General features: G+C 63.0%; 59 protein-coding genes (2 of these 59 running past the window's edge). 30 read left to right on the top strand and 29 right to left on the bottom strand.

What is annotated here, in order from left to right:
- From AC6I6L_RS11870 to AC6I6L_RS11860, 3 genes are all read right to left on the bottom strand, one after another.
- Positions 1 to 1,542, bottom strand: partial view of a DUF7289 family protein gene (locus AC6I6L_RS11870; RefSeq protein ID WP_497917975.1) — the start only. Its footprint begins 2,442 nt before the window's first position; only the first 1,542 of its 3,984 coding nucleotides appear in the window; the start codon lies at positions 1,540 to 1,542; the stop codon falls past the left edge of the window.
- 290 nt (positions 1,543 to 1,832) lie between these two features.
- Complete coding sequence (locus AC6I6L_RS11865; protein ID WP_497917974.1) at positions 1,833 to 2,420, bottom strand: DUF7344 domain-containing protein; 588 nt, start codon at positions 2,418 to 2,420, stop codon at positions 1,833 to 1,835.
- Between the two features lie 63 nt (positions 2,421 to 2,483).
- Complete coding sequence (locus AC6I6L_RS11860) at positions 2,484 to 3,881, bottom strand: hypothetical protein (RefSeq protein WP_497917973.1); 1,398 nt, start codon at positions 3,879 to 3,881, stop codon at positions 2,484 to 2,486.
- A 333-nt stretch (positions 3,882 to 4,214) separates the two neighbouring features.
- Between AC6I6L_RS11860 and AC6I6L_RS11855 the strand changes: the two genes are divergently transcribed.
- The 9 genes from AC6I6L_RS11855 to AC6I6L_RS11815 all read left to right on the top strand — a co-directional run bounded on the left by AC6I6L_RS11855 (position 4,215) and on the right by AC6I6L_RS11815 (position 13,204).
- Complete coding sequence (locus AC6I6L_RS11855; protein ID WP_497917972.1) at positions 4,215 to 4,751, top strand: hypothetical protein; 537 nt, start codon at positions 4,215 to 4,217, stop codon at positions 4,749 to 4,751.
- A gap of 106 nt (positions 4,752 to 4,857) precedes the next feature.
- A complete protein-coding gene (locus AC6I6L_RS11850; protein WP_497917971.1) occupies positions 4,858 to 5,658 on the top strand; it encodes a hypothetical protein in 801 nt (266 codons plus the stop codon).
- A gap of 274 nt (positions 5,659 to 5,932) precedes the next feature.
- Positions 5,933 to 6,547 (top strand): hypothetical protein, encoded by a 615-nt coding sequence (locus AC6I6L_RS11845; protein ID WP_497917970.1) that lies wholly within the window; start codon positions 5,933 to 5,935, stop codon positions 6,545 to 6,547.
- A 106-nt stretch (positions 6,548 to 6,653) separates the two neighbouring features.
- Positions 6,654 to 7,808, top strand: coding sequence for a CARDB domain-containing protein (locus tag AC6I6L_RS11840; RefSeq protein ID WP_497917969.1), 1,155 nt, complete (start codon positions 6,654 to 6,656; stop codon positions 7,806 to 7,808).
- Between the two features lie 63 nt (positions 7,809 to 7,871).
- Complete coding sequence (locus AC6I6L_RS11835) at positions 7,872 to 9,038, top strand: signal peptidase I (RefSeq protein WP_497917968.1); 1,167 nt, start codon at positions 7,872 to 7,874, stop codon at positions 9,036 to 9,038.
- 175 nt (positions 9,039 to 9,213) lie between these two features.
- Entirely contained in the window at positions 9,214 to 10,350 is a 1,137-nt protein-coding gene (locus AC6I6L_RS11830) for a DUF5305 domain-containing protein (protein ID WP_497917967.1), read from the top strand.
- A gap of 160 nt (positions 10,351 to 10,510) precedes the next feature.
- Positions 10,511 to 12,121: a long-chain-fatty-acid--CoA ligase gene (locus tag AC6I6L_RS11825; RefSeq protein WP_497917966.1), complete on the top strand. Its 1,611-nt coding sequence runs from the start codon at positions 10,511 to 10,513 to the stop codon at positions 12,119 to 12,121.
- Between the two features lie 313 nt (positions 12,122 to 12,434).
- Positions 12,435 to 12,728, top strand: coding sequence for a winged helix-turn-helix transcriptional regulator (locus AC6I6L_RS11820; protein ID WP_265109035.1), 294 nt, complete (start codon positions 12,435 to 12,437; stop codon positions 12,726 to 12,728).
- 74 nt (positions 12,729 to 12,802) lie between these two features.
- A complete protein-coding gene (locus AC6I6L_RS11815; RefSeq protein WP_497917965.1) occupies positions 12,803 to 13,204 on the top strand; it encodes a hypothetical protein in 402 nt (133 codons plus the stop codon).
- A gap of 114 nt (positions 13,205 to 13,318) precedes the next feature.
- On the opposite strand, the gene AC6I6L_RS11810 is transcribed toward AC6I6L_RS11815, so the two are convergent.
- Together AC6I6L_RS11810 and AC6I6L_RS11805 are read right to left on the bottom strand one after the other, a co-directional pair.
- Entirely contained in the window at positions 13,319 to 14,215 is an 897-nt protein-coding gene (locus tag AC6I6L_RS11810) for an NAD+ synthase (protein WP_497917964.1), read from the bottom strand.
- Between the two features lie 243 nt (positions 14,216 to 14,458).
- Positions 14,459 to 16,345, bottom strand: a complete 1,887-nt coding sequence (locus tag AC6I6L_RS11805) for a PINc/VapC family ATPase (protein ID WP_497917963.1) — start codon at positions 16,343 to 16,345, stop codon at positions 14,459 to 14,461.
- Positions 16,346 to 16,470: 125 nt separating this feature from the next.
- Between AC6I6L_RS11805 and AC6I6L_RS11800 the strand changes: the two genes are divergently transcribed.
- A complete protein-coding gene (locus AC6I6L_RS11800) occupies positions 16,471 to 17,610 on the top strand; it encodes a M20 family metallopeptidase (RefSeq protein ID WP_497917962.1) in 1,140 nt (379 codons plus the stop codon).
- A gap of 37 nt (positions 17,611 to 17,647) precedes the next feature.
- Here AC6I6L_RS11800 and AC6I6L_RS11795 read toward each other — a convergent pair whose 3' ends face one another.
- Both AC6I6L_RS11795 and AC6I6L_RS11790 read right to left on the bottom strand, forming a co-directional pair.
- A complete protein-coding gene (locus AC6I6L_RS11795) occupies positions 17,648 to 17,881 on the bottom strand; it encodes a zinc ribbon domain-containing protein (RefSeq protein WP_497917961.1) in 234 nt (77 codons plus the stop codon).
- A 109-nt stretch (positions 17,882 to 17,990) separates the two neighbouring features.
- Positions 17,991 to 18,347: a hypothetical protein gene (locus tag AC6I6L_RS11790; protein ID WP_497917960.1), complete on the bottom strand. Its 357-nt coding sequence runs from the start codon at positions 18,345 to 18,347 to the stop codon at positions 17,991 to 17,993.
- Between the two features lie 206 nt (positions 18,348 to 18,553).
- On the opposite strand from AC6I6L_RS11790, the gene AC6I6L_RS11785 reads away from it, so the two are divergent.
- The gene (locus AC6I6L_RS11785; RefSeq protein ID WP_497917959.1) at positions 18,554 to 20,080 is read left to right on the top strand and encodes a carboxypeptidase M32; all 1,527 of its coding nucleotides are present in this window, start codon (positions 18,554 to 18,556) and stop codon (positions 20,078 to 20,080) included.
- A gap of 51 nt (positions 20,081 to 20,131) precedes the next feature.
- Here AC6I6L_RS11785 and AC6I6L_RS11780 read toward each other — a convergent pair whose 3' ends face one another.
- Together AC6I6L_RS11780 and AC6I6L_RS11775 are read right to left on the bottom strand one after the other, a co-directional pair.
- The gene (locus AC6I6L_RS11780; protein ID WP_497917958.1) at positions 20,132 to 20,521 is read right to left on the bottom strand and encodes a hypothetical protein; all 390 of its coding nucleotides are present in this window, start codon (positions 20,519 to 20,521) and stop codon (positions 20,132 to 20,134) included.
- 223 nt (positions 20,522 to 20,744) lie between these two features.
- Positions 20,745 to 21,380 (bottom strand): hypothetical protein, encoded by a 636-nt coding sequence (locus AC6I6L_RS11775; protein ID WP_497917957.1) that lies wholly within the window; start codon positions 21,378 to 21,380, stop codon positions 20,745 to 20,747.
- 191 nt (positions 21,381 to 21,571) lie between these two features.
- Here AC6I6L_RS11775 and AC6I6L_RS11770 point away from each other — a divergent pair, with 191 nt between their 5' ends.
- From AC6I6L_RS11770 to AC6I6L_RS11755, 4 genes are all read left to right on the top strand, one after another.
- Positions 21,572 to 22,315 (top strand): SDR family oxidoreductase, encoded by a 744-nt coding sequence (locus AC6I6L_RS11770; RefSeq protein WP_497917956.1) that lies wholly within the window; start codon positions 21,572 to 21,574, stop codon positions 22,313 to 22,315.
- 94 nt (positions 22,316 to 22,409) lie between these two features.
- Positions 22,410 to 23,150: a hypothetical protein gene (locus tag AC6I6L_RS11765; protein ID WP_497917955.1), complete on the top strand. Its 741-nt coding sequence runs from the start codon at positions 22,410 to 22,412 to the stop codon at positions 23,148 to 23,150.
- 69 nt (positions 23,151 to 23,219) lie between these two features.
- Entirely contained in the window at positions 23,220 to 24,215 is a 996-nt protein-coding gene (locus AC6I6L_RS11760; protein ID WP_497917954.1) for an ABC transporter substrate-binding protein, read from the top strand.
- A complete protein-coding gene (locus AC6I6L_RS11755; protein ID WP_497917953.1) occupies positions 24,212 to 24,640 on the top strand; it encodes a desampylase in 429 nt (142 codons plus the stop codon). Before AC6I6L_RS11760 ends, AC6I6L_RS11755 begins: the two co-directional genes overlap by 4 nt.
- 70 nt (positions 24,641 to 24,710) lie before the next feature.
- On the opposite strand, the gene AC6I6L_RS11750 is transcribed toward AC6I6L_RS11755, so the two are convergent.
- Entirely contained in the window at positions 24,711 to 25,154 is a 444-nt protein-coding gene (locus tag AC6I6L_RS11750; protein ID WP_497917952.1) for a hypothetical protein, read from the bottom strand.
- A 94-nt stretch (positions 25,155 to 25,248) separates the two neighbouring features.
- Positions 25,249 to 26,697, bottom strand: coding sequence for a sulfatase family protein (locus AC6I6L_RS11745; RefSeq protein WP_497917951.1), 1,449 nt, complete (start codon positions 26,695 to 26,697; stop codon positions 25,249 to 25,251).
- A gap of 161 nt (positions 26,698 to 26,858) precedes the next feature.
- Here AC6I6L_RS11745 and AC6I6L_RS11740 point away from each other — a divergent pair, with 161 nt between their 5' ends.
- A complete protein-coding gene (locus AC6I6L_RS11740; protein WP_497917950.1) occupies positions 26,859 to 27,047 on the top strand; it encodes a DUF7534 family protein in 189 nt (62 codons plus the stop codon).
- A gap of 140 nt (positions 27,048 to 27,187) precedes the next feature.
- Positions 27,188 to 27,373: a hypothetical protein gene (locus AC6I6L_RS11735; RefSeq protein ID WP_497917949.1), complete on the top strand. Its 186-nt coding sequence runs from the start codon at positions 27,188 to 27,190 to the stop codon at positions 27,371 to 27,373.
- A gap of 12 nt (positions 27,374 to 27,385) precedes the next feature.
- Here AC6I6L_RS11735 and hisS read toward each other — a convergent pair whose 3' ends face one another.
- Positions 27,386 to 28,684, bottom strand: a complete 1,299-nt coding sequence (gene hisS, locus AC6I6L_RS11730; RefSeq protein ID WP_497918203.1) for a histidine--tRNA ligase — start codon at positions 28,682 to 28,684, stop codon at positions 27,386 to 27,388.
- A 153-nt stretch (positions 28,685 to 28,837) separates the two neighbouring features.
- On the opposite strand from hisS, the gene AC6I6L_RS11725 reads away from it, so the two are divergent.
- Complete coding sequence (locus AC6I6L_RS11725; protein ID WP_497917948.1) at positions 28,838 to 29,875, top strand: sensor histidine kinase; 1,038 nt, start codon at positions 28,838 to 28,840, stop codon at positions 29,873 to 29,875.
- A gap of 91 nt (positions 29,876 to 29,966) precedes the next feature.
- Here AC6I6L_RS11725 and AC6I6L_RS11720 read toward each other — a convergent pair whose 3' ends face one another.
- The 4 genes from AC6I6L_RS11720 to AC6I6L_RS11705 all read right to left on the bottom strand — a co-directional run bounded on the left by AC6I6L_RS11720 (position 29,967) and on the right by AC6I6L_RS11705 (position 32,120).
- Entirely contained in the window at positions 29,967 to 30,455 is a 489-nt protein-coding gene (locus AC6I6L_RS11720) for a hypothetical protein (RefSeq protein WP_497917947.1), read from the bottom strand.
- A gap of 163 nt (positions 30,456 to 30,618) precedes the next feature.
- Positions 30,619 to 31,209 carry a DUF7411 family protein gene (locus AC6I6L_RS11715; RefSeq protein WP_497917946.1) on the bottom strand — a complete coding sequence of 197 codons (591 nt, stop codon included), beginning with the start codon at positions 31,207 to 31,209 and terminating at the stop codon, positions 30,619 to 30,621.
- The gene (locus AC6I6L_RS11710) at positions 31,209 to 31,559 is read right to left on the bottom strand and encodes a DNA-binding protein (protein WP_497917945.1); all 351 of its coding nucleotides are present in this window, start codon (positions 31,557 to 31,559) and stop codon (positions 31,209 to 31,211) included. Before AC6I6L_RS11710 ends, AC6I6L_RS11715 begins: the two co-directional genes overlap by 1 nt.
- A 105-nt stretch (positions 31,560 to 31,664) precedes the next feature.
- Entirely contained in the window at positions 31,665 to 32,120 is a 456-nt protein-coding gene (locus tag AC6I6L_RS11705; protein ID WP_497917944.1) for a 30S ribosomal protein S19e, read from the bottom strand.
- A gap of 109 nt (positions 32,121 to 32,229) precedes the next feature.
- Here AC6I6L_RS11705 and thiL point away from each other — a divergent pair, with 109 nt between their 5' ends.
- Positions 32,230 to 33,102, top strand: coding sequence for a thiamine-phosphate kinase (thiL, locus tag AC6I6L_RS11700; protein ID WP_497917943.1), 873 nt, complete (start codon positions 32,230 to 32,232; stop codon positions 33,100 to 33,102).
- A gap of 60 nt (positions 33,103 to 33,162) precedes the next feature.
- On the opposite strand, the gene AC6I6L_RS11695 is transcribed toward thiL, so the two are convergent.
- The 3 genes from AC6I6L_RS11695 to AC6I6L_RS11685 form a co-directional block, all read right to left on the bottom strand.
- Positions 33,163 to 34,320: a site-2 protease family protein gene (locus tag AC6I6L_RS11695; RefSeq protein WP_497917942.1), complete on the bottom strand. Its 1,158-nt coding sequence runs from the start codon at positions 34,318 to 34,320 to the stop codon at positions 33,163 to 33,165.
- A 476-nt stretch (positions 34,321 to 34,796) separates the two neighbouring features.
- Entirely contained in the window at positions 34,797 to 35,036 is a 240-nt protein-coding gene (locus tag AC6I6L_RS11690) for a DUF7123 family protein (protein ID WP_497917941.1), read from the bottom strand.
- Positions 35,037 to 35,293: 257 nt separating this feature from the next.
- Positions 35,294 to 36,127: a molybdopterin synthase gene (locus AC6I6L_RS11685; protein ID WP_497917940.1), complete on the bottom strand. Its 834-nt coding sequence runs from the start codon at positions 36,125 to 36,127 to the stop codon at positions 35,294 to 35,296.
- 170 nt (positions 36,128 to 36,297) lie between these two features.
- Between AC6I6L_RS11685 and pyrH the strand changes: the two genes are divergently transcribed.
- The 3 genes from pyrH to AC6I6L_RS11670 all read left to right on the top strand — a co-directional run bounded on the left by pyrH (position 36,298) and on the right by AC6I6L_RS11670 (position 40,764).
- Positions 36,298 to 37,023 carry a UMP kinase gene (gene pyrH, locus AC6I6L_RS11680; RefSeq protein ID WP_497917939.1) on the top strand — a complete coding sequence of 242 codons (726 nt, stop codon included), beginning with the start codon at positions 36,298 to 36,300 and terminating at the stop codon, positions 37,021 to 37,023.
- Entirely contained in the window at positions 37,020 to 38,804 is a 1,785-nt protein-coding gene (gene lysS / locus AC6I6L_RS11675; RefSeq protein WP_497917938.1) for a lysine--tRNA ligase, read from the top strand. The genes pyrH and lysS overlap by 4 nt, the downstream gene beginning before the upstream one ends.
- Positions 38,805 to 38,922: 118 nt before the next feature.
- Entirely contained in the window at positions 38,923 to 40,764 is a 1,842-nt protein-coding gene (locus AC6I6L_RS11670) for a PDZ domain-containing protein (RefSeq protein ID WP_497917937.1), read from the top strand.
- Positions 40,765 to 40,896: 132 nt separating this feature from the next.
- Here the strand turns inward: AC6I6L_RS11670 and AC6I6L_RS11665 are convergent, their stop codons facing one another.
- Positions 40,897 to 41,421, bottom strand: coding sequence for a PadR family transcriptional regulator (locus tag AC6I6L_RS11665; protein WP_497917936.1), 525 nt, complete (start codon positions 41,419 to 41,421; stop codon positions 40,897 to 40,899).
- A 213-nt stretch (positions 41,422 to 41,634) separates the two neighbouring features.
- On the opposite strand from AC6I6L_RS11665, the gene AC6I6L_RS11660 reads away from it, so the two are divergent.
- Complete coding sequence (locus tag AC6I6L_RS11660) at positions 41,635 to 43,230, top strand: heme-binding protein (RefSeq protein WP_497917935.1); 1,596 nt, start codon at positions 41,635 to 41,637, stop codon at positions 43,228 to 43,230.
- Positions 43,231 to 43,510: 280 nt separating this feature from the next.
- Positions 43,511 to 44,782 (top strand): formamidase, encoded by a 1,272-nt coding sequence (fmdA, locus tag AC6I6L_RS11655; RefSeq protein WP_497917934.1) that lies wholly within the window; start codon positions 43,511 to 43,513, stop codon positions 44,780 to 44,782.
- A gap of 34 nt (positions 44,783 to 44,816) precedes the next feature.
- Here fmdA (AC6I6L_RS11655) and AC6I6L_RS11650 read toward each other — a convergent pair whose 3' ends face one another.
- On the bottom strand, positions 44,817 to 45,161 hold the full coding sequence (locus AC6I6L_RS11650; protein WP_497917933.1) for a hypothetical protein: 345 nt from the start codon (positions 45,159 to 45,161) through the stop codon (positions 44,817 to 44,819).
- A gap of 152 nt (positions 45,162 to 45,313) precedes the next feature.
- Between AC6I6L_RS11650 and thsA the strand changes: the two genes are divergently transcribed.
- Positions 45,314 to 47,011 (top strand): thermosome subunit alpha, encoded by a 1,698-nt coding sequence (thsA, locus tag AC6I6L_RS11645; RefSeq protein ID WP_497917932.1) that lies wholly within the window; start codon positions 45,314 to 45,316, stop codon positions 47,009 to 47,011.
- 86 nt (positions 47,012 to 47,097) lie between these two features.
- Here thsA and fmdA (AC6I6L_RS11640) read toward each other — a convergent pair whose 3' ends face one another.
- Positions 47,098 to 48,357 (bottom strand): formamidase, encoded by a 1,260-nt coding sequence (gene fmdA, locus AC6I6L_RS11640; protein WP_497917931.1) that lies wholly within the window; start codon positions 48,355 to 48,357, stop codon positions 47,098 to 47,100.
- Positions 48,358 to 48,553: 196 nt separating this feature from the next.
- Between fmdA (AC6I6L_RS11640) and AC6I6L_RS11635 the strand changes: the two genes are divergently transcribed.
- Positions 48,554 to 49,195, top strand: coding sequence for a hypothetical protein (locus tag AC6I6L_RS11635; RefSeq protein ID WP_497917930.1), 642 nt, complete (start codon positions 48,554 to 48,556; stop codon positions 49,193 to 49,195).
- A gap of 101 nt (positions 49,196 to 49,296) precedes the next feature.
- On the opposite strand, the gene AC6I6L_RS11630 is transcribed toward AC6I6L_RS11635, so the two are convergent.
- Positions 49,297 to 49,566 (bottom strand): transcriptional regulator, encoded by a 270-nt coding sequence (locus tag AC6I6L_RS11630; RefSeq protein ID WP_497917929.1) that lies wholly within the window; start codon positions 49,564 to 49,566, stop codon positions 49,297 to 49,299.
- Between the two features lie 264 nt (positions 49,567 to 49,830).
- On the opposite strand from AC6I6L_RS11630, the gene AC6I6L_RS11625 reads away from it, so the two are divergent.
- Positions 49,831 to 50,373, top strand: a complete 543-nt coding sequence (locus AC6I6L_RS11625; RefSeq protein WP_497917928.1) for an AmiS/UreI family transporter — start codon at positions 49,831 to 49,833, stop codon at positions 50,371 to 50,373.
- Positions 50,374 to 50,451: 78 nt separating this feature from the next.
- Here AC6I6L_RS11625 and crcB read toward each other — a convergent pair whose 3' ends face one another.
- Positions 50,452 to 50,799, bottom strand: a complete 348-nt coding sequence (crcB, locus tag AC6I6L_RS11620; protein WP_497917927.1) for a fluoride efflux transporter CrcB — start codon at positions 50,797 to 50,799, stop codon at positions 50,452 to 50,454.
- Positions 50,796 to 51,182: a fluoride efflux transporter FluC gene (locus AC6I6L_RS11615; RefSeq protein ID WP_497917926.1), complete on the bottom strand. Its 387-nt coding sequence runs from the start codon at positions 51,180 to 51,182 to the stop codon at positions 50,796 to 50,798. The genes crcB and AC6I6L_RS11615 overlap by 4 nt, the downstream gene beginning before the upstream one ends.
- A gap of 138 nt (positions 51,183 to 51,320) precedes the next feature.
- Here AC6I6L_RS11615 and AC6I6L_RS11610 point away from each other — a divergent pair, with 138 nt between their 5' ends.
- Positions 51,321 to 51,770: a universal stress protein gene (locus tag AC6I6L_RS11610; RefSeq protein ID WP_497917925.1), complete on the top strand. Its 450-nt coding sequence runs from the start codon at positions 51,321 to 51,323 to the stop codon at positions 51,768 to 51,770.
- 59 nt (positions 51,771 to 51,829) lie between these two features.
- On the opposite strand, the gene AC6I6L_RS11605 is transcribed toward AC6I6L_RS11610, so the two are convergent.
- From AC6I6L_RS11605 to AC6I6L_RS11590, 4 genes are all read right to left on the bottom strand, one after another.
- A complete protein-coding gene (locus AC6I6L_RS11605; protein ID WP_497917924.1) occupies positions 51,830 to 52,408 on the bottom strand; it encodes a carboxymuconolactone decarboxylase family protein in 579 nt (192 codons plus the stop codon).
- Positions 52,409 to 52,475: 67 nt separating this feature from the next.
- The gene (locus tag AC6I6L_RS11600) at positions 52,476 to 52,664 is read right to left on the bottom strand and encodes a hypothetical protein (protein ID WP_497917923.1); all 189 of its coding nucleotides are present in this window, start codon (positions 52,662 to 52,664) and stop codon (positions 52,476 to 52,478) included.
- 142 nt (positions 52,665 to 52,806) lie between these two features.
- Complete coding sequence (locus tag AC6I6L_RS11595) at positions 52,807 to 53,190, bottom strand: DUF5611 family protein (protein WP_497917922.1); 384 nt, start codon at positions 53,188 to 53,190, stop codon at positions 52,807 to 52,809.
- Between the two features lie 319 nt (positions 53,191 to 53,509).
- Entirely contained in the window at positions 53,510 to 54,559 is a 1,050-nt protein-coding gene (locus AC6I6L_RS11590; protein WP_497917921.1) for a DUF7093 family protein, read from the bottom strand.
- A gap of 171 nt (positions 54,560 to 54,730) precedes the next feature.
- Here AC6I6L_RS11590 and AC6I6L_RS11585 point away from each other — a divergent pair, with 171 nt between their 5' ends.
- Positions 54,731 to 55,030: a DUF6432 family protein gene (locus AC6I6L_RS11585; protein ID WP_497917920.1), complete on the top strand. Its 300-nt coding sequence runs from the start codon at positions 54,731 to 54,733 to the stop codon at positions 55,028 to 55,030.
- Between the two features lie 97 nt (positions 55,031 to 55,127).
- Positions 55,128 to 55,174: the start of a CAF17-like 4Fe-4S cluster assembly/insertion protein YgfZ gene (ygfZ, locus tag AC6I6L_RS11580; protein ID WP_497917919.1), read on the top strand. The gene runs 1,066 nt beyond the window's last position; the window shows 47 of its 1,113 coding nt (coding positions 1–47); it begins with the start codon at positions 55,128 to 55,130; the stop codon falls past the right edge of the window.

Raw genomic sequence — 55,174 nt, 5'->3', positions numbered from 1 at the left:
TTCTACCTCGTCGACCGCCACCTCTTCGACTTCAAGGAGTGGTTCGACGTCGATCTCTACACTCGTGTCGTCGGTACCCGTCCCGACCGTAATCGTCGTCTCGTCACCGTCAGCAGGAATCTGTACGCTCCCCCATTCGAGCGTAACGGTCTCGCTCTCGCGGCCGCCGAGTTCGAGTTCGTCGATATCGATCACGTTGCCGTCGAAGCCTTCGAGCCAGACGAACTGTTCGCCCTCTCGTGAATCCGCGTTTTCGACGGTGACGTTCACCTGCAGGTTGTCTCCCGGTTTGATCGGATCGTTGCGATCGACGTTCGTGATCGCAAACTCTGGCGGTTCACCCACGACAAGGAACGTTCCCTGCTCGTCGAGCGAGTCGTCGCCCGGGTCGGTCTCGACATCGTACTCGTACTCGACCCCTGGCTCGACGTCGATTGCTTGTGGTCCGCCCCCGGTTCCAGTCCTGAAGACGTGATTCATCCCCGATCCGCCCCAGTTCCAGTCGCTCTGCTCGCTCGTCAGTATTTCCTCACCGGGTTCGAGTTCGTCATCCGATTCGATCGTTCGCTGCTCAACGAGGTCTCCGGACCCCTCGCGGATTGTTAGGGTTGCGGTAACAGTCCCTTCCTCCCCGCCGACGTTTCGCAGTCTGGTATCGATATGGAAGTCGGTCCCGTACTCGAGGACGTTGTTCTCGATCGTCCCGGGCCCCGTCTGTGGGTCAAGCCCCCTGTCTTCGTCGATCTGGAAGTGTGGTTCGGTCGGGATGTCACCGACCGCCTCGACGGTCACAACCACGGCATCATCGTCCAGTTCGTCCGGGCCGTACACGGTCACAGTTCGGTTGTCGACGGTTTCCGCCTCGCGTTCGAGGTGGCGGCTCCAGCCTTCGGCGTACTCGCTTTCGATTCTGATCGCGAAGTCGTCGGCGTCGGGATTGCGAGTCACCGATTCGATCGTCTCCCTTACATCTATCGCTCCTGCGTGGTTGTTCCGGGCTTTCGAAATCGAGCCGTCGCCGCTCGCTCGCTTGAACTGCATAACGTTCAACTGGAAGATGCCGTCGTCGCTGAAACCGAGCGCGGGCGGCTTTTCGACCCTGACACCGGAGTCCGTTTCTTCCCAGACGCCGCCGCCCTGATGGGCGATCGTTCGATCGTCGAGTTCGAGTTCGTAGGTCCCCAGCGTTGCGGTTCGACTCTCGTTGCCCCACGTTAGATCGTCACCGTCAGAACTGTTGTACCAGGTTGCTTCGATCGTCCCCTCCGAGTCGATGGTTGGCTGGCACATCGGGTCGTCGAACGCCATCGGTTGTTCTTCCCCCGTCATCACGACGGTGCTGAGTCGATGGTCCGCTTCGTCCATACACATGTGGGCTTTCTCGCCATCGAGTTCCGATCCGAACGCATCGAGCATCGTCGCTCCCGAGACGAACACCAGGACTGCACCCAGAAACACCATCCCGAACAGCAAAATAATGCCGACGATCGGGCTCGCACCGCGATCGGTTTCCTCGGGTTCGCCCTTTCGGTCACCCCGCATTGTTCTTTGTGAGATTATTCTGGAATTATAAAAAAGCACAGGTTATTGTAAGCTATGGCTGGCCATCAAGCACTCATTGAGAGCACTCGTAAAGCCGGATACGCGCTCCGAGAACGCGATCTCAACTGATACGGATTAGCGTCATCAATTACCGCCAAACGGCCAAGACGGTGCGCCGTTCGGCGGTAACTACGGACACTAATCCGTATGAACCGTCGTGACCGAGCGACATCGCCCCCACTCTGGTCAGCATCCGGTTGGATTCTCAGTTCTCACTCGCGTTCTCGAAGTTACTGTGGCCGTTCCATCTCCCCCAGTCGCATTCGCCGGTTCTGGACGACGTGGACGATCGCAGACACCACGAACAGCCCAATCACGATCGTCGCCCAGCCGAGTTCCGGCACGGTTTCGGTGGGTATCCACTCGAGCCAGAGGCCGGCCATCACGAGCGACGCGACGGCGGCGAGGCCGAGGTAGTACGTACTCCAGGGAATCGAATCGCTGGGAACGACGTCGAGGTAGATTTCGAGTTCCGCGACGTTCTCGGTGAGTTCGATCGTCCGGCCGTCGAAAACGATCATGTCGGCGCGATCGAGCGTCGGCAAATGAGTCTGCTGGAGCGAGGTGTAGACGCGCTTTCGTTCGGCTGACGTTACCTCCGGGACCTCCTTGTCGAGTTCCCAGGCGGCGACGTGTTCGGCCAGGTCACCGAGCTTGACGGGGCCGTCCTGACCTTTACAGTAATGAATAACATACCGGCGACGCTGGTTGCTCAGCAGGTCGAAGACCTCGCCGCGATCGATGCCATCGCGTCCATCGCGCTCCGCCTCGTCTGCGATCGCATCGGGGGACTCACTACGCGGCTGTTGTGTCGCCATTAGAATATTTCGTTACCGAATGTGTGGACGTATGATACATAATTTTGTCGGCATAGTCGAGAGTCATCGCCCGATCGGTTCGATATCGATGAACGCCAATTTCTCGTTGGTTCCCTCGCCGGCGATTCGGAGCGCGCCCGTCGTGACTTCGACGGCGGTGGTGTACGTGACGAATTTCCCACTTCCGGGAGTGTCGACGACGCCATCGCTTTCCTCGAAGGAGGTCCCGCCGATATTGACGTCGTGGGTCGAATCGCTGTGATCGGGATCGCCCATGACGAGCGTAACCTCGTAGGAACCGTTGTCGAGTTCGATCTCCCACTCCTCGTCGTTCGCGTCTTGCCAGTCCATGTGGATCAGGGTATCTCGGCGGGCGTCGGGATCCGTCCCCCGCTCGCGGAACTCCGGATTGGCCCTGCCGATCCAGCCGTAGGTCTGGCCGTTTCGCGACCCGAACTGGTCTCCAACGTCCGCGATGTACCCCTCGGGAGTCGTGTATCCGGACGACGACTCGTCGGACCACTCGGGCGGTTCGAAGTTGATGTTGATCGCATCCGGGCTCGGATCAGGGTCTGGTCCCGGTCCGGCCCCACCGTCTCCGGCAGCGTCGATTTCGAGGTAATTTAGCTTCTCGTTGTCGCCCTCTCCGACGATCCTGAGCCGCCCGTCGGTAACTTGGACCGTGATCTCGTACGTGACGAATTTCCCGCCGCCGTCTTCTTCGATGACGCCGTCGCTCTCCTCGAGGGCGGTTCCGCCGAGATTCACGTCGTGGGTCGAGTCGGTGTGGTCGGGATCACCCATCACGAGCGTGACATCGTAAGAGCCGTTGTCGAGTTCGAGTTCCCACTCCTCGTCGCTCGCCGTATCCTGATCCATGTGGTTCAGGGTGTCCCGGCGACCGTCCGCGTCCGTCCCCCGTTCGCGGTACTCGTCGTTGTCCGCCCCCACCCAGCCGTATCGAAGGCAGTTTCGCGGCCCGAACTGCTCGCCGACGTCTGCGACGTAGCCCGCGGGCGTCTCGAACCCAGGCGGTTGAAAGTTGATGGCGATTCCCGGGGCCTCGAAGAACCGATCGAGCGTGATGCTCCCGATGTCGGCTCCGTCCCGTTCCAGATCGGCAGTGACGGAAACGGTGCCGTCAGTACCCCGGAGTGCGACGTCTCGGGACTCTCCGGCGGCGAGATCGAAGGTCGCAGGCTCCTCGCACGTGCCGTCTCCGTCCACGCCGAACGTCATCGCGTCGCTTTCGAGCGTCACCGTCATCGACAGCTCCGCAGTGTTGTTGGTGAACGTCGGTGGGTACGCGTCACGATCGATCCCGAGCAACGCGGTCTGGTCGTCGCTCGCGCTCACTGCGATCCCACGGCCGGCATCGATCGAACTGAACGCGCCGGTGCCGTGGAGGAGGCCCGCACCGATCGAGACCAGCCCCAATCTAACGAACAGCCGCCGCTTCATTAACGTCAAAATGTCCGGAATTAATATAAATACTGCGGATAGTCGGCGTAATCGTCGGCACGGTCTGTCGCGAACCAGCGTCGATCGCTATGCGAGACAGACCTCCGCGGTGTTTCCGTGGTTGTAATGGTCTCTCACGATTGCCGTTTCAAGCCCTGCTATCCCGTTTGCTGTTCGTTCATGATCCCCTTGAACGTCGGTATCGGTGACCGTTCAGCGCTTCTGGCAGCCTAATACAAAGACGGGTGGATGCTATGGTCTGGATAAGAACCGCCCCGCGATCGTAACTGATGCCTACGATCGACGGTACGGTCTCCAACGGAGAACTCAACAATGAGAATGAATCGACGCAACGTGTTAGTCGGACTCGGGACAGTTGTCGCAGGTGGCGGAGCCGCACTCGGGACTGGTGCGTTTAGTAGTGTCAGTGCCGATCGGACGGTGACTGTTTCGACTAGTGGTGATGCAAACGCACTGTTCCAACTCGAAATAGTGAACAGCGAATTACACGATGGTTCTGATGGGTCGAGCGGGGCTATCGAATTCAACCAAGACTCACTGAATGAGGCGGCACTTACTGAGTTCAATCCTGGCCTTCAAGTAGGGAACGCCGGATCGAATCCCATCGAGGTAACGGTAACGGCAACCGGTGGATCTGCCTTTTTCGCTACCGGCGTAACCGAAGGAGATGACAAAGGAATGTATTTTGTCGATGGGTCCGCTATTGAGGACGTTGATAATACTGGCACTGCTGATACACTGACACTCGATTCTAATGAGACAGGGGTCAATCTCGATGTCGCTTTCAATCTTAACGATGGGACTGAAATCCCGTCGAATATCACGTTTACTGCGACCGACTCGAGCTAATATAGCACCGCCCCTCGTAGAATCCATTTCTCCGTTTCGCAAATTTACGATCGATGGACTGTAACGTCCAGAGGAGTTATATTATTTGGGAGCATACAGTTCTACAATGAAACGCCGAGTGTTCCTTGGATTGGGGGCGACATCGATCGTCGCTGGGGTAGCACACAGCACCGGCGCATTTGCATCCGTCGACGCGACGCGGGGGGTTTCAGTGAGCGCCGCGTCGCAGGGACAGGGATTGGTCGGGATCGTTGACCAGGGTCCGGTCAAGCGGAACAATCGAGAGCCGATGGTTGAGATATCGAACAACACGTCCGAATCGGTCTCTTACGAGATTACACTAGATACCTGTACTGATGGAACGCTTTATGACAACGATGGTACATCAGGATGTTCAGTAACGTTTACTTTGGACGCCGGTAATTCACAGTTCGTCGACATTAAGGCGTCGGCAACGGGGTCAATTGGCTACACGGTAAGTTCTTCGGGCGGTGTTTCGGTAGAAACTGCCGGGAGTGTCGAGGCAGAAAGCGGGAACACGACTGGAAACATCCGGATTCACTCGCCGGACAAAAATCAGGATTTCACTGCCGTCCTGCCACAGGGGAATCAGGGGAACGTCTTCGAGATAAAATCCGTTGACATCCGTGACGAGAGCGCTACCAACATCGGTCTCGCGGAGATCAGGTACGAAGTACGAGAAGGGAGTGCCAACGGTCGGCTCGTCGCAGAGAAGATTGTTACTCCTCCGGACCCCAACCGATACAAACCGAACGGTAATCCCGCGGAGACAATCGATCCGAACGCCGGTGAGACTGTCCAGAGTGGTCAACTATACACCCTGCGAACCAGAGCAACGAACAACGACGGTGATTTCGACACGATGACGATCTCGACTACCGCCTAACCCGCACGAGATTGCCGGACATCGAATGCTACTGCTGTTGTCCTCGCACTGGTGTCTGATTTAACTATTATTCCGCGAGTCGATCGATATCGTCGGTTCAGGCCGCCCTTGAACGCCGGTATCGGTGCCCCTTCAGCGGGTACGGTCGGGCCTGATGATCTTCTCGATACCGAATACAAAGTGGGTAGGGTGCTGTGAAAGGAGTAAGAGCCGCGTTCCGAATCCGTCAATGCGATCGTCGGATTCCGGCGCGGTTGCATGGAGACCATAACACATGAGACTCAGCAGACGGAATGTCGTAGTTGGACTGGGAACGATCGTTGCGGGTGGTGGGGCTGCGCTCGGCTCGGGTGCGTTCAGTACTGCAGAAGCACAGCGGACGCTCGAAGTCAATGTCATCGACGATAGCAATATCGCGAGCGAATTTGTCGATATTCTGTTACAACCGGCGGATTTCGACAGCGTGGATATAGACGGAACTGCAAGCGATCTGTTTCCTGATAATTCCGGCACAGATCCCGACTACAATGGGGTATCGGAGTATGATTCTGGAACCTTCTCTTCAACTGGGAATGAGGTCAGTCTCATGGCAAACGATGTGACGATCGTGTTCGGAACAACTGACAACGAACTACCGCCAAACTCGGCGATCGAATACAAGGACCTGTTCCGAGTTGTAAACCTGAACGATAACACTGCATTCGACGTGACGTTCGAAACCGGTCGAGACGATATTCTCGAATTCCAAGACTCTGATTCCTCCACTTCCGGCGCAGAAACATTTGAATACACCAATGAGGGTACTGAGGCGATAACCGCTGTACTCAACACTGCAGGGAGTGGCCAGGAAACCGACGAGTTAACCATCAGACTCGAAGACAATAGCTAATCCACGGCATACAACATTGCCATATGAAATGAAGGAATTGACGGCGAAGACATCGTGAGTTGACTATTCGACCCGAGAACTGACCGCCGACCAATGACTGCCGCTAATGACATCCACCAACGCCCTATTCACCGCCGCAGCGATCTGCTTTCTCGTGACACTCGCAGTCCCGACTGCGGCGATCACGGTGGGTGAAGACCCGGCAAACGACGACGTCACCCTGGCCCCGGTCGACGATCGGTACGCGACGATCGAAGACGGCGAACTAACACTCGATATCAGCGTCTACAATCACGCGAAGACGACGATCACCGACGTGTTCACGATCGACGTGGGCGAGGATGCAGACGACGTCGAAGCGATCTGGATCGATCACGACGCGGAGGGGGTGGCGTTCTACGCGAACGGGGTGGAGTTGACGCCGGACTCGCAACTCGAACCGGCTCCCGGCGACACGATCACCGTGGGTGTCACCGTCGAGACGCCGGCGGCGATCACGGCGGACGAGACGTTCAGTATCAACGTGAAATACGCGGACGACGACGAGGACGACGATCGCAGCGCGGCGATCGATCTCGACGCCGTCGACTATTCCGCGAGCGAACTCGAGACCGGCGACACGCTGCGGGTGAACGCGACGTACTCGAACGACGGCGACAGGGGTGGGTTGCGGGTGGCCGAACTCGTCGTCGACGGCATCGTGGTCGATCAGCGCGTCGTCTACGTCGGGCCGGGCGAGTCGAAAACGGTCACCTTCGAGCGATCGATGGACACCGCCGGGACGTTCGAGATCGGAGTCGATGATCGAGAGCCCCAAACGATCACCGTCCGCCAGCCCGACGGACCCGCGCCGAACCTGCAGGTGACGGCGACCGAACTCGAGAGCGGTACCATCGCACCCGGCGAATCGGTCGTGGTCACCGCGACGGTCGTCAACACCGGGAACGCGACGGGAACCATGACCGTCGAGTTCGCTGTCGGGGGCATCGTCGTCGACACGCGAACGGTCGAACTCGCACCCGGCGAGGAGACCACGGTCAGGTTCGAGCACCGCCTCGACGAGTCCGGCGAGTACGCGCTGGCGATCAACGGAATTCCCGTGGAGGGTACGAACGGGGGCACCGTCACCGTCGGAGACGCGAGGGAGATCACGGTTCTCGATCGATCGTTCTCCTCGTCCTCTGCCGTCGCCGTCGCGCCGGCGGCCGGGCTCGGACTCCTCTTTGCCGTTACCGGGATCCGACGTCGCAAGCGTTTATGATGGTGCCGCCCGGATCTGTCGTTCGAACGGGTACTCGATCATGACTGTCTCTCGGGCCGATCGATGACGGAATCGCCGCTCAAGGGGGTGCTAACGCTCGCAGTCGCGGTTGTCGTCCTCTTGCTCGTCCTCGGCCAACTGCTCGGCCAGCCGATTTTGCTCGGCTACGTGGCGACTGGGAGCATGGAGCCCACGATGAACGCCGGCGACGGCTTCGTCGCGATTCCGAGCGCCATTACGGGTTCCCCGAGCAACGGCGATGTCGTGGTGTTCAACGCTCGCGAACTCCACGGCGGCGGGCTGACGACCCACCGAATCGTTGGCGAAACCGATGACGGCTACATCACGCGGGGGGACGCAAATCCGTTTACCGACCAGGACGGCGCGGAGCCGCCGGTCAACGAGGGCCAGATCGTCGCCGTCGCCTTACAGGTAAACGGCGAGGTCGTGACGATTCCCCACCTCGGGACGGCGATCATGGCCGTCCACGGGGTGATGGAGTCCGCCTACGGCCTGGTCGCACCGGTGCTGGGCATCACGACGGCCTTCGAGGCGGACAACGCGGGGGCGATGCTCGTCGCCCTCGGCATCGCGTTACTCGGATTCGGACTCGTCTTCGACCGCGCCGGTCCCCACAGACGCGAGACGTCTCGATCGACCGCTCGTAAGAACGTCTACGCGTTCTGGACGACGCTCGCACTCGTGTTGTTCATCCTCGTCACGCTCGCGACGGCGGCGATGGTGATCCCGTCGGGAACGTACGAGTACGGTCTCGTCAGCACGGACTCCCCAACTGACGATCCGCAGGTGCTCGCTCCCGGCGAAACCGGTGAACTGGTCCGGACGGTCGACAACGCGGGCTATCTGCCCGTCGTCGTCGTCCACGAGGCCGAGAGCCGCGGCGTCGAGACCGATCCGGCCTGGCAGACCGTCGGCATTCGCGATAGTGGGGAGACAACTATCTCACTGACCGCCCCCGGATCGACCGGAGAGTACACTCGCTACGTCGGGGAACACCGGTATCTCGCCGTGCTCCCGCCGACCGTGCTCGTCTGGCTCCACGGCGTCCATCCGCTTCTCGCGATCGCAGCGGTCGATCTGGTCGTTGTCGGCGTCGTCGTCGCGGTGGTGTTCGTGGTGATCGGTCGAACGGACCTCCGAATTCGCCGCCCGGGCGATCACGTCCCGCTGTCGACACGACTGCGGCGGACGCTCAGACGATGGCGCTGATGCCGACCGTAGCCGGTCGCAGGACCAGTACGGTTATTATCGACCGATCCATGTGTGATGCTATGAACTGTCTCTTTGACGGACCTGTGGTACCAGAGACAGTTTCGAGACAACGGATGCGAGACCAGCGACGGCCGCGAGATCAGCGCCGATCGCGAGGTGTTGGAGATCGACTATGATCGAGAACCCGCGTCTGGACCTGTTTATCGCCAAACACGGGCGGACGCTACTGATAGTCCTCGTCGCCATCGCGCTTCTGGCGCTCGTCGCGACGGGATGGGTCGTCGCCACTCCGTCGACGTCGACGACGACCCAGCAGGTTTCCCAGGAGACGGTTTCGACGGAGACGACCACCACCGCCGTCGTCGTCGAGGACGGTCTCTGGGAGGAGGGAGCTGAACTCGAAAACAACGCCGTCTACATGCTCTCGTCGACGCCGGAACTGACGATCACCCCACGGACAGCCGTCCCGACCGACGAGACGAGCGTTACACACGAGGTTCGGATTCGATACGAGGCAACTCGTGATGGGTCGGTGTTCTGGGACGAAGTCGACCACCAGTCACGGGCTGAAGCCGACGTTGCCGATGGTGCCGCGACCTCCGAAACCACCATCAACGTGACGGAAATCGCCGCCGAGGAGCGTGAACTCGAAGCGCAACTGACGGGCGTCGGTACCATCGAGACCTCGATCGAGGTCGTCGTCGAGTACGATACCGGCACGTACGTCGACCAGCAGGAACTGTCGAGTCCGTTGCAAGTGACAGATCGGGCCTACTGGCTCGACGAGCCACTGGAGGACTCGACGAGTCACAGCCAGACGGCCGAAATCGAAGTTCAGGAGTCGCCCAACGCTGCCGTCGTTGGCGGACTGTCACTGCTGGCCGTGCTGTCTCTCGGCGGCGCGGCGTTCGTCCGGGGACGGGATCCGATCGACGTGAAAGCCGCCCGGCGATCGGTCCACGAGAATCGGTACGCGGAGTGGATCTCGCGGGGCTCACTCCCGATGTGGGTCGGTGAGTACCACATCGCACTCGATACGCTCGAAGACGTCGTCGATGTGGCGATCGATACGAACGAGCGCGTCGTCCACGATCGCCAGCGGGGGTTGTTCGCGGTCGTCAACGACAACGTCGTCTACTACTACACCGACGCCGGCCAGTGGGAGGGAACCGCCTGGCCCGAGATGAATTTCGACCGCGACTCGTCGGTTCCCGCCCCGGTTGGCACCGACTCCGACGCTACGCCGGCACTCGGTCCCGATCGGGATCTTCCCGATCCCGACGCCGAGGACGCCTGGGAACAGATCTGATCGCCGCCGGCGACTGTTATCGACCCGGAGGTCGTGCGCTTCTGGCACCGTCGGAAACGATCGCACGTCTTCGGCACCTCCGAGGACGATCGCGCGTCGTCTCTCCTACCGGACGAGATCGACCGGAATATACATCATTGTTGTTCCTGAAGGATACGCCATGGAAACGCCACTCGTCGTGACCGACTTTCTTGAACAGGCACGAACCTACTACGCCGACGAGACGGCGATCGTCGGTGCCGACGGCGATCGGTTCACGTACGCCGAGTTCGGCGAGCGAGTCGATCGGTTCGCCAGGGCGTTACAGGACCGCGGGATCGAGAAGGGCGATCGGGTTGCCGTGCTCGACCCGAACACGCACTATCACCTCGAGGCCGCCTACGGGGCGATGGTGCTCGGTGCGATTTTCACCCCGCTGAACTACCGGCTCACGTCGAGCGATTACGAGTACATGCTCTCGGATGCGGGCGTCGACGCGATCTATGCCGATTACGAGTACGCCGACAAGATCGACGCGATCCGGGATGAGGTGCCCACGGAAACGTTCATCACGAACGACCCGGAGCGCGTCGACGGAGCGTGGGAGGCGTTCGATGCCGTGCTCTCGGAGTCGGAACCTGCGTTCGAGGAACCGGAACTGGACGAAGACGAGATAATCACGATCAACTACACCTCGGGGACGACGGGCGATCCGAAGGGCGTCTGTCGAACGCACCGAACGGAGACGCTTCACGCGCATCTGGTGTCGATTTATCACGAACTGACCGAAGACGACGTCTACCTGTGGACGCTGCCGATGTTCCACGTCAACGGCTGGGGACACATCTACGCGGTCACCGGAATGGGTGCCACGCACGTCTGTGCACGCGGTGTCAACGCCGACGACGTCGTCGACACCATCACCACGGAAGACGTTTCGTTTCTCTGTGCCGCACCCACGGTGCTCAATCAGTTGATCGACTACTACCACGCGGAAGACGACCCTGCGATGGCTGGCGCTAACGACGTGCGCGTGACGACCGCCGGGAGCGCCCCGCCAGAGGCGACCATTCGAGCCGTCGAGGAGCAGTTCGGCTGGCGGCTCAAACAGCTGTACGGAGCGACCGAAACCGGCCCACTGGTCACGATCTCCGCGCCGTCGCGACTCACGACCGACGAGAACCGCTACCAGCTCAAGAAACGCCAGGGGATGGGCGTTCTCGGGACGGACCTCCGCGTCGTCGACGAGGATGGGAACGACGTTCCACAGGACGACGAAACCCTCGGTGAGGTCGTCGTCCGCGGCAACCAGGTGATGGACCGTTACTGGAACAAGCCCGAGGAGACCGAGGAAGCGTTCACCGATCGCCTCGAAGGCTACTACCATATGGGCGACCTCGCGACGGTCGACGAACACGGGTTGATCGCGATCCGCGATCGAAAGAAGGACATCATCATCTCGGGCGGCGAGAACATTTCGAGCATCGAACTCGAGGATACGCTGTTCGACCACGACGCGGTCGCGGACGTAGCAGTGATCCCGGCACCGAGCGAGGAGTGGGGTGAGACGCCGAAAGCGTTCGTCGTGCCCGCAAACGGCGATCCCAACGAACCGCCGGTGTCAGCCGACGAACTGACCGCCTATACGCGCGATCGTCTCGCGAGTTACAAGATCGTTCGCCGCGTCGAGTACGTCGAGGAACTTCCTAAAACGGCCACCGGCAAGATCCAGAAGTACGAACTGCGACAACAGGAGTGGGAGGACGAAGACCGGATGATCGGTGAGGGGTAAACACGACCGATTCGGTCGGCGGCCGTTCGGAGGGAGAGCCGCTGACGATCATCGAATTGCCGGCGGAAACCAGCATCAGAAGCCGCTGACGGGGATCAGCACCAGCGGCGGATGCGGTCGATCCGATTGTCGACGTTCCGTGGGGATTCAAGTACCAGTTCCGCGGACTGACTAATTGGTCAAATTATGTCGATTTCGGCCAATATGAGTCGTTAGGGAACAATTTACGCACGGATGTCTATAGAATAGTATGTCGGATTTCTCATCCAGTAAGGCTCAACTTTTATACTGCTGGGAGCTTTCGATTCGTAATATGGCAGAGACCGACGGGGAAGAAATCGAAGACTTGCCACCGAGTGCAAAACTGGTCTTCAAAGTTCTCGAGTATGACGGGCCGTTGACACAAAAACAGATCGTCGAGGAGTCGATGCTCTCAGCCCGAACGGTTCGATACGCACTCGAACGCCTAGAAGAGATCGGCATCGTCGACGAAGATATCTACTTTGCTGACGCTCGACAGAGCCTCTATCGGATCGAAGAACCCGTCGCGGCCGACGGTAACGGTGTCGAGGAGTCCCCGAAAAAAGACGCCTGCTGTGCGGAGTAGCGACGATCGGTCGGCGGATCGGACAATCGCGATGGAACGGCAGGATTATTTTCCCGCGGTGACGGTTCTCCGGTATGGACAAGGAGACGCTGCCCCGGTGGGGCTGGCTGCTGGTCGGCCTGTTTCTCGCGGCGATTACTGCGAACGTACTCAACGTTGCGGTGTTCGGACCGAGAGGATTATCACAGGATTTCCAGGTGATCACCGTCATCACCGCCATGTCGCCCGTGTTGATCTATATCGGCGTCTGGCACGACGAGGACCGCCAACAGTACTGGGACAATTCTCGGGAACACATTGTCGGTGACGTGATCTTCGTCGTCGCTGGAGCGGCGCTCGGGTCGGCGCTCGTCCTCGCGGCGATCGTCGATCTCGGTCTCTGGCAGATCGTCCAGGACATTCTCGCGATGGGTATCGGCTTCATGTTCTCCTGGGGACTGTTCTGGTGGCGCAATCCCGAAGTCTACCGCCAGTAGCGCTATGATGGCGGATTTTCGTCGATCGGATCTGGATGGGATTTTCGTCGATCGGGTTTTGCGTCTCTCGACCGGTGACCCCATCTGTTGCCTGCCCTTCGAGTAGGTGCATGTCTACGGGACACTGTTGACGCCCGATTCTCGGTCCCCGATTCCTGGCGTCGGCGGACGGCGTCGCTTGTGCGTGGAGTCGACGACGAGCGCACCGATATCGCGGGCGGTTTCGCGATCGATCCCGATGGCATCGGCGGCATCGTCGATCGATTCGCCCTCGTCAACGAATCGTCGCAACAGTGGGTCGATGGCATCGTAGCGAGCGCCGAGGTCGGTCACGTCAGTCTGGTCAGCCCAGAATCCCGCCGACGGCTCTTTGCTCACGATCCGTCGCGGAACGCCGAGTCGCTTTGCGAGCGCCCGCACTTCCGTCTTGTACAGATCCCCGATCGGATACACGTCAGCCGCCCCGTCACCGTATTTGGTGAAGTAGCCGAGCAGCAGCTCGGATCTGTTCGCGGTGCCAAGCACCAGTCGCGACTCTCGGTTTGCGACGTAGTACGCGCTGATCATCCGCAATCTCGCGAGGACGTTTCCGAGCGCGTCGTTGCGCTCGTGGGGTCTCTCGCCGGGTGCCGTCTCGAGGTCGCCCCCGACGGTGTCCTCGAAGGCGTCGAGCAACGGCCGTAACTGGCAGCGCTCGAACTCGATGCCGAGCCCCTCGGCGATCGTCTGTGCGTCGCTTACCCCGGCCTGTTCGGCCTTGTGACAGGGGAGGCCAAGCCCGAGGACGCGATCGCTGCCGAGCGCCTCGGCGGCGAGAACTGCCGTCACCGTCGAATCGATGCCGCCGCTCATGGGGACGACGACGCCGTCGGCACCGGCGTCAGCGACGCGCGCCCCGATCTCCTCGAGAATCCGCAGTCGGGTATCCGTGAGTGCGCCGCGATCCGTGAGAAACGGGGTGTCAGTTCGATCGCCCTCTGTATAGACAAACGTTTTACTATCTGTGGACATTGTATGTCTTCCTGGTTCCTTGTCCCAAATAAGCAATCATTCGTCTCGTATAAGAAGCTACCGCTTAAACAACTAGTTGTTACTCGATCACACTCTCATTCGTTCGCTCCCGCTCACTCACCGCTCCTCGAAAAGTCTGTCTTGCGAACGCAACGCGTTCGCACGTGCCGCGAGATGCGAAGCGTCTCGCTTGCCACCAAAAAAGAGCTGCTCGGTCACGCCGCTCACTCGCTGTCCAGTGGCCTACGACGACGGGACGACCGTGATCGGCTCCGTGCGATCGATCGCCTGCTCTAACTCGTCTGCAATCGCGCTGCCACGCGAAACCTGAATTTCGCCCCCGCGACTGACCGTCGCGGTGAACAGGTAGTCGCCGCCGGCTTGCACTTCGACGGTCTCGCCGTGGTTGCCGTCGACGGGGACCACGATGTGCCGGGAGGTGATCTCGGGCTGGACCATCTGGCCGGCCGGACTGGCACCGCCGCGACTGCCACCGCCTCCGCCGTTGGCGCTCGCACCGCCGCTACTCGTGCCGTAGTTCGGGTTCTCGTCGTGGGTCCGAACGTCGATGTCGATCCCCAGTCGGTTTTCGATATCGGTGATTCGGCCGCCCCCCTTTCCGATGACGCTCGAGATGTCGTCTTCGTCGACGTAGACGATCGCCGTATCCTGGCTCTTGAGTTGGACGTCGACGTAGCCTCGCGCCACGGAGCGAATCTCGCGTTCGATCTCCTGTTTGGCGATGCGATCGACGCCGGACTCGCTCGCGGGGCCGCCCTCTTCGTCGGTGAGCGGGACGGTAACGACCTGGCGGTTGAAGGTGTAGATTTCGTACTCCGGTTCGCCGGTCTGGAAGTCCGTCACGAGGATGACGGGCCGGGCGAGGTCCTCCTCGGTGAGTCCCGCCGGGACCTTCACCTCCGTTTTCACGTCGTAGACTTTCGCGATCTCGCCGGCCTCGACGTAGACGACGGTGTCGACGATCTGGGGGATCATCCCCAGTTCGACGCGGCCGATCAGCCGCTGGAGGGCGTCGATCGGTCGGGTGGCGTGGACGACGCCGACCATACCGACACCTGCGAGGCGCATGTCCGCGAAGACCTCGAAGTCGTTGGTCTTGCGGACCTCGTCGTAGATCGTGTAGTCCGGCCGGACCATCAGGAGGGCGTCGGCCGTCTTCTCCATCTCGCCGGCCAGTTCGGTGTACTGGGTGATCTCGGGACCGACCTGCAGGTCTCGCGGTTTCTCCATCGTCTTGACCGCGTACTCGTTGTCGTTGAGATAGCGGGCGACCGCCTGGGCGAGCGTCGACTTCCCGGCACCGGGCGATCCCGAGACGAGGACCCCGCGCTGGCGTTCGAGCAGTCGCGCTTTGAGTTCGTCGGCGTGTTCGTAGTCCTCGAGATCCGTCTGGGCGATCGGTCTGACGGCGGTGATCTCGATGCCGTCCGCGAATGGCGGGCGACCGATCGCGATCCGGTAATCCCGGAACTGGACGATCTTCATTCCGGGTTCGGACAGTTCGATGAAGCCGCCGGGGGCTTCCTTCGCGCCGTCGACGATCTCGCGGGCCCACTCGTCCATCTGCGCTTCGTCGGTCCGTTCGTCTGCAACCGGCTCGTAGCGCATCTCTCCGAGTTCGCCGCGCTTGGCCATCGGGACGGTGTCCGTCTTGAGGTGGACGCTCATCGTCTGGTCGTCGAAGAACTCCTCGATCGCGAGCGTCCCGACCTCCCGAACCTCCGGGGAGACGCGTTCGACGTCGAGACCCTTCGCCTGTGCGACTTCGGCCTGAACGATGTCGCTGGTGAGGAACGTGGCCCCGAGTTCCTCCGCGATGTCGCGGATCAGCGCGTCGATCTCGCCTTCGGCGGCGTGGCCGCGCTCGATCGCGTCGGGGCGCTCGCCGACGTACTCGAGATCGATGACGCCCTCGTCAGCGAGGTTGGCGAGGCGCTTTAGCTCCTCGAGACCGTCCCAACCGCTGTCGATCCCGTCGTTGGCCTGCGCTTCGAGTTCCGCGACGACGGCTTCCGGAACCGAAATCGTCGCTCCCTCGAACTGCCCAGTGTCGATCGACGCCGAGACGCGGCCGTCGATGACCACGCTCGTATCCGGCACGACGTGCATACCCGGACTCGGTCACGTACGTTCATAAGGGTGTTCACACGGAGGGCCCGGCCAGTCTCGCACTTCCGACCGGTAGCGCGCCAACAGTCGGTGCAATCAACTCCCCGGCCCGCAAACCCGATCCCATGACGATCGTCGAACTGACGACCGAACTCGCCTCGATCACGAGCCACGAGGACGAAACGGCCGCCGGCGATCGCATCGAGGACTGGCTCCGGCGGGAGACGGATGCCGACGTGCGACGAGACGCGGCCGGGAACGTGATCGCACGCAAGGGGCGCGGCCCGGAGACGCTGGCGCTGGTCGGCCATCATGACGTCGTCCCGCCGGCGGATTCGCAGGTAGCCGCTGATAGCAAGAGTACTGGCGATCCCGAGTACGTCGTCGAGGAACGCGACGGCCGCCTCTACGGTCGCGGCACGGCGGATATGAAAGGGGCCGTCGCCGCGGCCATGATCGCCTTCAGGGACAGCGAGGTGCGACCCAGTTCGGAGGACCGGACAAACTCCGGCGAGGCAGCCCCTGGCGGCGAACTCGTTTTCGCGAGCTTCGTCGGTGAAGAGGTCGGCGGCGTCGGGGCGCGCCACGCGATCGAGAACGGGTTCGCGCCCGACTACGCCATCGTCGGGGAGGGCTCGACGGGCTACTCGGCGCAGGGGGTTACCGACGTCGCCGTCGCCCACAAGGGCCGCCGGGGGAGTACGATCGCCGCGAGCGGCGAGTCCGTCCATGCGAGCGAACACGAGGCTGGAGAGAACGCGATCTACCGTGCTACCGACGCCGTCGATCTGGTCCGCGAGATCGACCCGCCATCGATCGAAGTCGCCGGCGAGACGATGACCGGGAGCGTCGTCGTCACCGAAATCGAAGGCGGCAGCGCGTGGAACGTCGTTCCCGATCGCTGTACGGTGACGATCGACGAGCGAACGGTACCGGGCGACCGGGCTCCGATCGATCGGGTCGAAGGGATTCCGGGGGTGGAGTGGGCCGTCGACCAGGACTTACCGCCAATGCAGTGTCGAGACGAGGCGTTCGCTGAGACGGTACTCGCCGCCGCAGAGCGGTCCCAGTCCGGGTCACCCGAGTTCGTGACGAAACCGCACGCGACCGACGCGGGCTGGCTTGCCAGGGCCGGCACCGAGTGCGTCGTCTGCGGCCCGGCCGAACCCGGCGAGGCTCACACTGACGACGAGAGCGTCTCGATCGACGTCCTCGAACGCTGTGGCGAGACCTACCGACGTGCCGCGGAGCTGTGGCTTCGGTGAGTCGTTCTCGAACGAGCGTCGCGCCGTCGGCCGATGCTTACTCGGTGTCGGGATCATCGTCTCTGTCTTCGATTTCGTCCGTCCCAGCCGCGTCCGACGGTGTCTCGCGAGCGATCACGTGCTCGCTACCACATTGCGGACACTCCGCCTGGTTCGTGTGAAACCGGTCCCCACAGTCTTCGCAGGCGTACGCTGCCTCGTCGTCCGCAGCCGCTTTCGCCTCCTGAGTGAACTCGCCGACCTTCCGCCCGAGGTTCTCGAAAAATCCCATCTGTGGCTAGTTGTGGGCCGAGGCGGATACCGTTTGTCACGCTCTCGAGGCAGTGGAGTGCGCCGGTCTCGACTTTCGAGACGGCTCCCGCTTGACTTCGGGAACCCGGTCAGACGCCCGGTACGCCGACGGCTTCGAAGCCGGTGATCCCGACCGCGGCGAGGACGTAGAGCGCGACGAAGACCGTCACCCACGCGACGAGTCCGATCATCGCGGCAGCCGTCCACTCGCCCGGATACCGGAAATTGATCACGGCAACGTACGCGAGCAGGGCGAGCAGCGGCCCCAGAAGGGGTATCCAGCCCACGAAAAACCCGACGACCGCCCAGACGATCGCGCCGATCAAGGCGGTGACGATCGCGTGACTGTAGTCGGCTGCGCCGACGATCGCCCGCGCGCCGACGTAGATGCCGAGCGCACCGATGAGCAAACTCACGACGAACACGATGATGGATGCAACGACCATACCGGACGATCGCCGCTGCGACCGAACAGTTCGCGGCCTGCACGTTCTACGCACACATCAGTTCCATGGGTGTGCGCGCAGGTCGGAGTCGGTGGAGACGGACCGAGCGCGACCGGCCTGCCCTGCGCGAGGGCGACAGTCATCGAGACGGCAGCGTGTGCTGGGGACCACGACGTTGATACCGCTGCCCCGGTAATTCCCTTTTGATGGCGACGGATCAGTCCCCACCGGAGACAGTCGAGGCGTACGAACAACTCGAAGAGCGCGTCACTCGCATCTCGAACGTCGGCAACGCCGCCGGAATCTTGCGCTGGGATCAGGAGGTCGTCATGCCCGACGAGGGGACGCCTGCCCGCGCACAACAGCTCTCGACGCTGTCGTCGATCAGTCACGAACTGCTGACCGACGACGAAACCGGCGAGCTGCTCGCGGATCTCGAAGACCGTGATCTGGCCGACGAGCAGGCTGCCGTCGTTCGGGAGGTGCGCCGACAGTACGATCGCGAAACGAGCGTTCCAGGCGAGCTCGTCGAGGAAATCTCCGCGACGGCGGCGAACGCCCACCCGACGTGGAAACAGGCCAGAGAAGACGACGACTTCGAACACTTCGCGCCGACGCTCGAGAAACTGGTCGACCTCAAACGCGAGTACGCGACCCATATCGACCCCGACGCCGACCCGTACGCGGTGCTCTTTGCCGACTACGAGCCCTACCTCGACCTCGAGACGGCCGAGCGCGTCCTCGAACGCCTGCGGGACGAACTGGTCCCGCTGATCGACGCGATCGACGACAGCGACGCCGACCTCGAGACGGACGCCTTCGCCGGAACGTTCGAGGACGACGATCAGGAGGCCCTGGCCCGCGACGTTCTCGACTCGCTGGGCTACGACTGGTCTCGCGGTCGACTCGACACCGCGCCGCACCCGTTCTCCTCGGGCACACAGTTCGACGCCCGCGTGACGACCCGCTTCGAACCCGAGGACCTGCTCGGCTCGATCACCTCGACGATCCACGAGTTCGGTCACGCGAACTACACGCTCGGCCTGCCCGACGAGGGCTACGGCACGCCGCTTGGCGAGGCCCGCGACCTCTCGGTCCACGAATCCCAGTCCCGCCTCTGGGAGAACCACGTCGGTCGATCGCGCCCCTTCTGGGAGCACTTCCTGCCGATCGCTCGCGAGCGGTTCCCCTCCCTCGAAAACGTCACTCCAGAGGCGGCCTACGAGGCAGCGAACCAGGTCCACGACGACAATCTCATCCGCGTCGAGGCGGACGAACTCACCTACCACCTCCACATCGTGATCCGCTTCGAGATCGAGCGCGACCTGATCTCGGGCGACCTCGCCGTCCAGGACGTGCCCGAAACGTGGAACGACAAGTACGAGGAGTATCTCGGAATTCGGCCGGACACCGACGCGGATGGCTGTCTGCAAGACATCCACTGGTCTCACGGCAGCTTCGGCTACTTCCCGACGTACTCGCTGGGGTCGGTCCTCGCCGCACAGCTGTACGCTGCCGCGGAGGACGAGGTAGGCGACCTGGACGAGAACGTTCGGGAGGGCGACTTCGCGGACCTGAACGGCTGGCTCCGCGAGCAGGTCCACCAGCACGGCAAACAGTATACGACGCCCGACCTGATCGAACGTGCGACCGGCGAGGCGTTCACCGCCGATTACTTCCTCGAGTACGTCCAGTCGAAGTACGGCGAACTGTACGATCTCGACGACCGCTGAACGTCCGTCTCATCGTTTCCGACGGTCTCGTCGCGCGTACTGGTTTCTCCGTCAGAAGAGCCCGCTTCCGAACACGATCACCGTCAAGTTGTTCGCGAAGACGAACAGCCCGGCGGCGACGAGCAGGCCGAGAAACGCCTCGACGGCGAGTCGTGCGGGACGCCGATACGCGTGCGGGATTTCCCGGGTCAGGTCGAACAGGACGGCGAAACAACAGGCGACCAGCGCGCCGATCGCGGTGTAGATCACCACGACGACCGCAAGCGGCTGGGCCAGCAGCCACGCCATCACGGGGTTCGACTCGTGTTCGAGACCGACCGCGGCCGCGGCGTAGATCGAGGTCAGCAGATCGACCGTCAGCAACAGAAATAGCGCGACGGCGACCCAGTCCCAGTACTCCTCGATCCGCGCACTGAACGTCGTCGGGTGCTCGCTACGCACGGGTATCCCACCTCACGCTATCGCCAGTTTTCACAGCACCGCCGGCCCCTACAGTGTCGTCGGTTGCGAAACGAACGCCGCCCGACGGGGCAGTGACGCGGCCCGGGAAGAACATTGGGATACAGAACGCATTCGACGACCGTCACATCAAGATTGTGGCCACTCGCTCGACGATCGAGAATTCGGGCGCGGCGATCAACGATCGGCCATCCGGCGACCGCCGCTACTGTGCGAGGCGAACGACGAGCGACCGGAACACGCGACGGCCGGCGAAGACGCTGGCGAGTGCGACGCTGACGAGTCCGATCGAGACGACGAGCAACACTGCCGTGTCCGCGGTCGAGAACGTCGCACTGCCCGGCTCGAAGAGCCCGAGGGAGGCGAGCAACAGGCCGCTGATCAGGGCCATCGCGACCGGAATTCCCACGAGCGCGCGCTTCGATCCAGCCTCCTCGGCGGTCGTCGACCGGGTGGCCCGTTCGACGAACAGGATCGTCTTCTCGCCGCCGCGTTTCGTCCACCGGTATTTGAACCGTTCCCACTCGCTCGGTGCGTCCGCGTGACAGCTCGTCGAGTAGACGACGAGATCGTCGTACTCGTCGGCGAGAATGCCCATTTTGCGCCGAAACGCTGGCGTCAACCGGTGTGCGAACGCGACTCCCACGCCACCGACGACGACGTCTACCGCGTTGGTTCCCGAGCCGCGACGAACCGTCGCGTTCGGAAACGCCGATCGCAGATGCTCTGCCAGCGCCGAACTGTCGGTCGGCGTCGATCGATAGGTCCACGACTCGAGAACGTCGCTGACCGCCGGGGCCTGGATAGCCCCGCCGCTTGTCGCCCCCTGCTTGTCCCCCATGACACCGTACCTGTTAGTACCCGTATACTATATATTCATCGGACAGTTCGGTGTCGTTTCAGGAGGAGTCCCCCGCGAGAGTTGCGTACGCGACCACGCGACACTCGATCGTCGGCAGGTCACACGCTGTGGTATCGTTCGGACGCGTTGCCGTCCCGAACGCATTAGGGTCGGGCACCCGTCCCTCGAGTATGGTATCCGAGTCACTCGAGGGAGCGGTCGCGATCGTCACCGGAGCGAGCGCGGGCATCGGCGCGGCGACCTGTCGCGCACTCGCCGCGGAGGGTGCGATCGTCGTTCTCGCGTCGCGAAGCGAGGATCGATTGACGGACCTCGCCGGTGAGATCGAGACGGCCCACGGGGTCGAGACGCTGGTCGTTCCGACGAACGTCCGCGACGAGGCCGCCGTCGATGACCTGATTAGCGAGACGGTCGAAACCTTTGGCGGGATCGACGTACTGGTGAACAACGCCGGTCTCTCGCGGGGCAGCGACGTAGCCGACATGACGACCGACCAGTACGAGACGATCCAGGAGACGAACGCCGACGGGGTCTTTTACGCGACTCGGGCAGCCATCCCGCACGTCCGCGAGCGCGCCGGCCACCTCATCTTCGTCGGGAGCTTCGCCGGCCAGTACCCGCGATCGTTCAACCCCGTCTACGCCGCCTCGAAGTGGTGGACGCGAGGGTTCGCAAAGAGCGTCGCCGCGCAGGTCGGCGCCGACGGCGTCGGCGTCACCGTCGTCAACCCCGCCGAAGTTCGCTCCGAGTTCGAGACGACCGACGGCCGGACGTTCGCGGAGGCGTTCGACGCCGACGAGGCCAGCGAACCCGCGGAGATCGCCGACGCGATCGTGTTCGCCGCCACACGCGAGGGATCGAGCGTGAGCGAGATCGACGTCAACCGGCGGGATAAGTTCGCAGACAGCTTCTGAGCCGAAATCTCCGACTGCTTCTGCGCCGATCGTATAAAACCGGGCTGAAACTGCCGTCAGTAGACTCACCTGTCCCGAGTGTCACCGGTCGAGTATGCGAATCTCGATTCCGGGCGTCGACGGTCTCTACTTCGATACCGACGCTGAGTCGCCAGCCATCAGTCTCGCACTGACCGCCGCGGGGCGACGAGCGCCGAAACCGCAGGGGTACGCGGTCCAGCTTCTCCCCTTTCTGTGGTCGTTCGACGTCGACCTCCGGGAGGTGCCGAACGACCACCCGATCCAGTACCTCCACCCGGAGGGTGCTCGGAGCCTCGGGACTCTCTCGACCGATCGAACGGTTCGTCAGGCCGGCACCGAGTTCGAGTCCGTCCTGCGGTTTGCGTGGGCGGTCAATCAGCGAGTCGAGTCCGCGGGGAATCAGCTCGTCGGCCGTGACGGCGAGCGCAGAGGCGTCAGTATCGACATCACCGACGGGACGATCGACGTCGACGGGCGGCCGCTCGAGACTGACGAGTTCGATTTCGGGGACGACGATCGCACGGACTTACCCGCGGATGTCGGTACCGAGTCTGTGTCCGGCGCTCGATCGGTGACGGAGATCGATATCGTGGCTGCGGCCGACGGCGAACCGGACGAGGAAACGGATTCCAGGGAGACGGCGAACGAGACAGGTACAGAGGAGATGCTGGGGAGAGACGAGACTGACGACGATCTGGACGACGAAGACGAGGACGAGGTGCTGGGACGGGACGAGACTGACGACGGTTTGGAGACGGACGCGGACGACGCGGACGACGAAGACGACGATTCTGACTCGATCGACGGACGCTGAACGCCACCGGTCGATCCGGCAATCCGCCGCGACGCCGCTGTTTTTCATGCTCCCGTCCGTAGGGAGCGTATGCGAATCGTCACGACGCTTCCCTCGGCTACCGAGACCGTCGCCGCGCTCCGCGTCGAACCCGTCGGCGTCTCCCACGAGTGTGACTACCCGCCCGGCGTCGAGTCGGTGCCCTCGATCACCCGATCTCGTATCGACGCTGACGTCTCGAGCAGCGAGATCGACCAGCAAGTTCTCGACACGGCCGACACGGCGGACGGCGTCTACGACGTCGACACAGAGACGCTCGACACTCTCGATCCGGATCTGATCGTCACACAGGGGATGTGCGACGTCTGTGCGGTCGATGAAGTGATCGTCGCGGACGCGATTGACGCGATCGATGCCGACCCCGACGTTCTCACGACCGACCCGCACAGCGTGGGCGACGTCCTCGACGACCTCGATCGAATCGGCCGGGCGATCGATCGCGAAGCGCGCGCCCGGCAAGTTCGTACCGAACTCGAGGGCCGGATCGACGCTGTACGCGACGCAACGGCCGACCTCGGGGTCGACGATCGCCCACGGGTCGCGATCTTCGACTGGACCGACCCCGTCATGATCGCGGGCCACTGGACCGCAGAACTCGTCGACTGGGCCGGCGGCGAGTACGGACTGGCCGACGTCGGCGACCGATCGCGCCCGAGAGAGTGGGCCGAGATCCGCGAGTACGATCCCGAACTCGTCATCGTCGCCCCGTGCGGGTTCGGACTCGACCAGACCGCCGCGAACCGCAGCGATCTTACGGACCGCGAGGGGTGGGAGGATCTCGCCGCCGTCGAGAACGGACGCGTCTGGGCGATGGACGGCCACCACTACCTCAACCGACCCGGCCCGCGACTCGTCGACACGCTCGAAGCGATCGCGGGGATCGTCCAACGGGACCGGTTCGACGCGCCGGACCGGGACGTTGCGGTTCCATTCGACGACCTTGGCGGCCGCGGGGGCGACACCGGAAACCGCGAAACGAACCCGACCGAAACGGGGTCGGGGACTGCGATCGACTCGAACCCGTGATCGTCCTTCCTTCGACCGTTCGCGACGCGATCGTCGATCGCGCCAAAGCGGGCGCTCCCGCGGAGATCTGTGGCGTCCTCGGCGGCGAATACGACCCCAAAACGCGAAGCCGCGTTCGATCGCAGTACCCCGCCGAAAACGTCGCTGACCGAGCTCGGACGCGCTACCGGGTCGATCCCGAGGAACAACTGGCGATCTTCGAACGACTCGAAGAGCGCGGCGAGGAAATCGTCGGCTTCTACCACTCCCACCCGCGCGGGCCGGCGCGACCGAGCGCAACCGACGAGGCGCAGGCCACGTGGCCCGATCGATCGTACGTAATCGTCTCGCTCGACCCGTTCGAGGTCGGCTCGTGGCGCTGGCGGGCGGCCGCTGATACCGACTCCGCCGGGGAATTCGAGCGAGAACGGGTCGTCGTCGAGTGAGCGCGACAGTTCCACACTGACTGCTGTCCGTCAGCCCCTCTCGGGCGTCGTCTATCCCTCCGGGGCCCTTTCAGCCGCCTTCCTCGCTCTCCTCGAGTTCGGCGGCCTCCTGACGCGCGCTTGCGGCCTCCTCCCGAAATTCCTCGATCCGTTGGCTCAGCTTCTTCCCGACGCGGTATTTGAAGTCGTCGGGCATCATCCCGTACTCGATCTCGATCGTGACCATCGTATCGCAGTCCTCGACGATTTCGGGTGCCCAGCTTCCGGCCGCCAGTTTCGACTCGTCGGTGACGATCGCTTCGCCGTTTTCGACGTCGATGAACGCGGTGACGGTGTTCCAGATGTCCGGATCGCTCGTACTCGCCTCGTCGAACAGCCCCTCGAACCGCGACGCTTTGACCGGTTCGTCGCGGAGTTCGACGACGAGGGCTTCGAGTGCGTCCGCGATCTCTTCCGCGCGGTCGCCAGCCTCGTGAAGATCGGTCGCTCGATCGCCCGATTCCCTGCCCGTCATCGATCTCCCTCCGTATCCGTGACGTCTGCGAGCATAGCAACCGGTAGCCGCTTTAGAACCGTAAACGTACGCTTCCGTTTCGAGTCCGGTGGGACTACGGCCCGTCCTCCAGCACGTCCGGCACCCAGCCCCGGAGCGGGTCGTCCGTTTCGTGCATCCACTCGACGAGCCGTTTCCGCATCGACGATCGCGCGTCGGCGTACGCCGGGTGATCGATCAGGTTCTGGAGTTCGGCGGGGTCGCGATCGAGGTCGTACAGTTCGTCGACGTCCGGCCCGTTGTAGACGTACTTGTATCGGCTCGTTCGGACCATCCGCTGGGTGTAGAGGCCGAACTCCTCGCCGTGGTACTGCGAGAGGGTCGAATCCGGCCAGCCGTCGGGGTCGGCGCCCTCGAGCAGTGGGAGGAGACTGCGACTGTGAAACGACTCCGGAACCGAGACGCCGGCCAGTTCGAGGAACGTCGGCGCGAGATCGTGGAGGTGGACGGGCCGGCCACAGACCGACCCCGGTTCGGTGACGCCCGGCCAGCGAACCTGCAGCGGGATGCGATAGGTGTCGTCGTACATCAGCGGCCCCTTGTTGAACTGGCGATGGCCGCCGACGAAGTCGCCGTGGTCGGATGCGTGCACGACGGCCGTCTCCTCGGCCAGTCCGTATTCGTCGAGCGCGTCGAGAATCCGCGCGAACTGGTCGTCGATCAGGCTCACGAACCCCCAGTACTTCGCGATCACGTCGGCCCAGGTGTTCCAGTCGAACCCCTCCACGCCGCGGTAGTGAACGAAGTTCTCCTGTACCTGCGGCTTCCCCGCAAACGTCTCGGCGTAGCTCTCGGGTGGTTCGATCGCCTCGGGGTCGTACATCGACGCGTACGGCTCCGGGACGACGTAGGGATGGTGCGGCCCGTAGAAGTCCGCCCGGTGGAAAAACGGGCCGTCGCGGTCGCCCGTCGCGTGAGCTTCGATCGCCTCGATCGTCCGTTCGGCCAGAAAGTACGCGCGGGTATCCTCGACCTCGATGGGGGCTTTCGCGGCGACGAACGTTCCCTCACCGCCGCCGGTGTAGACAGCTTCCTCGAACTCCACGTTGTCCATCGGCGTCCCCCGCTCCTCGCGGTACTCGCGGAACGCGTCGTCGATGTCGTCGTGGTGCGTGTCGCTGCCCCCGAGATACGAGAAGCCGAAGTCCTCGGGCGTCTGGTCGCGGCCGACGTGCCACTTCCCCGTGTAGGTGAGGTCGTACCCGCCGTCGCTCGCCGCCAGTTCCTCCGAGAAGGTCGGAATCGTTTCGGGCAGGTTCGCCCGAATCGCGTCGGCTTCGTGGCTGTTGTTGAGCATCCCGTGTCCGTGTGGGAACTGTCCGGTCAGCAGCGACGCGCGGGCGCTCGTACAGATGCTAATCGGCGTCACCGCCCGCTCGAATCGCATCCCCTCGCTCGCGAGGCGATCGAACGTCTCCGTCTCGACGGGCGGCCCGTCGGGGGCGGTGCAGTCGTACCGTTCCTGATCGGTGAGCACGAACAGGACGTTCGGCGTGTCGGCCATCGAGCGTCGTACACCGAGGCCGTAGTTAATGCTGGGGCCAGTTCGATCGCTTGAGACCGACCAATTCAGGGAGTAGAGGTGACCCGTCCAAATTTGAAGGCGTGCCACAGCAGCGACAGGGATGCAAAAATAATTTAGAGCGGTTTACAAATCCCTCGAGTATGGGAGTTGCGCAGTTTTGGAAGACGACAGTAGTGCTATGTGTCCTCGCCATTGGCCTCGCAAGCGTGGTTTCTCCACCAGATCCGTTCACGCTGATCCTGTATGCCGTTCCGCTCTTGGTTCTCGCCCCCGTCGTTTCGTACGCACTCACGTACGGCGGTTGGTTCGACTATCTGGAACACAGTTGATCACCTCCGTTCGGACCCGTCGCGGACAGCACCTCGACGAACCACCGTGTTCGCAACTGGGGATTCGAACAGCGCCCGAAATAAATACGATCGACATGTGAACCCGCCAATTCAGCCGCTTCGACCGCCAACGCAGGATCGTGCCAACCGCCTACTGCTTCGCGTGTGACTGGCAGCGAGCCGTCACCGACGACGAGATCTCCGACCTCAGCCGGGCGATGATCGACCACCACATCGAGACGGGCCACAGCCCGATCGAGCAATTCCGGGACGATACGGCAGAGAGACCCGAGCCGACAGCCACGGGCGAGCGAAAAACGAACTGAGACGATCGAGAGTTACTCGAAATCCTCGATCGTCGGCCGGTCCCGATCGCCGGGGAAGTCTGCGACGGGAACCTGAATCTGGTCGCCGCTTTCCATATCCTTGAGCGTCACCTCGTCGTTCGCGAGGTCCTGTTCCCCGACGATGACGACCGTCTCGGCGTTGATCGAGTCGGCGTAGTCGAGTTGGGCCCCGAACGAACGGCCCGCGACGTCCGTCTCGACGGTGTGGCCGCGATCGCGCAGCGCGCGGGTGATCCGAGCGGCCGTCGATCGCGTGTCGCCGACCTGGAGGACGTAGTAGGCCGTCTCGAGCGTTTCCTCGGGCCAGACGCCTGCCCGCTGGAGCAACAACGAGAGCGTCGCGAGACCGGGAGCGACGCCGACGGCAGGCGTCGGCTGCCCGCCGAAGCCTTCGATCAGGTCGTCGTAGCGACCGCCGCCGAAGATCGATCGGGAGACCTCGCCTGTGGAGTCGAAACACTCGAAGACGACGCCGGTGTAGTAGTCGAGCCCGCGAGCCGTCTCGAGGGACACCGTACAGTGGTCGCGCGCACCGAAGTCTTCCGCCGCCGCGAGGACGTTCTGCAGGTTTTCGACCGCCGCGGTGACGCGATCGGTCTCCGCAACGGCCTCGACGGCGTCGAGATCGCCGCTCGCGATCAGGTCGTCGAACTCGGCGGCCTGGTCGGACGTGAGGCCGGCCTCGACGAGCAGGTCGTGGTACTCGGCCTGCGGGACCTTTTCGGACTTGTCGACCGCGCGAACCGCCTCGTCGATGTCCACGTCGGCGTCGTACGTCTCGAGGACGCCCCCGAGGATGTCCCGGTGGGAGATGCGGAACTCGAAGTGTTCGTCGGTCAGACCGAGGTTCGTTAGAGCGTCGGCTGCCCACGCGAGAATTTCGGCGTCGGCTTCGGGTTCGCTCGAGCCGAAGATGTCGACGTTGGTCTGGAAGAACTCGCGCTGGCGGCCCTGCTGAACCTGCTCGTACCGCCAGAACGGCCGCGTCGAGACCCACTTAATCGGTTTCGACAGCTCCTGCTGTTTGGCGACGACCATCCGCGCGACCGTCGGCGTCAGTTCCGGCGTCAGCGTGACGTGGCGGCCGCCCTGGTCCTCGAAGGCGTACAGTTCGTCGACGATATCGTCGCCGCTCTTGTCGGTCCACAGCTCGGCGCGTTCGAGCGCCGGCGTTCCGATCTCGCGGAAGCCATACTGGCGGGCGGTGTCCTCCAGGACGTCGATCGTCTCCCGCCGCGCACCCATCTCGCCGGGATAGAAGTCTCGAAAGCCCTTGATTCGGTCGTACATGAGTGGCCGTTTGCCCACGGCGAACTTCTTTCCGTCGGTCCCGACTTCGCCATTCATTCGCGTTTGATTCGTTGCCCCGATCGATTAGTTCGACAGTCACCAGCCCGAGATTCTCCCGTACCTTGATAGGCGTCTGCGTGGTGGCGTACACCTGTGCAGCGTCTGGTAGATGACGAGTGGGTCACCGACATCGAGGAACAGTTACCGGTATCGCCGCTGTCGGCGCTCGGTCTCTTTCTCGCCGCCGTCATCGGCATTCGCATCGCCGGCCAGAACGTTACCCAACAGGCACTGCTCGAGAGCATCATTCCCCTGCTCGCCGCGACGGCCGTCGTGCTCACCGATCGGAAGCTCGTCGCCCAAGATGTCTCGGTCCGCGATCGACTCGCGGTCTTCGCCTACGGTGCGGGCGGTTTTCTCGCGGGAGCGTTCGTCACCTCGCTTCACCTCGCGGTCTTGTACCTCGACGGGACCGGCGCGATGAAGCCGATCTACCTCCTGTTGATGGGCGGAACGGTCGGCCTCGCGGCCGGAACGATCGCCGGCGTCTACGAGATTCGACAGCGGGCGGCCGTCCGAGAGGCTCGCCGCCAGAGCGCCCGACTGGAGGAGTTCGCCAGCGTCGTCAGCCACGACCTCCGGAATCCACTCGGTGTCGCTCAGGGCCGCCTCGACGCCGCCTTCCGGACGGGCGACATCGAACACCTGAAACACGTCGACAGGGCGCTCGATCGCATGGACGAACTGATCGAGGAGTCGCTGTCGGTCGCACGGAACGGAACGCACGTCGAGGAGACCCAGACCGTCCCACTGGTCGAACTCGCGAGCGAGGCGTGGACGGCCACCGACACGCACAACGGGACCCTCGAGACGGTCGACAACCACGCCCTGCAGGTCGACCCAACCCGTGCGAAACAGCTCTTCGAAAACTGCTACCGGAACGCGATCGATCACGGTAGCGATGACGTTCGCGTCCGCGTCGGCACCTGTTCGGGCGGCTTCTACATCGCGGACGACGGTCCCGGAATCCCCGAGGACGAGCGCGATCGGGTGCTCGAACAGGGATACTCGACGGCCGACGATGGCTCCGGATTAGGGCTGGCGATCGTCCGCGCGATCGCCGACGCTCACGGCTGGAACGTCACGATCACCGAAAGTGCGGAGGGTGGGGCCCGGTTCGAGTTTACGTGACTCGACGGACGACCGCGTCGACTGGTTTCGACCGATCGTCTTCGTCGACTGGTTTCGACCGATCGTCTTCGTCGTCGATCGGTAATGCCGCTTACGAGCCACCGAACGCGTCGCTCGGAACGCGCGTGACCGCCGGCGACCCGGACAGTTCGAGAGCCGACGCTGGCACATCCGGCGTCGACTCCATACCGAGCATCTCGTCGATGGCTGCCCCGTCGTCAGAGAGGACCGTCACGTTCGGTGACCCGAGCGTGATCGCCCCCTCGACCCGTGGCTCTCCGGACACTCGATCGTGACCGCGCTTTCGAGGTAACGTACACGATTCTACCGAATCGGTCTGATACTCGCCGTCTTCCGGCGCGTCGGCCATGATCGTATCCGTTTCGATCGCCGCTTGCTTCAAATTCCCGAGCGTGGTGGCGATCTGTTCGTCGGTCGTATCCAGGTCCGCTGGCGGGTCGTGTTTCCCGCCGCCAGCGATCAGTTCTGCCGGTGAGTCAACGCCTTCGCGCTCGAGGATCGCATCCGGATCTGGGTCGACCTCAGCGAAGATGTCTCGTACTGACGTGCGTTCGCTCATACGTTCGGTCCAACACCGTGGACTTTCGTTATGGCGAGACTATCATCGACTACTGAACGTAACGAACCCGTTACCGTCTGTATCGTCGACCAGAGTACAGACTGCGCGATCGCCACAGAATAAGAGTCGGGACGGAGTGACAAGTGGGGTTCCGGTCGCTTCGTCACCGAACGCCCGTCACGTACGTCTGGTGATGATTGGGAAAGAGATCGCCGACCCGCTCGGGACCGTCTGCCGCGGCGATGAGCGATCGCAACTCGGCTTCGTAATCGGCCCGATCGATCGACTCGCTCGGCCCGGTCGTCACGTCGAGGTGGGCGTCGACGAGTCGATCGACGGCGCTGCGCCCGAATCCCGACAGCGGGGCGATGTAGTCGACGCCGTGGCGATCTTCGAGACTCTGGGCCTGTGCCCGCGAAACCGTTGGGACACGGTCGTCACGTCTGGTACCGTCTGCGATCGCGTGGAACTCCCGTTCGGCCAGCCGTTCCAGAGCGTGCTGGTGGACCAGTTGAATCCCGTTTCGAGGGAAGCCATCCTTGCGAATCTGGTCGACGGCCTCCTCGGCCACGTCGCGATCGAGCGCGACGCGATCGAACGCGAAGCCGAGGGTGTCGGCGGTCGCCTTCGCGTGTTTCCAGTCGTCGGTCACCCCGAAATGGCCGGTTACCAGGGTGACCTCGTAGAACTCGTCGAGGAGAAGCGCGGCGAGCGTCGAATCCTTGCCGCCGCTGTATAGCAGTCCGAGTTCCATTACCGGCGGGTGATGTCGAAGCTCTTCGAGTCGGGTTTCAGTTCCTGGAGCAGCTGTTTCATCTTCTGGTCGTCGATCTTGCCCTGGATGCGCCCGGAGCGAGCGAGGCTAATGACCTGCCGTTCGACCTGCTCGCCGAACTGCGGTTTGCTCATCTTGACCGTGTTGAGCCGCTTTCGCGCGTCGTCGGTCAGGTGCTGGCGCAGGACTGCCTTCTTCTGGGCCTCGGCCTGCTGTTTCGCCGCTTCCTGGGTCTCGCCGTCCTGTTGACCGCCGGCCTGTTCCTGTAGCTGCTCCATTTTCTTCTGTCGCAACTCCTCGAGTTTCTCCTCGTCGGACCGTTCACTCATAGCTATCTCTGCATTCTCCTGCAGGCGGGAAAATGATTACGGACCCGCGGAACGCGCCGTCGCTCACGGCGCGGTGTCTCGCAAAACGAACCGCATCGGCGTCGTTTACGCGTAGCGTTCGAGTTCCGGACGATCGAGGTCCTCGAGAACGTCGCCGGCGGTCTCGTCGAGCAGGCTCTGGCCCGCCGCAGTGATGCGGCGTCCTTCGCCTTCAGCAACCTCCACGAGGTCTTCGTCTTCGAGTTGCTGGAGGATGGTGCGGATCAGGTTCTTCGAGCCGTCGGCGCGTTTGTCGGGTGCGACCTGATAGCGGTTCGAGCCGCCCTTTGCGCCGCCGTACTCCGTCGAGAGTCGCTCGACACCGACGGGGCCGCGGTGGGCGACCTTGCGAAGCAGGCTCGCGGCGCGGGTCGCCCAGAAGTCTTTCTGTTCGGGTGGCAGTTCGCGGTCGACACCAGTCTTTACGAACTCGCTCCAGTCGGGTTCGTCGAGTCGGTCCTCGAGGTCCTCGGCGAGCGCCTCGATGAGGTCGTCCGCCGGAACGTCGTACATCGTAGCCATTGGCGTGTGGTTCCCGTCCGCGGCATTTAAGGCCATCGTATTTCTCGAGCCTCGCTCCCGCTCTCGACGGTCCGGGTCGCTTTTCGCACTGGGAGCGAAACGGGTACGTATGGACGAACGTGCCGCCCTGGCGCTCCTGGCGGAGGAACTCGATCACGCCGGCGACGACGCCGCGATCGTCGACGGACTGGTCGTGACGACGGATATGCTCCACGAGCGGACGGACTTTCCGTCGGGGACGACCCGCTATACAGCGGGCTGGCGGGCCGTTGGTGCGTCGCTATCGGATGTCGCGGCGATGGGTGCCGATGCCGTCGCTGCGGTCGCCGCCTACGCCGCACCGACGTTCGATCCCGACGAACTGCTCGCGTTCGTCCGCGGGGCCAGCGACGTCTGTGAGCGAGTGGACGCGGCGTACGTCGGGGGCGACCTCGACGGCCACGAGGAGTTCACCGTCTCGACGACTGCCATCGGCCGATCGACCGATCCGGTCCGCCGAAGCGGCGCTACCGCTGGCGAGATCGTCTGCGTCACCGGAACGCTGGGCCGAAGCGCTGCCGCACTGTCGCTGTTCGAGCGCGACGATCGCGAGCGGGCGAACGACCTGTTCCGGTTCGAACCTCGAGTTTCGGCCGGTCGCGCTCTCGCTTCTCACGCAACGGCGATGATGGACTCGAGTGACGGCCTCGCACGATCGCTCCACCAGCTCGCGACGGCGAGCGACTGCGGGTTCGCGATCGAATCGGCCGACATTCCGATCGACGACGCCGTCTACGCGGTCACGGACACCGACGACGAGGCGATCGAACGCGCAACGACGTTCGGGGAGGACTTCGAACTCGTCTGTACGATTCCCGAGGACGACCTCGACGCGGCTCGCGAGGCCGTCACCGTTCCTCTAACACCGATCGGTTCGGTCGTCACCGACGGGGTTACGATCGACGGCGAGGCGCTCGCGGATCGTGGGTATACACACGGCTGAGCGATCCCGCTACTCGAACAGTTCCGTCGCGCTCGATACTGGATCAGAGACGTCGGCTCGTTACTGGATCAGTTCGATCGGTACCGGCATGAAACAGAGCGCACCGAGAACGAACGTGAGCACGCCGAGCAGAAATCGGCCGGGGCCCAACCCGCGGTCGTCTACCGGACGGGCGGGACCGACGGCCGCAATAAACGCCGTGAGAAGTCCCCAGAACACCCAGATGAACACGGCGTACCGGCCGTAGCCGATGACGTAGTAGAGGTAGGCCGCGAGGGCGAAGAGCGCACCCGGCACGATCGCCGCGATCGTCTCCTGGAACTCGCCGGCCATCGCCCGGAGGATGTGGCCGCCGTCTAGCTGGCCGACCGGGATCAGATTGAGGAACGTGACGAACATCCCGACCCAGCCGCCGATGACGACCGGGTTCACCGCCGTCGCCGGATCGTCGTGGTACAGCGACTGGTCGAACGCGGTCGCGAGCCACTCGAGCAACAGCGGGTAGCCGAGGCTGATCTGGATCGCGTCGGGGCTGTCGACGAGCGATTGGGGCGCGGTAACTGGCGGGAGATGCAACCCGATGATCGTCACTGCGATCGTCGCGATCAGGCCGGCCAGTGGCCCGGCGACGCCGATGTCGAACAGCGCCTTTCGATCGGGCATCCGCCCCTTCATTTTGATCACCGCGCCCATCGTTCCGATGAGCGACGGAACGGGGATGAAGTACGGTAACGAGGCGTCGACCCGGTGGTAGCGACTCATCACGTAGTGTCCCATCTCGTGGACGCTCCAGACGCCGAGGACGGCGGCGGTAAACGGCCACGCGTGCCACAGTTCGCTCGGATTCGAGACTGGATCGAGATAGTACCACTGTGCGCCGGCAAAGAGCGTCGAGACGATCGTCGCCAGAAAGAGCACCAGATTCGTCCAGGGGATGCCGTCGATGCCGATACTCGTCGGCTCTGCGACGAGGACGTACTCCCCGTGGCGCACCGTCAACTCCGGTTCGTATCCCGCCTCGCGAAACGCCGGCCAGAGATCGCGGACGACCTGCTCCGGTCGTCGAAGCGGATCGCCGTAGTACACTAACCTGTCGTCTTCGGTGCGTACCTCGTAAACGGCGAACGCGGACTCGATGCGATCGATCGGCGGGCCCGCATCGAGTGTCGATCCGCCTCGAACCGACGGATCGAACCTGGACGAATCGACGTCCTCCATCGTCCGTGTTTACTCACCCGTTCGTATAAAACGACTGACGGCGGCAGGAGTGCCCGTCTTCTGATCGTGAATTCACCCGGCCCGACCCGAGGAAACACGGCGTTACACACCGCGATTGCAGGGGCGAGCACGGACACCTCGTTCTCGTGTATCGCCTTTCACCCGTACGGTTCGTCGACTGCGGATACCGTTTCGTCTCGGGACAATCTACTGTCGGCAGGTAGAGAAGTACACCGGCGGAGACCGCCGTGTCAGCGGTAGTATCGGTGTGAGATCGCATGGCAGCGATCGGGAACTGTCGGGTGACGCCGATTCGACGTGCCGACAGTTCGGTTGGTGCGATGATCAGTGTGAGTTCGAGTGTGCGTGAGGGTGCGGCGCAGTGGAGATCTGCGATGATCGTCAACGGCGTGGGCGAGTAATGCTCTGCGTGAGTAGCGCTGTTGCTTGCGCCGATCGCAGATGGTCTTGGCGAGTCAGGCGGGTTCGACGCGCCACGTGGTTGCGCTCGTGTACGACCACTTCTCGATTTCGAGGTCGGTCGCGGACTCCGAGAGCTTGACCATCAGCGCGCCAATCTCTTTGGGGGACATGCCGACTTCGTCTGCGATGAACTTGCCTTTGAAGTACAGCTCACCGTCTTCTGCGCGTTCGCGCAGGTAGCGTTTCAGGCGGTGTTCCTTGCTTTCCGTGGAGGGTTGGGCTGTCGTGCTCATCGACAGTAACGCCTTGTGGGGGAGACATGTTATAACGGCTGGATGGTTAGCGGCGTTTCGATTGCATTCAGTGATTTGGGGGGTAATGGACCTTTTATTCTCGTTTATGATATGTTTCATCGGCACCTTAGAACCAACGAGACGTTTTAAAACCGATCCTAACGGCTTATCGAGATCATAATACTCCGTACAACAGTTCACGTCGGAATGTGAATAGTAAGCCGCTGGTGACCGACGTCTGTGACCGAAATGAAGGGTCAGGATCGCTCGTGAACCCAGAACTCGTCCTCGACCGTCACTTCTTTTTTGAACAGCGGAACCTCGTCTTTCAGCCGGTTGATCCCGTCTTCGACCGTCCGAAACGCCTCTTCGCGGTGGCCTGCGAGCACGACGACGAAGACGATGTCTTCACCGTCTCCGACGACCCCCGTTCGGTGGTAGAGTTCGACGTCGAGAACGCCCTCGCGCTCTTCGAGTTCCGTCTCGATCGAGGCCATGCGTTCGTCGGCAATTCCATCGTACTTCTCGAATTCGAGGAACTCCGTTCGAGCGTCGTCGGGATCGTCTTTCGCGCGCACCCGGCCGGTAAAGGTCGCGATCGCGCCCGACAGATCGGCCTTCGGAGAGCGTTTGACGCGAGCGACGAGCGATCCCAGCGTCTCGTGGGGGTCTGTCGCCTCGAGCCTGGTCACGAGATCGTCCATCTCGAGTTCCCGGGCGCGGTCGATCGTCGCGAGCACGTCGCCGCGTTCGTCCGTGTTCCCAGCCGTGTCCGACCCGACGACGATCGACGGGTACTGGAGATCCGGAACGCCGACGACGACTGCGTAGTCACAGTCCCGTGCCAGTGCGTCGAGGGCATCGCTGACGGTCAATCCCGTTCCCGAGGCGGTCCAGTCACCGTCCGCGCCGAGACCGTACGTGACGTCGCCTCCGACAGTAACCGTTTCGTGGGTCCCATCGGCGATCGTTGCATCGTAGCGGACGACGCCGACCCGCCCCTCATAGGAGAGTCGATCGACGACCCGATCGACGACCAGTTCGTGGGTCTCCTCGCCGGCTCCCCGATCCAGACAGCCGAGTACGTACATATCTGAACGATGGTCGGGTCGCGTTTTGTAGCTGTCGCTGATTCGGGGTGTTTCGCTCGTCCGGGTCTCTCGTCCTCGGACGTGGTAGCTATTCACTCCCGAGCGAACGAATTTCGACCTCCCGGGAGTTGGCAACCCTTAAGATTGGCTCGCGGTTACACCGCTATAAGATGAAAGTGGTCGTTTCTATCGGCGGGAGCGTGCTCGTGCCCGAACTCGGATCCGACCGGGTGGCCGAGCACGCCGGTGTCGTCGAGGACCTCGTCTCGGACGGTTGTCGCGTCGGTGCCGTCGTGGGTGGCGGCGGCGTCGCCCGCGAGTACATCGGTGCCGCTCGCGATCTTGGGGGCAACGAGATCGAACTCGATCAACTGGGGATCGATGTAACCCGGCTCAACGCGCGGTTGCTTATCACCGCCCTCGGTGAGGACTCAGTGACTGCGCCGGCGACGGATTACGACGAGGCTGGCGAGGCGCTTCGTCGTGGCGACGTCTGCGTGATGGGAGGAGTCGCACCGGCACAGACGACGGATGCCGTCGCCGCTGCACTCGCGGAGTACGTCGACGCGGACCTGCTCGTCTACGCGACCAGCGTTCCCGGCGTCTACAGCGCAGACCCGAACGAGGACGACGACGCGACGAAGTACGACGAACTCACAGCTGGTGCACTCGTCGACGTCATCGCCGGCCTCGAGATGAACGCCGGCGCGTCGTCGCCGGTCGACCTGCTCGCGGCCAAGATCATCCAGCGATCGGGAATGCGTACGATCGTCCTCGACGGTACGGATCCCGATCGGATCGCACGCGCCGTCCGGCACGGCAACCACGAGGGAACCGATATCGTCCCCGAAGGCGTGGGCGAGGAACCGACCTACTGGGCCCAAAACGAGCAATGAGCGACGAACAGGACGACGCGACGACGAATCCGGGGACGACCTCCAGCGCGATCCCAGACGCGGACAGTCCGTACACGCTCCAACGTGAGGACGGCGAGGACGCCCGCCACGCGTTCTGGGCCGACAGGGTCGCCGATCGAGTCGAGGAGCGCGTGGCCGACCGGCTGGAGACCACGGAGGAAACGAGCGAGGAGGAGGGAACCGCGAGTCGAAATCCCGCGGAACCGATCGTCATCAAAGGCGGCATCTCGCCCTCCGGCGTCCCCCACCTCGGTAACATGAACGAGGTCATGCGTGGCTACTACGTCGCGGAGGTGCTACGCGAACGCGATCACGAGGTTCGACAGGTGTTCACCGCGGACGATCGCGATCCTCTCCGCAAACTGCCTCGCACCCTCTGTGATCTCGACGGGCAACTCGTCGACCTCGGCGACGTGAACGCGGGCGCACTCGGCCGTAACCTCGGTTCGCCGTACACGGACATTCCGGACCCATTCGGCTGCTGTGACTCCTACGGCGACCACTTCTCGACGATCATTCAGGACAGCGCCGACGCGCTGGACGTCCCGATCGAGTTGCTCTCGAATACGGACCTCTACGAGCGCGGCGAGTTCGAGGAGGTTACCCGGTTCGTCCTCGAAAATCGGGACCGCGCACGCGAAGTCCTCTCGAACTATCAGGACAAAGTCGACGCTGACGGCGAGTACGTCCCGTTCAATCCGATCTGTGCGGAGTGCGGGAAGCTTACGGAGACGGTCACGAGCGTCGACCTCGGTGCGGACGACGGGGGAACTGTCGAGTACCGCTGTACCGACATGGACGCCGGCGATCGCACGATCGATGGCTGTGGCCACGAGGGTACGGCGACGTTGCGCGAGGGCAAACTCCCCTGGCGCTTCGAGTGGCCCGCCCAGTGGCAGGTACTGGGCGTCGACTTCGAGCCGTTCGGAAAGGACCATGCCGAAGGTTCCTGGCCGAGCGGCCAAGACGTCGCACGCAACGTCCTCGGAATCGAGCCGCCCGTCCCGATGGTCTACGAGTGGTTCACCCTCGACGGCGAGCCCTTTTCTTCCTCGGAAGGGAACGTGATCCTCGTCTCGGACGTGCTGGAACTGCTCGAACCCGAGGTTCTGCGCTACTTCTTCGCGAAAGACCCCGCGAAGGCGCGGGACTTTAGCATCGAACGCCTCGATCAGTTGGTCGACGAGTTCGATCGCCTCGAAGCGATCTACTTCGACGAGATTGAGGCGAGCGAGGACGAGACGGCGTTCGCAAAGCGCGTCTATCCCTTGCTGGTCGACGACCCGGACGAAGACCGGATTCGGCTTCCCTACACCTTCGCCGCCGTGTTGGGCATGACAGACGACCCCGAACTGCGCGAAGAGATCGCCCGCCGAGAGGGACACATCCCCGAGGACGCCCCCGAGTGGGCGATCGAGGGCGCGCTCGATCGCGTCGAGCAGGCGCGCAACTGGGCCCGGCGAACCGAAAACGAGTTCGACTACGAACTCAAACGACACGAGATTCCCGACCACGAGTTCGACGACGCGACCGAGGACGCCCTCGCGGACCTCGCGGACTTCATCGAGACGGGTTACGGACCCGACGAGATTCAAGGCGAGATTTACGAGGCTGCGAGACGCCACGACGTCGACGTCGGGGACTTCTTCGGAGCCGGTTATCGCCTGTTCTTCGACGAAGAGCAGGGCCCGAAACTCGGCCCGTTCCTCGCGAAGGTCGATCGATCGTTCGTCGTCGACCGACTCCGTCGCGAGCGGTAGCACCGCCGTTCGTCCCGCCGTTGACGGTTCTCCCGTCGCTGTGCCCCGTCGATTCCTCGAGTTTGCTCCGGACATCTAGACAAAAGCCATTTGAGAACGCCTCCCGGAGATATGATCGATGGAATACGGCGCTCTCGCGTTCGTCTCGTCTCCCGAACTCTTCGGCTCGGAGCTTCTCGCGTGGTCCGCTATCGGACTCGCGGTCTACTGGCTCGGAATTCTCGCCTTGCGACAGCTCGAGCTGTTGCCGAGCTTCGTCGCGACACAGGGTCCAATCCTGACGATTCACACGAAACGCGGTCGGGAGTTCCTCACCTGGCTCGCCGGACCCAAGCGGTTCTGGCGCGCGTGGGCGAATATCGGCATCGGCATCTCGCTCGTGGTGATGGTAGCCATGTTTGTCTTTCTCCTCTCGGCCGCGATTACCGCGATTACCACGCCACAGATCTCCTCGAGCGTCCAGCAACCCCGGAACGTCCTCGTCATCCCCGGCGTCAACGACTTCTTGCCGCTCTCTGCGACACCCGGTATCGTCGTCGGCCTGCTCGTCGGGCTGGTCGTCCACGAGGGCGGCCACGGGCTGCTCTGTCGCGTCGAGGACATCGATATTGAGTCGATGGGCGTCGCGATGCTCGCGATCCTCCCGATCGGCGCGTTCGTCGAACCCGACCAGGAAAGCAGCAGGAACGCCTCCCGCGGCGGCCAGACCCGGATGTTCGCCGCCGGCGTGACGAACAACTTCGCGATCACGCTGCTCGCGTTCGCCCTCCTCTTCGGGCCGATCGCCGGCTCGATCGCCGTCGCACCCGGCGCTGCAGTCGGCGGCGTCGCGCCCAGCTCGCCCGCTGCCGACGCGGGAATCGAACCGAACGATCGAATCACGGCGATCGACGGCGCGGCCGTCGAGACGAACGCCGAGCTGGAAGACCGGATTCGGGCGGCCGAGGGCGAGCAGCTCTCGGTCGAACTCGATGGCGAGCGGACGGTGACCGTCGACCGATCGCTACTCGTCACGGCGGCCATGGACAACGGTCCGACCGGGCTGGAAACAGGAGACGCGATCCTCGCCGTCAACGGAAACCCCGTTGCGACTGAACGCGGCTTTTACGACGCCGTTGGCGACGCCGAGGTCGTCACGCTGACGATCGACCGCGCCGAGAGCGGCGAGCAGATCGATCGCGAGGTACCGATCGGGGCCGCGGTGACGGTGATCGAGGACGAACCGCTCGCTGGGGCGATCGGTCCGATCGAGGGGCCGTTCGTTATCACCAGCTTCGACGGAGAGCGCATCCACACGTACGACGACCTGCAGTCGGCCCTCGACGAGACCGCGCCCGGCGACGAGGTGACCGTCGCCGGCTACCACGGTGGCGAGCGCGAGGAAGCGGTCGTCACCCTCGGCCAGCAGCAGGGTTCGTCGAGTGGCTTCCTCGGCATCTCACCGAATCCCGGCGTCTCCGGGTTGACGGTTAACGACCTCGGCGTCCAGCTCTATCCCGCAGCGGAGTATCTCGCCCTGCTGGGTGGCGAGGGCGACAGTCGGTTCGGTGCGATCACCGACAGCTTCCTCGGGAAAATCGGGCTGGCGCTGCTGTTACCGATCATCGGGATCACCGGAGGATTGCCGTTTAATTTCGCCGGGTTCACGGGCGGAATAGAGAACTTTTACGAGGCCCAGGGTGCACTCGCCGGGTTCGGGGACGGGACCGTCTTCATCCTCGCGAACCTGCTGTTCTGGACTGGCTGGATCAACGTCCAGCTCGGGTTCTTCAATTGCATTCCGGCGTTCCCGCTGGACGGCGGCCACATCCTTCGGACCAGCACCGAGGCGATCGTCTCGCGGGTTCCGGTTATCGACCCGACTCGGGGGATGGTTCGGATCGTGACGACCTCGGTCGGCGTGACGATGCTGCTCAGCTTCGTCGCGATGCTGTTCGCACCGGGTCTCCTCGCAGGTTGAGCGTCCGTGTCGGGTTGTGGTGCGGACTCTCACAGTCCGAGACCGTCGGCGCGGGTGAGTCTCTGTTCGCAGCTCTCGGCATTTCTGACCGGACGTTTCCCGTCAACGGTGGGCGGCTTCTTCCCTCCTGACCTATCTTTCGCGGTCTATCCCGTGTCGGTCGTAGAACTCCTCATCAGTGTCGTCGATCCGTTCGAATTCCGTCTCGAAGTAGCGTTCGTGGTGGCGAACGACCTGTTCGACGACCCACCGGCTAAACGTCTCGTCGAACCGCCACGCGTCGTCGCGGTCCGGTATTTCGAACCGATCGTCGGTCGCAAACGCCGCGTAGACGTGGAAAAATCCGAGGATGACATCGGCAAAGTCACAGGCTTTGTCGGCACCCGTCTGCCGCCGCTCCGTCAGTTCGGCGTAGCCCCCCTCGGTGAGTTCGAAGTACTTTCGATCGGGTTCGTCCTCGCGATCGATTCGCTCGGCCCACCCGTTCTCCTCGAACTTGTAGAGGATGGGGTAGACCGACCCGTACGACGGCTCCCAGTGGCCGCCGCTAATCTCGCGGATCTCCTTGAGTATCTCGTAGCCGTATCGGGGTTTCTCCTCGAGTAACTCGAGAACGAGATAGTCGATGACGCCTTTCGGCGGCCCACTCTTCCGCATACCACTGCTCACTTACGCGGTCGAACGTAAATGGCTTCTGACGCCCTCAAATCTCACGCTCTGTAGGAGGAGGATCCTCTTTGCGGGCCGCGTCGGTCCTTTCGCTGGCCATACGAGTGCAGCGACGCTCAGTATCGGAGACGCGCCGTCGATCGGAAACGTCGCTGAGCGAAAACCCGGTGGTTCTTGACGACGCCGGTCCAACCCGCCGGCATGGAACGACGGCAACCACCACAGACCGAAGAGGGCTGGTACGTCCTGCACGACTTCCGGTCGATCGACTGGGACGCGTGGCGGGCCGCCCCCGAGCGGGAGCGATCGCGAGCGATCGAGGAGGGGATCGACTACCTCGCGTCCAGCGAGGCCGTCGCGGACGCCGAGGACGGCGAGTCGGCGACGTTCTCGGTGCTCGGCCACAAAGCCGACCTCCTCGTGCTTCACCTGCGGCCGACCCTCGGCGCGATCGATACCCTCGAACGCCGCTTCGAGCAGACGGCGTTCGCGGAGTTCACCGAGCGCGCGGACTCCTATCTCTCGGTGACGGAGGTCTCGGGCTACATGTCCCAGGAGTTTTTCGACGAAGACGCGGAGATGGAAGATACCGGGATGGAACGCTACATCGAGTCTCGGCTCAAACCCGAGATTCCCGACGCCGACTTTCTGAGTTTCTACCCGATGAGCAAGCGCCGGGGCCCCGACCACAACTGGTACGAACTCCCCTTCGACGAGCGCGCAGAGTACCTTTCGGCTCACGGTGAGATCGGCAAAGGGTACGCCGGGCGCGTCACCCAGATCATCTCGGGCAGCGTCGGCCTGGACGACTTCGAGTGGGGCATCACCCTCTTTGGCGACGACCCGACGGACGTGAAAGAGCTGCTCTACGAGATGCGCTTCGATCCGTCGAGTTCCCGCTTTGCGGAGTTCGGCCGGTTCCTCTCAGCTCGGCGGTTCCCACCCGAACAGCTTTCGGCGTTCCTCGCCGGCGAGCCGGTTCCACAGGACGGGGGGGATCACGCGCATGGCCACCCACACGGCGGAAGTGAATCCGGCCAGGGAGGCCATCATCACGGTGGTTCGGACCACGCTCACAGGGATGGTCACGCACACGGCGACTCGGGGCACGGAGACGGCGACTCCAGTAGTTCTGGCGGCCATCACGGCAACGCCAGCGACGCGGACGTTCGGAACGAACTCGAAGAAATCGGCGTCTACGCGGGCAAGCCACACGGCGAGGACGTCCACGCTGTCGTGCTCTACTCCGCGGCCGACCCCGACGACCTCTTCGAGGAGGTCGACGGCCTCCGGACGAACTTCGACCACTACGACACGCACGTGAAGACGGCCGTCTACGAGAGCCGCGCCGAGGATAGCGAGACGGCGATCGTCAGCCTCTGGGAGACCGATCGCGCCGCGAACACGGCCGCCGGCTTCCTCGCGGACCTGCCAGAGATCGTTCGCCAGGCCGGCGACGATAGGGCGCCCGCTGGCGCCAATGGCGAGCGGGGCGACGGCCCCGCGAGTGACGACTCCTGGGGCACGATGGGGATGTTCTACACCGTCAAACCCGAGCATCGCGAGGACTTCGTCGACACGTTCAGCGACGTCGCGGGCCTCCTCGCGGACATGGACGGACACCGCAAAACGGACCTGCTGGCGAACCGGGAAGACGAGAACGACATGTTCATCGCCAGTCGGTGGGACTCCCGCGAAGATGCCATGGCGTTTTTCCGCAGCGATGCGTTCTCGGAAACCGTCGAGTTCGGCCGCGACGTTCTCGCCGATCGGCCACGGCACGTCTTCCTCGCCTGATCTCCCGATCGAGTCTGTTGCGGTGATCCCTCGCGGGCCGGCGTTGGTTGTCGACCGCTTCTGGTGAGAGACCGATCACTGGTATGGTATACTGCTTCCGGTGAGGCACTGACCACTGGTGTGGTATCATCCCACACATCCATGGTATCACATCACTCACCTGTATTCGAACCAGCAGTTTCCCTCTTCTCCAGATCTATTACACCGAATGCGGCCATAGAAAACCATTATTGCCGTGTTCATGGGCCTATTGAACGGGCTTCCCGGCCCGGAGCAACCCATGCCAGAAGTACACTTCGAGGTGGACGTCGACGCGCCACCCGACGAACAGCCAGGGGCGAACCCGTTCAACCGCTGGCATCCGGACATCGAGTCAGTCGTGACGGTCGAACCCGGCGAGGCGGTCCGACTCGAATGTCTCGACTGGACCGGCGGACAGATACAGGACAACGACAGCGCGAACGAGGTTCGAGACGTCGATCTCAATCAGGTCCACTACCTGAGCGGCCCCGTGGAAGTAACCGGCGCGGAGCCGGGCGACCTGCTGAAAACGACGCTGCTCGACATCGGGGCGCTGAACGATCGCTGGGAGTTCGGCTTCACCGGCATCTTCTCCCAGCAAAACGGCGGCGGATTCCTCACCGACCACTTCCCAGACGCGGCGAAGGCGATCTGGGATCTCGACGGGACGTACGTCTCCTCGAGACACATTCCGGGCGTCTACTACGAGGGGAAGATCCACCCGGGATTGATCGGCACTGCACCGTCCCAGGAGCTACTCGAGGAGTGGAACGAACGCGAACAGGAACTGATCGAGAAACACGAGGAGGATCCCGAGTCGATCCAGAACCATCCGACCGGCGAGTCGGAGCCGCCAGTCGCGTCGCCGCCGACCACCGACGGCGCGCTTCCCGGTGAGGCGACGGGCGACGCCGCCGATAGAATTGCCGAGGAAGGGGCCCGGACGGTCCCGCCGCGAGAACACGGCGGCAACTGCGACATCAAGGACCTCTCGCTCGGGTCGACGATCTACTTCCCGGTGTTCGTCGACGGCGCGAAGTTCGGCATCGGAGACATCCACGCCTCCCAGGGCGACGGCGAGATCACGTTCTGTGGCGCGATCGAGATGGCCGGCTACGTGGACGTGAAGTTCGAACTCGTCAAAGACGGGATGAACACGTACGGCATCGACCACCCAATCTTCGAGCCGGGACACCGGGGTCCGAACTTCTCGGATTACGTCGTCTTCGAGGGCTACTCCGTAACCGAAGACGGCGAACAGCGGTACATGGACCCTCACGTCGCGTACCGACGCGCTGCACTCGAGGCGATCGAGTACCTGACCAAGTTCGGCTACACGCGCGAACAGGCGTACATGATCCTCGGCACCGTCCCGATCGAGGGCCGACAGAGCGGTATCGTCGACATTCCGAACGCCTGCTCGACGATCGCCGTGCCGAAGGGCGTCTTCGAGTTCGACATCAGCCCCGATGCACTCGACGAACACGAGAGCCACGGACAGATTCCGATCACCGACGATCCGCTCGGTTGATCGGCCGGTCGCGGACTCGTTCCGTTTTCCGTTTTTACGCCGACTCTCCGTCGACCCGATCGATCGCTCCGTCGTCGTCGAGGACCGATCGAACGACGGCAGTCAGCGCCTGCAGTTGCTCCTCGTCGACGGATTCGAGGTCGTCAGTGAGTTCGTCGGTCTCACCCGTCGCGAGGGCGTGGTACTGGCTCGCACCGAGCAGCGCGATTCGCATGACGTCGTTCGTCGTGAACAGTCGACTGCCGACGCGATCGTTGAGTTCGTCCTGGATCGCACGAAGCCGTTCACGGGTCTGCACTGACATCGTCAGCGAGACCTGAAACTGGTGTGGAACGTCTTCGTGAAAGCGAGTCGCGGCGGACGCAATGTCGTCGTCCATGTCCCTCACACCAGAGACACGGGCGTAAGTGTTCGGGAGGGTATCACCGCGTTCGTCCTGCGGGCGTTTGCCACTTTGCTCGTTTCGTTCCCCGAGTGAGACGTCACAGTGGCTTTTTGGTCACAGTCGGTGAGAGCCACACCCGAACCTCCATGACAGACAGTATCAATTCGTATCGGGTTCTCTCGCAGGGAGACGGGATGCAGGGGGTAGCCGGCCGCGACGCACAGGCGGACAACATCGCGGCCGCCAGGGCGCTTTCGGAAACGGTCAAGACCACCCTCGGGCCGAAGGGGCTGGACAAACTCCTCGTCGGTTCGGACGGAACGATCGTCGTGACCAACGACGGCGCGAGCATCGTCGATCGGATGGAGATCGTCCACCCCGCCGCGAACGCGATCGTCGACGTAGCGGCCCAGCAGGACTCGCGTGTCGGGGACGGAACGACGTCGGCGATTGTCCTCGCGGGCGCGTTGCTTGCCGAAGCCGAGTCGCTTCTCGAGACCGGACTCCACCAGACGAGCGTCGCGCGCGGGTACACACTCGCCGCCGGCCGGGCGACCGAGACGCTCGCCAACCTGACGATTCCGATCCATCCCGACGACGACGCCCAGCTTCGAACCGTCGCGCGGACGGCAATCACGGGCAAGTGGGACCGTGAGGCCAGCGAGTTTCTCGCCGGAAAGACGGTCGCGGCCGTCCGTGCGATCGAACAAGACGGACGCGTCGATCTGAAACGGATCACGCGCAAGGCGATACCGGGCAGTTCCTACTACGACTCGGAGGTCGTCGACGGTCTCGTGATCGACATGGAATCCTCGTCGACGACGACGGTCTCGCCCGATCCCGACAGTCCCGACGCGTTCGAGGACGCCACCGTCGCGCTGATCGACGACCAGCTCACGATCGAGACGGCCAGCGGCCAGGGGACGGTCAGTCTCGAGTCGCCGGACGATCGACACGAATTTCGGGAGTACGAACGCGCGGTCTACGATCGGTACGTCGATCGAATCACCGACGCGGGCACCGACGTCGTGTTCTGCCAGAAGTCGATCGACGATGCGGTTCGACACCTGCTGGCGAAGGCTGGCGTCCTCGCGGTCGAACGGACCCGACAGGACGAACTCGAGAAACTCGGGCGCGCGACGGGTGCGATGCCTGTCGGCCAGGTTGACGACCTGACGGATGCAGACACCGGCCTGGCCCACCGGGTCGAGCGACGCGACCTCGGGGCGACCGAGGTGGCGATCGTCGACGGCGGACCGGGCGTCGATCAGGCGTCCGTACTTCTTCGCGGTGGCACACAGCAGGTCGCCGACGAGGCGAAGCGGGTCGTCGACGGCTGTTTCCACGTTCTCTCTCGCGCGATCGAAGACGGCGTCGTCGTCCCGGGTGGCGGCGCGACGGAAATCGCCCTCGCACAGGACCTCCGCGAGTACGCGACGGAGGTCTCCGGCAGGGAGCAACTCGCGATCGAATCGTTCGCCGACGCCCTGGAGGTGATCCCCAGAACCCTCGCCGCCACCGGTGGGCTTGACCCGATCGACACCATCGTCGAGTTGCGAGCGAGCCACCACGACGGCGAACCGACGACGGGGTTGCGTCTCGAGTCGGAGTCGGCCCGGATCGGTGACGTCGTCGAGGCGGGCGTGCTCCAGCCGCGTGCTGTTTCCGAGCGGGCGATCGCCAGCGCGGCCGAGGCGGCGACCCTACTCGTCCGCGTCGACGAAGTCGTCGCGGTGACTCGCGATGCCGACGACCACGGGCACGACCACGACCACGATCACAGTCACGGTCACGGTGGCGTGGTCGGGGACACCGGCGGCTACCCCTGGGCGCTCGGCCACTAGTGGCTAGGAAGGGGACTCACGGGACGATACGTTCGCTCGGCTGGCATCAACGAACGGAAAAAGCGAAAAAACGTGTCGACAGCGAATCAGGACGGCTTCGCGACGTCACCCTTGTCGCTGGAATCGTACTCGTCGGTGAGCGTATCCGGATCGATGTCGATGTCGAACGCCTCGTTGGGCACCGACACCGTCACGCAGGTGTTCGGCAGGTCGACGATGCCCGCGATACGACTCTCGACCGGAATCGTGCTGAGGAGAACGTACGCCTGCTCGCGCGTGTAGCCGAAGTTGGTCAGGTACTCGATCGCGTCGAGGCAGGCCCGGCGCATCCCGACGGTCGAATTCTTGTAGTGTTGGGTACCGTCCTCGTCGACGGAGTACCCCTCGAAGACGACGTAGTTCGAGAAGTCGGGGTCCTGGTAGCCGGGTTTGAACATCGCGTAATCGGTGCCGAGCCGTTCTACCCCGTCTTTGATCACGTCGACGCGCATGTCGATCCAGCCGGCGATCTCGATCGCGCCACAGAACGTGATCTCGCCGTCGCCCTGCGAGAAGTGCAGGTCGCCGGTGATGAAGTTGGCACCCTCGACGAAGACAGGGAGGTAGACCCGCGAGCCGCGGCCGAGGTTCTTGATGTCACAGTTGCCGGCGTTCTCCCGCGGCGGGATCGTCCGGGCTGCTTCTTCGGCCGCTTCTTCGACGTCTTCGTCGTCCATCTCACCGAGCAGGACTTCGTTGGGTTCCGGCGGCAGCGCGAGCGGCGGATCCTCCTCTCCGGTTTCGTGATTGACGGCCGTCTCGGCTTCGGGTCCCCGCTCGATGAGTGCCTGTTCGCGTTCGTTCCACTCCTCGAGCAGTTCGTGTGAGGGAGCAGTGCCGACGATTCCGGGGTGGACACAGCCCGGAAACCGAACGTCCTCGATGTGTCGCGAGTGGGTCATGACGCCGTCGACGTCCCAGATCGTCTTCCGGGCTTCCGGGAAGTGGTCCGTGAGGAATCCGCCGCCGTTGTCCAACTCGAAGATTCCAGTAAAGCCCCACTCGTTCTCGGGGAACGGCCCCAGATCGAGGATGTCGATCACGAGCACGTCGCCCGGTTCGGCACCCTCGACTTCGAAGGGACCGCTCAGGTGGTGGTTCGGGTCCAGGCGCATATCCCGGATGTCGTTCGCGCTATCGTCGTTTTTCACCTGGTTCCCCGTCCAGTCGAGACATTCGATCCGCACTTTCTCGCCGGGTTCGATCGTCGCCGCCGGTGGGACGTCCGGATGCCACCGGTTTACGATCGGGTCTGGCTGTTCGTCGGGTGGCGCGTCGACGTCCACCTCGTATATCGTTTCGGGCATGATACGCGGCAACGTCCCACACACGGACAGTTATAACTATTTCACAACGCGACCTAAACTAATACATACAGTCCTGATGGGGTCGGAATGTATCCGTCCCGCAACCAACGCCGCCGCCGGGAGCGATGGCTGCGTCGAGGTATCCACCCCCGACAACGTTTTCACTCCGAACGTTGCCGAGTACGGTACTGGTTCGATGGCGACGCTCGATTCACTGCCGGCGATCGAAGCCTGTCTCGAGACGTATCTCACGTCACACGCCGCCTTCGGTGACGAGTCGTTCTCGGCGGACGCGCTCGAAGACCGCGGCGGCACAGTCGACTCAATGGCTCCCCGCCTCGAGGACCGACTCGCGTTGCTGGTCGCATACGGCCTCCTCGAGCAACTAGACGACGATCGATATCGCGTTCGGTGCTCGCCCGAGGACGGTCCCGAGCGGTGGCGATCGCGGGCCGCCGAGCGGGCCGAGGCGCTCCATCGGCTGGTCTCGGATCTGGCGGCCGATCGACGAGTCCCAGCCGATGCCGACGGCGCTGACCCGGAGCTGCTGGAATGGGGCGGCGAGGCGTTCGTCAGCGTCTTCGTCTCCGAGGGAGACGACGGTGAATCCGTCGCCACGAGGGCGGCGACTGCACTCGCACGCACGGAATCCGCAGGAATCGTGCTCCGGACCGTGGGAGCGCGCGCAGGTCACGCCCAGCAAATCGCGGATCAGCTTTGCAGTGACGCCGCCGTCGACGACGCGACACTCGATCGCCCGTTCGAGAAGGACGGGTCCGACGTCGTCGGTGATTCGAAAGACGACCTCGAATTTCGGGCGTTCCTTCAACCCGTCTGATCCGACCGCACTTCGTCTGGCGGAACCGTGTGAACGACGCGACCGAGCGCCTCGATCGACGGTTCTCTCACCTCGCGGAGTGATCGACGGCTCTCCGAGGATTACTCTTCGCCGTCGCCGGGACCGACCCACCAGAGTTCCTCGTGAACGGCCCAGCCACCAGTCTGGAGGTTCTGGGAGAGGGTGATGCGCTCGTCGTCCGGCCCGCTGAGCGTCACCGAGTAGCGACCCGTTTCGAGGACCTCGTAGCACTCGTCCCGATCGTTGAACGTGATCTCGTCACCGATGTCGATGTCGTCGATCCGGTCCCTGATCGGTTTTGGGGCCAGCCGATCTCTCTCGATCGTTGAGGTAGTCTCGTTCTCGACCATCCGTGAGTGCCCTCACTACAGCCTGCAATATAATCGTTCTACGCGCTGTCGCGCGATGTGCGCCACGAGTCGGCTATCGCCAATCTGTCGCCGCTTCCGTCACTGCCAATCTGTCGTCCCTTCCGTTACTACGTTTTTTGTGACCGTGATCGATCACTGACGGTTCACTCGCCCTGTGGTCAGTATTATTAGTTCGTTCACTGAAGCATAGATTGCGTGTCATTGCCACGCAATAGGCAGACCACGAAAAACAGGTGAATACCAATGTCACTGTACATGATCCTGGGTATGGGGCTAATCTTCGTTGGCATGGTGCTAATCGTCAACGGAATCTGGCTGCTCGGGCGCGGCGACCACCGAGACGTGTCGATATTCAACCTCTTCGTCGGGGCGTTGTTGTTTCTCATCGCGATCTGGTGGGCGTTCGGTGAGCTGTGGGCGTTCGGCGCGTACGAGTCCGGCGACGCGTTCGTCGCTGCTGGGACGTTACTGTTTTCGTTTACGTACCTCTGGATCGGGGCCAACGCGATCCGCGACATCGGGGATCAGCGATCGTTCGGGTGGTACTGCATCCTCGTCACCGCCGTTGCTATTCCAACGGGCTACCTCGTGTTCCTCGGTGGTGACATCGGACTCGCCGGACTCTGGTGGATCTGGGCGGTCCTCTGGGCGACGTTCTGGGTATTACTGGGACTGCAACTGGACGAGTACACCGTCCCGATCGCCTGGTTTACCACGCTCGTCGGCATCGTCACGGGCGTCGCCGGATACCTGATGGCGGCCGGATTCTGGCCGTGGGCTGCCTGAATTCTGCATTCAATTTCACGACTCGAGCCGACGACCACGGAACTCGAGCACGAGGTACGTTCCGTTCTCCGGCGATCGCTACCCTACCAGCACCCAGGCGGCTCCAATCGCCGCGACCGAGACCCCAATATTCCCGATCGCGTAGATGGTCGCGGTCCGGAGCTTCCCTTCCTCGATAAGCCCAACCGTGTCGACGGAAAATGTCGAGAACGTGGTAAACGCGCCGCAGACGCCGACACCGGCGAAGAGTCGGATCGACTCGACCGGATCCGCAAAGAGTACGAGACCCAGCAGAAAGCTGCCGAGAACGTTCACCAGAAACGTCGATAGCGGGAACTCGTCAGATTCGACGAGCGTGGCGACCGTGTACCGTCCTAGCGCGCCGACGACGCCGCCGAAACCGACGAGAGCCATCTGTTCGATCACGCGAATTCACCTCCAATCCGCAGTGCAACCCAGCGGCCGAGGACGACGCCCGCGAAGCCGAACGCGTAACTGGCGGCGACGTTGAGAACGCCGAGCGTCGGGCCGGCCGCCACCGTTTCGTACGCGAACGTGCTGTATGTCGTGTACGACGAAATAAAGCCAGTCGAGACGAGCAACCGACTCCGCTCGGTGAGGTAGTCGGTGTGCATCGCTTCGTACACGACGAACCCAAGGAGGAAGCTTCCCGTCACGTTCGCGAGGAGGGTTCCCGACAACCCCGGATAGACGAGTTCGATCCCGTACCGGGCGTTGGCTCCGAGGAAGCCGCCGATCGCGACGAGGACCACCACGTCGATACTGTCAACCCAGTCACGAACGGTCATCCGTTGAGAGAACGGTGCTCCCGTTGAAATTTCTGTTGTGCGATACCGGCCTCGTCGTTACTCCGTGCGAACCGCGGCTGCTTCTCTCCCGACTCGTTTCACGGGCAACGATTTTTAGCTGGCCGTCGAACCGGGAGTATGTACGATCGAATCGTCCTCCCCGTCGACGGAAGCGTCGAGGCGATGGTCGCGACCGATCACGCGATCGATCTCGCCACCAGATACGACGCGCACCTCCACGTCCTCCACGTTATGGACACGCGCCCCTACGACGCGGAGGGGATTACACCGACGGTGCTCGATGCGCTCGAAACGCGAGCCGACCGGGCGGTCGAGTCGGTCGCCGAGACCGCCGCGGAACGCGGCCTGGATCGAGTCGAAACGGCAGTCGTCCGGGGAGAACCCCATGAGGCGATCCTCGAGTACGTCGAGGATCACGACATCGATCTGCTCGTGATGGCGACGCACGGTCGGACGGGGGTCAAGCGGTACGTGCTCGGAAGCGTGGCCGAGAAAACGATCCGTACGGCTCCGGTTCCGGTTCACGTCGTACGCGTCTCGGAAGCCGACGTCGAGTACCCCTGCTGAGAGGGTTCGATCGCTCGGCTGCGGAGAGCCGACGCGCCGATAGCACTCCTACACGGGGACTATGACTCCTGATCGAGGGGGTACTCGAGTCCGGTCGGGTACGGGCTCGCCTCCGTCGTATCGAGTTCCAGTGCGATACAGAATCGATCGAGACCGATCTCCAGGCCGGCGAACAACAGGAGTTCGATGATCGCCTCGTCGCTGTAGACCTCGCGCAGTTCGTCGAAGAACTCGTCCGAAAGCTGGTGGGGGTCTCGGGACATGGAGTCTGCGAGGCGGACGGCCAGTTCCTCCCGTCGCGTGAGATCGTCCGCTCGTATTCGATCGGCAAATACGGCGTCTTCTTTCGGTTCGATCTCGTCTTTGACGTCCCAGGTGCGAACGGTCCCACAGTAGGCACAGCCGTGGACGGCCGCGACTCGAAGCCGCACGAGTTCGAGCGTCGTCGCGTCGATCGAATCGCTGCGGGGGAACAGGCGAAACGTTTCGACGAGTCGTTTCAACAGCCGAGGCTGGTGGGCCACAGCGCCGAAGTACGCGGAATCTCTGTACCAACCCTCGGCGCTCTCGGCGAGAATTTCGTTGACGGTCTCGTCGTCCGATTCGCCGGGCGCGATCGGTTCGATTCGGGGCGACATGCCGTGTTGTACGGGATCGTGAACCATAAAATCCGATCGGTCCGACGGCTTGGTCCGTCGCGATCGACTAGAGCGGGCTCTCCGCGCCCGCTTCGTCGTAAAAAAAGTAGCCGGCGACGCCTGCGAGGCCGAACGCGAGCGTAAGGTACGGCCAGTTACCGGCATGTTGGTCGGTGAGGCGGGCGTGGCCGGCGACGAACACCGCAAAGCCGATGTGGGCGGCCAGCGTCGCGAGCAGAAACGCAGGGAGATCCATCCTGTTTGAGGATTCGGGGTGCGACAAATAGCCGTTTCGATGCCTTGCAGTCCCGGTGGAGGGCCGGTATCCCGGTGGCAAAATGCGCATTCAGGAGCGAGGACGGTTCCGTTTGCGATACCGGCGTGAGAACGACCGCCGTCTAGAAGTCGTGGTCCGGATCGTCTTCGACCGTCCGTTTCATCGAGTCGCGGCGGGACTTCGCGTCCCGGCCGGTCGCCTCGAGCAGGAAGTCGTTTTTCGCGTCAACGGCATCGCCGGCGGCTTCGAGTTCGTCGGGACCGAGTTCGGTGGGATCTCGCTCGTAAAACTCGACGGCGAGTTTGTCCTTCTTTCCGGAGTACTCGACGGCCCCGACGACGACTTTTTCGAAGACTGGGTTGTCGGGTTCGCCGATGACGTAGAGATCGCTTCCCTTGTACGCTTCCGTCTCGGTGATCGGACCGAAGTAGTCCTCGATGGTGGCTTCCATATCCGGGATTCGCTCTTCGAGATACTCGCCACGACGCATCTTGTACTCCTTCATGAATTGGAGATACACGGGGGAGTGTTTACCTCTTTTCATAGCCGACGTTGTCTTCACGCGATAGGGTCGTCTCCACGCGATAGGGTCGCAATCGGACTTCCACCGCTTATTGGCTCGGTATGGCGTCTGATCGAAGCGAAACGTGGCTCCGTAACTAACGGGTGGACGACACGGGCGTGCCACGGTCGTCCTGGCGGTTCGTCGGTACCAGGCCAGCAGATTCGGGGAACCCGCCGGCCAGCAGATTCGGAGAACTCGCCGGCCAGCAGATTCGGAGAACTCGCCGGCCAGCAGCTTCGAGCCAACGGGCGGGCTATCGCTATCGTTCGCTAAGATACCCTTTCCGACACTCCGGACAGATGTCGCCGGTTCGGAGCGAACTCCGATCGCTTCCCGCGGCGTACTCGCAACTGGGGCAGTAGAGTTCGGTCACCGCGTTTTGATGGGTGGTGGCCCGATCGTCAGTCGGGGCTGGCGCTGACCGCACTCGCTCGATTCCGGTTCCGGAGTCCGTCTCGGTCGTCTCGGCGGCCTCGGCGTGTTCGGCTTCGATCGCGTCGGCGTCCGGGGGGGTCGCGTCGACCCCGATCGGTTCGGAGTCACTAGCCGGTTCGTCGGTACTCGACTCCAGAACGACGGCGTCGTCCTCGGTCGGGTCGGACTCGTCGTGGTCGCCCGAGTCGGGCCACTGTTCGGGCTCGTTCTCCGCGCCGACCGGCGGACCGACATCGTCGGAGTCGGGCCACTCGCCGTGGGCGCGATCGCCGTGTGGCTCCGGGTCGTCTTCGTCTTCTAGTATTTCGCCGTCGTCCGTGATCGGATCGCCGTTCTCGTCGGTCGGAACCTCGATCGCGTCCTCGGCGTCCGCGAGGGTGTCGATCGGTTCGGCGTCGATCGCGTCGCTCCCGGAACTGGCGGTCGAATCGTCCGCGTCAGGGCTCGCCGCTGGCTCGGTGTTCGAGTCCGTCTCACTCGAATCGGCGTCGATGAACTCGGCATCGTGTACCGTCTCGGGCGCTGGTTCGGTGTCGGGTTCGTCGGGTGTCGATTCGGCGTCGATGAACTCGGCGTCGGTCCCCGTCTCGCTCGCCTCGTCTCTCTCTGGGGCCGCCGCGTCGTCGACTTCGGTGTCTGTTTCCGTCTCGGGCGCTGGCTCGGTGTCGGGTTCGTCGGGTCGTGGATCGGCGGCCGTCTCGGTGGTGAGACTCGTTACCTCGGTGTTCTCGCTGATGACGGTGCGCTCGCCACAGCGGAGACACTCCTGGTACTCCTGGACGGTCACGACGACCTCACTGCCCCGTTCTTCGCGCTCGCGTTCGACGTCGGTGTCGCCGTAGTCGTGTCCGAGCAACGAACATCGCAGGACCATTGTCCCACCGTTCCCAGTCACGGCATAAAAAACGTACTGCAAACTACTCACAGCGACCCGTACTGTTCGGTTTCGTGACGTTCCGGGCTGGGGCCACGTCGCGTTCGAGCCCGATCGTCCGGTTCCGCGAACGACAAACGTCAAATCCCAGGTCGTCGAATGTACGTCTGGATGAAAGCAAAGCGGGAGTACCGAAACCGAGCGCCGACGGAGGTCGGGGTACTCGACGCGCTCGTCGATCGCGCGGACGACGGGATGACCGTCTTCGAACTCCGCGCGGCCGTCGAAGCCGACATCGACGAACTCGAAGTCGCCCTCGAGACGCTGAAAGACGACGGACTGATCGTCGTCGAAGCCGGCGTCAACGAAACGGTGATCAAACCCGCCGATCGCGTCATTCCGACCGCGCCGACCGAAGACGAACCCGACCAGTCGATCGGCGAGTGGCTCCGCGAGCGGTTCCCGTTCTAACGTCGTCGTTACCGACCTCGGTGTTCGTTTCGTCGCGCCTGTGCGCCGACCGCACGTAATCGAAACGCCTGTGGGGCGCAGGTACCTCTATGATGGCATGAGCGTTATCGAATCTCTTCATACGGATCTCGGCGCGACGTTCGG

The organism is Halosolutus sp. DAT137 (assembly GCF_059736405.1).
The sequence above is the reverse complement of the archived record's forward strand: the minus strand, read 5'-3'. Positions and strand labels throughout refer to the sequence as shown.

Excerpts from the sequence above, each read along its gene's own strand:
- AC6I6L_RS11720 (WP_497917947.1), bottom strand. The coding sequence starts at position 30,455 with ATGAGCGAACGCACGTCAGTACGAGACATCTTCGCTGAGGTCGACCCA.
- hisS (WP_497918203.1), bottom strand. The coding sequence starts at position 28,684 with ATGTACGACCGAATCAAGGGCTTTCGAGACTTCTATCCCGGCGAGATG.
- fmdA (WP_497917931.1), bottom strand. The coding sequence starts at position 48,357 with ATGCCCGAAACGATATACGAGGTGGACGTCGACGCGCCACCCGACGAA.
- fmdA (WP_497917934.1), top strand. The coding sequence starts at position 43,511 with ATGCCAGAAGTACACTTCGAGGTGGACGTCGACGCGCCACCCGACGAA.
- AC6I6L_RS11815 (WP_497917965.1), top strand. The coding sequence starts at position 12,803 with ATGGACAAGGAGACGCTGCCCCGGTGGGGCTGGCTGCTGGTCGGCCTG.
- AC6I6L_RS11845 (WP_497917970.1), top strand. The coding sequence starts at position 5,933 with ATGAGACTCAGCAGACGGAATGTCGTAGTTGGACTGGGAACGATCGTT.
- AC6I6L_RS11785 (WP_497917959.1), top strand. The coding sequence starts at position 18,554 with ATGGCGACGGATCAGTCCCCACCGGAGACAGTCGAGGCGTACGAACAA.
- AC6I6L_RS11705 (WP_497917944.1), bottom strand. The coding sequence starts at position 32,120 with ATGGCTACGATGTACGACGTTCCGGCGGACGACCTCATCGAGGCGCTC.
- AC6I6L_RS11840 (WP_497917969.1), top strand. The coding sequence starts at position 6,654 with ATGACATCCACCAACGCCCTATTCACCGCCGCAGCGATCTGCTTTCTC.
- AC6I6L_RS11695 (WP_497917942.1), bottom strand. The coding sequence starts at position 34,320 with ATGGAGGACGTCGATTCGTCCAGGTTCGATCCGTCGGTTCGAGGCGGA.
- AC6I6L_RS11715 (WP_497917946.1), bottom strand. The coding sequence starts at position 31,209 with ATGGAACTCGGACTGCTATACAGCGGCGGCAAGGATTCGACGCTCGCC.
- AC6I6L_RS11775 (WP_497917957.1), bottom strand. The coding sequence starts at position 21,380 with ATGGGGGACAAGCAGGGGGCGACAAGCGGCGGGGCTATCCAGGCCCCG.
- AC6I6L_RS11795 (WP_497917961.1), bottom strand. The coding sequence starts at position 17,881 with ATGGGATTTTTCGAGAACCTCGGGCGGAAGGTCGGCGAGTTCACTCAG.
- AC6I6L_RS11665 (WP_497917936.1), bottom strand. The coding sequence starts at position 41,421 with ATGCGGAAGAGTGGGCCGCCGAAAGGCGTCATCGACTATCTCGTTCTC.
- AC6I6L_RS11805 (WP_497917963.1), bottom strand. The coding sequence starts at position 16,345 with ATGCACGTCGTGCCGGATACGAGCGTGGTCATCGACGGCCGCGTCTCG.
- AC6I6L_RS11660 (WP_497917935.1), top strand. The coding sequence starts at position 41,635 with ATGGAACGACGGCAACCACCACAGACCGAAGAGGGCTGGTACGTCCTG.
- AC6I6L_RS11745 (WP_497917951.1), bottom strand. The coding sequence starts at position 26,697 with ATGGCCGACACGCCGAACGTCCTGTTCGTGCTCACCGATCAGGAACGG.
- AC6I6L_RS11750 (WP_497917952.1), bottom strand. The coding sequence starts at position 25,154 with ATGACGGGCAGGGAATCGGGCGATCGAGCGACCGATCTTCACGAGGCT.
- AC6I6L_RS11710 (WP_497917945.1), bottom strand. The coding sequence starts at position 31,559 with ATGAGTGAACGGTCCGACGAGGAGAAACTCGAGGAGTTGCGACAGAAG.
- AC6I6L_RS11595 (WP_497917922.1), bottom strand. The coding sequence starts at position 53,190 with ATGAAGGAGTACAAGATGCGTCGTGGCGAGTATCTCGAAGAGCGAATC.
- thsA (WP_497917932.1), top strand. The coding sequence starts at position 45,314 with ATGACAGACAGTATCAATTCGTATCGGGTTCTCTCGCAGGGAGACGGG.
- AC6I6L_RS11820 (WP_265109035.1), top strand. The coding sequence starts at position 12,435 with ATGGCAGAGACCGACGGGGAAGAAATCGAAGACTTGCCACCGAGTGCA.
- AC6I6L_RS11835 (WP_497917968.1), top strand. The coding sequence starts at position 7,872 with ATGACGGAATCGCCGCTCAAGGGGGTGCTAACGCTCGCAGTCGCGGTT.
- AC6I6L_RS11605 (WP_497917924.1), bottom strand. The coding sequence starts at position 52,408 with ATGTCGCCCCGAATCGAACCGATCGCGCCCGGCGAATCGGACGACGAG.
- lysS (WP_497917938.1), top strand. The coding sequence starts at position 37,020 with ATGAGCGACGAACAGGACGACGCGACGACGAATCCGGGGACGACCTCC.
- AC6I6L_RS11760 (WP_497917954.1), top strand. The coding sequence starts at position 23,220 with ATGCGAATCGTCACGACGCTTCCCTCGGCTACCGAGACCGTCGCCGCG.
- AC6I6L_RS11765 (WP_497917955.1), top strand. The coding sequence starts at position 22,410 with ATGCGAATCTCGATTCCGGGCGTCGACGGTCTCTACTTCGATACCGAC.
- AC6I6L_RS11800 (WP_497917962.1), top strand. The coding sequence starts at position 16,471 with ATGACGATCGTCGAACTGACGACCGAACTCGCCTCGATCACGAGCCAC.
- AC6I6L_RS11650 (WP_497917933.1), bottom strand. The coding sequence starts at position 45,161 with ATGGACGACGACATTGCGTCCGCCGCGACTCGCTTTCACGAAGACGTT.
- AC6I6L_RS11630 (WP_497917929.1), bottom strand. The coding sequence starts at position 49,566 with ATGGTCGAGAACGAGACTACCTCAACGATCGAGAGAGATCGGCTGGCC.
- AC6I6L_RS11790 (WP_497917960.1), bottom strand. The coding sequence starts at position 18,347 with ATGGTCGTTGCATCCATCATCGTGTTCGTCGTGAGTTTGCTCATCGGT.
- AC6I6L_RS11670 (WP_497917937.1), top strand. The coding sequence starts at position 38,923 with ATGGAATACGGCGCTCTCGCGTTCGTCTCGTCTCCCGAACTCTTCGGC.
- AC6I6L_RS11690 (WP_497917941.1), bottom strand. The coding sequence starts at position 35,036 with ATGAGCACGACAGCCCAACCCTCCACGGAAAGCAAGGAACACCGCCTG.
- AC6I6L_RS11610 (WP_497917925.1), top strand. The coding sequence starts at position 51,321 with ATGTACGATCGAATCGTCCTCCCCGTCGACGGAAGCGTCGAGGCGATG.
- AC6I6L_RS11625 (WP_497917928.1), top strand. The coding sequence starts at position 49,831 with ATGTCACTGTACATGATCCTGGGTATGGGGCTAATCTTCGTTGGCATG.
- AC6I6L_RS11740 (WP_497917950.1), top strand. The coding sequence starts at position 26,859 with ATGGGAGTTGCGCAGTTTTGGAAGACGACAGTAGTGCTATGTGTCCTC.
- AC6I6L_RS11825 (WP_497917966.1), top strand. The coding sequence starts at position 10,511 with ATGGAAACGCCACTCGTCGTGACCGACTTTCTTGAACAGGCACGAACC.
- AC6I6L_RS11635 (WP_497917930.1), top strand. The coding sequence starts at position 48,554 with ATGGCGACGCTCGATTCACTGCCGGCGATCGAAGCCTGTCTCGAGACG.
- AC6I6L_RS11585 (WP_497917920.1), top strand. The coding sequence starts at position 54,731 with ATGAAAGCAAAGCGGGAGTACCGAAACCGAGCGCCGACGGAGGTCGGG.
- AC6I6L_RS11810 (WP_497917964.1), bottom strand. The coding sequence starts at position 14,215 with ATGTCCACAGATAGTAAAACGTTTGTCTATACAGAGGGCGATCGAACT.
- AC6I6L_RS11855 (WP_497917972.1), top strand. The coding sequence starts at position 4,215 with ATGAGAATGAATCGACGCAACGTGTTAGTCGGACTCGGGACAGTTGTC.
- AC6I6L_RS11600 (WP_497917923.1), bottom strand. The coding sequence starts at position 52,664 with ATGGATCTCCCTGCGTTTCTGCTCGCGACGCTGGCCGCCCACATCGGC.
- AC6I6L_RS11850 (WP_497917971.1), top strand. The coding sequence starts at position 4,858 with ATGAAACGCCGAGTGTTCCTTGGATTGGGGGCGACATCGATCGTCGCT.
- thiL (WP_497917943.1), top strand. The coding sequence starts at position 32,230 with ATGGACGAACGTGCCGCCCTGGCGCTCCTGGCGGAGGAACTCGATCAC.
- AC6I6L_RS11865 (WP_497917974.1), bottom strand. The coding sequence starts at position 2,420 with ATGGCGACACAACAGCCGCGTAGTGAGTCCCCCGATGCGATCGCAGAC.
- pyrH (WP_497917939.1), top strand. The coding sequence starts at position 36,298 with ATGAAAGTGGTCGTTTCTATCGGCGGGAGCGTGCTCGTGCCCGAACTC.
- AC6I6L_RS11830 (WP_497917967.1), top strand. The coding sequence starts at position 9,214 with ATGATCGAGAACCCGCGTCTGGACCTGTTTATCGCCAAACACGGGCGG.
- AC6I6L_RS11860 (WP_497917973.1), bottom strand. The coding sequence starts at position 3,881 with ATGAAGCGGCGGCTGTTCGTTAGATTGGGGCTGGTCTCGATCGGTGCG.
- AC6I6L_RS11685 (WP_497917940.1), bottom strand. The coding sequence starts at position 36,127 with ATGTACGTACTCGGCTGTCTGGATCGGGGAGCCGGCGAGGAGACCCAC.
- AC6I6L_RS11590 (WP_497917921.1), bottom strand. The coding sequence starts at position 54,559 with ATGGTCCTGCGATGTTCGTTGCTCGGACACGACTACGGCGACACCGAC.
- AC6I6L_RS11770 (WP_497917956.1), top strand. The coding sequence starts at position 21,572 with ATGGTATCCGAGTCACTCGAGGGAGCGGTCGCGATCGTCACCGGAGCG.
- AC6I6L_RS11615 (WP_497917926.1), bottom strand. The coding sequence starts at position 51,182 with ATGACCGTTCGTGACTGGGTTGACAGTATCGACGTGGTGGTCCTCGTC.